Source organism: Clostridium sp. Ade.TY (assembly GCF_000498355.1).
In the GTDB taxonomy this organism is placed as follows: Bacteria; Bacillota; Clostridia; order Clostridiales; family Clostridiaceae; genus Clostridium.
The window spans coordinates 346,029-403,699 of sequence record NZ_AVSV01000003.1 but is presented as its reverse complement, the minus strand read 5'-3'; the positions used below and the strand labels follow the sequence as shown (position 1 = coordinate 403,699).

Below are 57,671 nucleotides of genomic sequence, written 5' to 3'. Positions count from 1 at the left end.
GTTCTTTTTGCAGGACTTACAAAACGTGATGGGTCTTTTTTAGTTTCTAAATCATCAGAAAAAGATTTTGATTGGAAAACTTTAAAAGGTAAAAGCATAATAGGTGGAAGACCTGGTGGAGTTCCTGAAATGGCTTTAGAATATGTTTTAAATAAAAATAATATAGTTCCAAATAAAGATGTTAATATGGTTACAAATATAGATTTTACAGCAACTGCTGGTGCTTTTAAATCTGGTGCAGCAGATTATGTTGCATTATTTGAACCTACAGCTTCAATGCTTGAAAAAGAAGGTAGTGGTAAAATAGTTGCATCTATAGGAGAATCTTCAGGTGAAATGCCTTATACATGTTTCTTTGCAACTAAATCTTATATAGAAAATAACCAAGATGTTATAGAAAGTTTCACTAAAGCATTATACAAGGGACAAACTTGGTTTAAAGAACATTCTTCAGAAGAAGTAGCAGATTCTATATTATCTTTCTTCCCTGGAACTGATAAAGATATAATTATTTCAGTTATTGATAACTATAAAAAAATTGATGCATTATACGATAATCCTATTATAACTGAAGAAGGTTTAAATCATCTTATGGATGTAATTAGTGATTATGATAAATCATTAATAGAAACTCGTCCACCATTTAATGATATTGTAAATAATTCATTTGCTAATAAAGTTTTAGGCAAATAGTTTATTCAAAGAGAGGATAGATTCCGTAATTTAAATTTGGACTATCCTCTTAATACATATAATTTAAAGGTGGTGAATAATATGGCATTACTAGAAGTTAAAAATATAAGAATGTGCTATCATTCTTTAAAAACAGAAACAGAAGCAATAAAAGATGTTAGCTTTGATGTAAATGACAAGGATTTTTTAAGTATATTAGGTCCTTCTGGATGTGGTAAATCCACTCTTTTAAATATAATGAGTGGATTGCTTAATCAATCTAGTGGAACTGTAAACTTTAATGGTGATAATATAAAAAATAGTTTAGATAAAATTGGTTATATGTTTCAAAAAGATCATCTATTTGATTGGACATCTGTTTGGAATAATGTAACTTTAGGTTTAAAAATAAAAGGTCTTCTTAATGATGAATCAATATTTAGAGTTGAAACTTTACTATCAAATTATGAATTAACTAAATTTAAAGATCATAAACCTACTGAATTATCTGGTGGAATGAGGCAAAGAGTTGCTCTTATTAGAACTCTTGCATTAAACCCAAGAGTTTTATTTCTTGATGAACCCTTTTCAGCTTTAGACTATCAAACACGACTTAATGTATGTGATGAAATATTTAGCATAATAAAGCAAGAAAGTAAAACTGCAATAATGGTAACTCATGATATAGCTGAAGCAGTATCTACATCAAATAGAGTTATCGTTTTAACTAAAAGACCTGCTTTAGTAAAAAAAGAAATTAATATATCATTTAAAAATGATCCTTTAACTCCTTTTAATAGAAGAAAAGAAAATGAATTTAAAGAATACTTTGATTTATTATGGAAGGAGCTTAACTAAAATGATTAGTAATGAACATGAAAATTATATAAAAAGCCTAAAAAGAGAAAAATTAAAAATTACTTTTTTAAGAATAGGTATTTTATTATTACTTCTTATTTTATGGGAGGTTGCTGCTGATTTAAAATGGATAGATCCATTTTTAACATCATCTCCAAGTAGAATGCTTGATTCTCTCTTAAAGTTTATATCTGATGGGACATTATGGAGACATATATATATTACTTGCACTGAAACTATTGTAGGATTTTTACTTGGAACTTTTTTAGGTACCTTTATAGCTATAATTTTATGGTGGTGCCCTTTAACATCTAAAGTCCTAGATCCTTATTTAGTTGTATTAAATGCATTACCTAAAGTTGCATTAGCACCAATAATTATATTTTGGGTTGGAAATGGAAAAACTGCCATAATAGTTATTACTCTACTGATTTCATTAGTTACAACTATAATAAGTGTTTTAACTGGATTTAATGAAGTTGATAAAGAAAAATTGCTTCTCATGGATACTTTTCAAGCATCAAAAATACAAAAACTTAAATATTTAATATTCCCATATACTATTCCTGTATTAATATCAGCTCTAAAAATTAATGTTGGTCTTTCATGGGTCGGTGTAATAATGGGAGAATTTTTAGTTGCAAGAGAAGGCCTTGGATTCTTAATTATATTTGGAGGTCAAATATCTCAACTTGATATGGTTATGATGAGTATTGTAATCTTATCTTTAATTGCTTTTATAATGTATAAATTGGTAACTCTTCTAGAAAATAAGTATATTAAGGCTTCATAAAAATTATTAACAATATATTCACTTTTATTTTTGATATATTTTATATATTTTAGATAACCATTTCATACTGAAATATAGAGGATTTAGAGTATTTAAAAATTATAAATTCTCTATATTTATTTATGTCTAATTAAGGTTTACTTAATCTAATGAAAGTGATACATTAATAAGGTACAAAAGATACAAGGAGAGATTAACTTGAAATTATTTAGAGAAGCACTTATTATTTTCGGAATTTATTTAATTGGTGAGGTAATAGTTGCATTTACTCATATTCCTATCCCAGGAAATATCATAGGGTTATTATTACTATTAATATGTCTTTGTACTAAAATAATAAAGGTTAGCCAAGTTGAAACTTTAACAAATTTCTTTTTAGATCACTTAGCTTTCTTTTTCCTACCAGCTGGAGTTAGCTTAATGAATTCTCTTGGAATTATTAAAGCTAATCTTGTTCAAATATTAATTGTTTGCGTTATAACAACAGCAATAATAATAGCTTCAACTGGACTTATAGTACAATTCATAGTAAACCTATTAAATAAAAGAAAGAAAGGATCAGAGGAAAATGAGTGTAATAACTAGCAACGTATTTTTTAGTATAGTTTTATCTCTTATCGCTTTTGAGATTGGACTTGCGATTTATAAAAAAACAAATATACCACTATTCAATCCTTTACTTATAGCAATAGTGATTGTAATTGCATTTTTAACTGCATTCCATATAAACTTTGATGCTTATAATTCAGGAGCTCAATTTATTAATATGTTTTTAGGACCTGCAACCGTAGTACTTGCCGTTCCACTTTATAAACAAATTGAGTTACTTAAACAAAATGCAATAGCTATTTTTATTGGAATATTTTTAGGAACTTTAATTGGAATATTTTCAATAATTCTTTTATCTCATTCTTTAGGACTTAATGTACCAATGATTGTATCATTAATGCCTAAGTCTGTAACAACACCAATAGGTATTGCCATAAGTAAAGAATTTAACGGTATAGTTCCTGTTACTGTACTTGCAATTATATTATCAGGAATAATTGGTGCAATTATAGGACCTACAATATGTAGAATCTGCAGAATAACAAACAAAATAGCAATAGGAATTTCACTTGGAACTGCATCACATGCAGTTGGTACCACAAAAGCATTAGAACTTGGAGAAACAGAAGGAGCTATGAGTTCCCTTTCAATAGGTATTGCTGGGATGATGACAGTATTTGTTGCTCCATTAGCCCTTAATATTGCAATGTTTGTTTATAATTTAATATTTCATTAAAATAAAAGCAACTTACTATTTAGTAAGTTGCTTTTATCATTTACTTTCATTATAAACATGTTTAACTTCTAATAATTTTCTATTTAAATTTCCTAACTTATTATCTCTAAAAACTGTATATATGGAGCGTTTAGTATAATCTTCTAATTTAAACATAAACTCTTCTGGTTCAATACTCTTTTCATAAACTAACTTTAATCCTTTTTCCCACGATGCTGTAAGCTTTGGATTTAATAAAGATGGTATTGATATCTTTATTACTTCATATATCATCTCTCCAAATTGAGTTGGAGTAAGAGTTTGTGTTTTATTATTTGATTTTATATATTCTATATTTATAAGTTTTTTAAGTATTTCAGCCCTAGTAGCTGATGTACCTATTCCTGCTCCTTTTATATGCTCTCTTAATTCTTCATCCTCTATAAGCTTACCTGCATTTTCCATAGCTATTATTATAGAACCTGTTGTAAATCTTTTTGGTGGACTTGTTTCCCCTTCTTTAATCTCTAAAGACTCAACTAAAACTTTTTGTCCTTTTTTTAAATCTTTTGGAAATTCATCTGTATTATTTTCTTTCTTAGGCTCTAAAATATCCAAATATCCTCTTTCTACACAAACTTTTTTAGTTGTATAAAAAGATTCATTTCCAAGTGTTATAGTAATTGCTTGTTTGCTATATTGAGCTTTCGGATAAAATATTGCTATAAATCTTCTAAGTATTAAAAAATACATCTTTTTTTCTATTTCTTTTAAAGAATTTATTACATTATTTCCTTCTCCAGTTGGTATTATAGCATAGTGATCTGTTATTTTTTTATCATCAACATATTTACTTTTTAATATAGTTTTTTCCCATTTGTTATCAAGTATATTTTTTGTAGCTAAAGTTAATTCTTCACCTATATTCATTCTACTAATTTTAAATATAGTTTTATTAATCCCCTTTGCTACTGCAGTTGATAATACTCTTGCATCTGTTCTAGGGTATGTTACCATCTTCTTTTCATAAAGAGTTTGAAGATGATTTAATGTTTCATCAGGACTTATTTTAAATCTCTTTGAACATTCATTTTGAAGTTCTGCTAAATTAAATAAAAGAGGTGCATTTTTATTTTCTTTTGTTCTTTTTATATTAGAAATTATTCCTTCTTCTATTTCTTCAAGTTCTTTTATTAAATTTATACAGTCTTCCTTTTTCTTAAATCCACCTTCATTATAAAGCTTTGGTGAATCTTTAAATTTTGAATTTTCTAGGGCTTTCCACTCTGCTTGAATTTCTTCTTCTTTTTCTTCCCTATTAAAGCTACCTAATATTTTATAGAATGATGTTTTCTTAAAATCTCTAATTTCTCTTTCTCTGTCAACTACCATTCCAAGTACACAGCTCATAACTCTTCCAACTGCTACTACTGATGATTTATCTTTCTTTAACATATTAGATAACTGCTTTCCATATATTAATGTTAATAATCTTGAAAAATTAATTCCTATTATGTAATCTTCTTTGGCCCTTAAATATGCAGAGTGAGCTAAAGAATTATATTCTGATAAAGGCTTAGCTTCCTTTATACCTCTTTTTATTTCTTCCTCTGTCTGTGAATCAATCCATACACGAAGCTTTTCCTTTTTAGGGTTTCCTGATAAATCATCTACCAATCTATATATGTATTCTCCTTCTCTTCCTGAGTCGGTACAAACATATATTTTATCAATATCGTTTCTATTAAGTAAATTGCTTACAACATTAAATTGTCCTTTAGCTGAATTTATTACTTCATATTTGTACTCTTCTGGTAAAAAAGGTAAATCCCTAATATTCCAATATTTAAGCTTTTCATTATATGCTTCTGGATAACACATTGTTACCATGTGTCCTACACACCAAGTAAATACTGCATTTTCACTTTCTATATATCCATTTTTTCTCTTACCATTAACTTTTAATAAGTTTACAAAATCCATAGCCACTGACGGCTTTTCTGCTACAAATAAAGACTTTCCCATAATTATTTCCTTTCTAAAGAAAATAAACCCTCAAAAGAGGGCTTATTAAAATTATACTATGAATTTATGATTTTTCCAAATGAATTGTTTTACATTTCATTAAGCATCCATATTGATATGTTTAAATATAATGCATAAATACACCATATTAAATATGGAATAAGTAAACTTCCTGATAATTTATCTATTTTATAAAATTTAAAAATAACAATAATTAATATTACTATAAGTATTAACAGTATTATCCAAGATAATCCATATAATCTAGACATAAAGAAAATTATAGGCCATAAAAAGTTAATAGCTAATTGAATTATATATAATAATATTGCAGAAGAACTTTTATTTTTTATTTTAAGCTTCATATAAACTCTATATAAAGAAATTGACATTAATATATATAATATTGGCCAAACAATTCCAAATATATATCCTGGTGGCGAAAGCTTAGGTTTTGTTATAGTCTCATATATATTAGTAAAATCTTTAGTTAAAAATCCAATTAAAATCCCTCCACCAAGTGTAATCAAAAAACTACTTATTAAAGGAATTAATTTAAATTTACCATCCACTTTAAATATATTTTGCATAAGTCACCTCAAAATTTTTATTTATTATATAAATATACTTTTTTGTGACTTTTTATTCTTATATATATATATCCGAAAATTCTACATCCACCTTTTTTTCTAAAGTTACTATCTCTAAGTCCTCACCTTGATTATATTCTTTTTGAGTTCCATTCATAGGTAATTCAATTATAAATCTGTTGCCCATTTTTTTATTAGACTTAAACTTTATTTTTCCCCCATGAAGCTCAACCATAGCTTTGGTTAAAAATAGCCCTAATCCGCTTCCTTCTTTTTCTCTATTTAATGATTTATTTATAGTTGTAAACTTATCAAATATATATCTTTCATTCTCTTTTTCAATAGGTCTAGTATGATTTTGTATAATTATATAAGCATTTTTCTTATTAGTATATATATTCACCTTTAATTCTTTATTTCTTTTTCCATATTTCACACTATTTGAAAGTATATTTAAAATAATTCTTTCTATCATTTCTCTATCCATAGGAATATATATTTCTTCACATGCCGAATCAAAAACTAAAGAATTATTTATCTTTTCTACATATCTTTTCGTTGCAGCTGTTGTACTTTCAACAACTTCTACTAAATTATATATTTTTTTATTAGCTTTTAAATAACCTTCTGAGGCTTTATTTGCATCAATAAAATTATTTATAGTTCTAATAAGTCTTAAACAATTTTGCTTAATTATACAATTATTCTTTTTTAAATTATATAAATTATTTTCATTTAAATACATTTCATTCACTGTAAGAGCGGAGTTAATCAAGTTTATAGGAGTTCTAAGTTCATGAGATATATTAGAATAAAATTCATTTTTAATTTCATCTTCCTTTAAATAAGAATCATATTTTTTTACAATTTCATTATATTTATTTATTTCTGTTAACTCTCTTATATATACTATTTCTCTATTAATTCCATTTTGAACTAAATAAAACTCTAATTCTTTTAATTTTTCTGAAAACTTATTAAACTTATATACAATTTCAATATTATTATTTGGATTTATATATTCTGAAGATAAAACTCTATTTTTTATATAACCTTGTGATTCTATTGATTGTATTAATCTATCTATTTCTATACCAACTATTAATTCTTTATGTTTAACATCTATTATATTTAACAAATAATTGTTTGCATATATTAATCTTCCCCTATTAAATATGGCTATACCATCTTTAAATGATTCTATAAGATTACAATATCTTTTATCATTATTTTTATTTATTGAATTTAATTCTTGAAGAACTATACTTTTTTCAATTAATTTTGTGTTTAATTCTTTTTGTTTTCTTTGAATTGATATTAACTTCTCCTTCATATTATCATATTGAAATTTTAATATATATTTTTTTATTCCGTTATAAACTTCATAATACGCTAAACATCTTAATATATCTCCTAAAAAAAATAATCTTATAATAACCATTTGATATATTAAAATAAATATCATATAAATATACATATTTTTCACATGAGTATTTTTCTTTATTTTTTCCAAATAAAATATCGTCAATATAATAACCATTAATCTCAAAATATAGTGATGTTCAGCTAAAATAACATTTATAAATTTATCTATATTCTCAAAAAAATACTTACCAAGCATTAACAATGCAATAACTATTCCTCCATATATTAAAACAGCTTGTTTACACGATATCTGCTTTAAATACATAATTATAGATATAATAATAATTATAAGTTCTAATATTTTATTAGCCCAAATAATTCGAATTGTTATATCCTCATATACATTACAAACTTCCATTAATATAGAGAAATATTCAAGCAATCCTATAAATAAAAATCCAATACCTAAAAACTTATAATAAGAATTAGATTTTCTAATTAAACTTATTAAACCTAAAGAAATCCCAAATGTGGCACATAAAATATTTATAGCATAATGAATCTCTATAACTTTATTATTAAATATAATTATTAAAAAACTAAAAATAGCTATACCTAATATTATTTTAAAGTACTTTTTTATATAAGATTCTAAAATTAAACTTATATTATTTGTCACTTAACTCTCCCTTTCCAAAAGTTATTATAACTTCTGTTCCTTTGCCTATTTTACTTTTTACCATAATGGACCCACCTTGCAGTTCAACAAGATTTTTTACGACAAATAATCCTATCCCACTACCCTTTTCATCTGTTTCTGTATTATTTTCTCCCATTGAATACTTTTTAAAAATTTTCTCTATAAAATCATTGTTCATTCCAATACCGTTATCTTTAACAATAATTCTTAAACTCTTATTACCATCTAAAATCATAACATCTATTCTGCCATCACTTTTTGTAAACTTTATTGAATTTGATATTAAGTTAAGTAATACTCTTTGCATAAAACTTTCATCTAAATCTAAGTATACTTCCTCTTTATTAGTATCAAATATTATATTTATATTTTTTTCTTTTGCATAACAAACTAAGGCAGATATAGTATCTTCTGTAAATTCAACTATATTTATTCTTTTTTTATTTGCTATTAAATGATCTGATTGTATTTTACTATTATCAATTAAATTATTTGTTATTTTCATTAAAGTAAAGCAATTACTTTTAGAAATTCTATTATATTTCATTAATGATTCACCATCTTTTTCCTTTATGAAAATATCTTCTAATTGAAGAGCTGAATATATTACATTTATTGGAGTTTTTAAATCATGACTTATATTTGAAAGAAAATCTCGCTTTAAACTTTCTTGTAAAATCTTATTTTCCATTTCATACTTTATAATATTCATTCTTATATTTGATGTTATATCAGAAAATGTTAATATAATTTCACCATTTTCAATATTTCTATCTATAACCTTTATATTTATATACCTTTTTTCATCTTTATTTTTAATAATTCCACTATAAACTTCTTTACTTAAATTACTTTTTATTTCATTTTCAAAAGCTTGTACAGATATTAAATTATCTAATTTTTTATTTATTATCTTCTTAATACTATTCTCATTAATAAATTTTAAAAACGACTTATTGCAATATATTATTCTAAGTGTAAAATCACTTAATATAATAACTGGAACTGGTATGTTTTTAAAAAAATCTTTAAACATTATTTCTTTTTTTCTTATTAAATTTTGAGAAAATTCTAGTTCTGTATTTTGGAGAAATAATTCTTTGTTCATATAATCTAGATCTTCATTACTTTTATATAACTTACTAAATAAAATTTTATATGGCGTATCTAAAATATTTTCTAAAGTAAAAAAGACCCATAAAGAAAAGTTTAAAAAAAAGATTAATTTTATCATTTCTAAAATAAATATATTTTTATAAAAATAGCTTATTAACATAAATAAATTAACTAAAAATATTAAAATTATATTTATATTTATATAGTTAATAGTTTTCTTCTTATACTCTTTATTTTTTATAAACTTTATTACTTCAATTGTAATCAAGAAAAATATTATTAAGCTTATTCCTATATATATAATTTTATATTTATATCCACCTTTACATGTAGTGATTAAAATAAGAACAATTATATTTGTTATCAAAACATATATTTTATAATTTAAATTTATATTTTTTATATACCTTAAGGCTATTAACATACCAAATATGATAATATAAGAGGATATATATTCAAAAGTTGCACTTATACTTAAAATTTGTAAATATCTATTATTTATAATTTCTGATATAAAGTATGTATTAATAAATATAATATTAATAAAACTAAAGCTTAATATCATAAGCAACTTACTTTTAAATATTTTCATTGTTGAATATATAAGAAGTACACAACAAAATGATGCTATAAGATAATATATTTTTATGAATATATTAATTAATGTTACTCCTTCATCAAACATCATTGCACTTATCATATTTATTGTTAAATAAATAGCCAAAAATATTATTGACATGTTTTTATATTTTACACTATTAACATGTAATATCTCTTCTAATTCGTTATTTATATACATTTACCCCACCTCATCACCTACCTATATTTTACTTTATTTTTACTTTTATGTGAAGTTTTTGTTAATAAAACCTAGCTAAATTTTAAAATTTAGCTAGGTTTTATAATTTTATTTTTTAATTATAGTTGCTACTATGTCTTTTCCTTCTTTTAATTCTCCATAATTTATTTCTAACTTATTTTCTTCTGTCAAGTTAGTAAATACTACTGGAGTTATTATTGATGGAACTTTCTCTTTTATTGAATCAAAATCTACAGTTAAAAGCTTATCTCCTATTTTAACTTTATCTCCTTGATTAACATATGCTGTAAACCCTTCTCCTTTTAATGAAACAGTATCCATTCCTACATGAATTAATATTTCTAATCCATGTTCACTTGTTATTCCAATTGCATGTTTGGTTGCAAACAATGAAGTTATCTCTCCACTTACAGGTGATACTACTACATTACCTGTTGGCTCTATAGCAAAACCATCACCCATCATTTTCTCTGCAAAGATTTTATCTTCAACATCTTCTATTCTTATTACATTTCCACTTAAAGGCATCATTATATCTTCTGGTATATCCTCAAGATTCTTATTTTTTATTTCAGATATATCATCATGTTCTTCTAATAATTCATCTACTGGTATATTTCCTGCCATTACATCTTTTATTTGGCCTTTTAATGTATCTGACTTTGGCCCAAATATAGCTTGAATATTATTACCAACTTCCATTACCCCAGCTGCTCCTAATTTTTTAAGCTCATCTTTATCAACTATTGAAACATCATTAACTATTACTCTAAGTCTAGTAATACAAGCATCTAAATTACTTATATTTTCTTTTCCTCCTAAAGCATTTAAAACTGCTACAGCAAGATTTGCTTGTTCTGGATTAATTCTACTTACTGATTCATCATCATCTTCTCTTCCAGGAGTTTTTAAATTTAATTTTCTTATTAAAACTCTAAATAAAACATAATAAATTACTGCATAAACTAATCCAACAACTATTACTAAATACCAAGGTGTTCTATTAGGTATAACACCAAATAAGATAAAATCAATTACTCCACCTGAAAATGTCATTCCTATTTTTATATTTAATAATTGCATAGTCATAAATGATAATCCAGCTAACACACAATGAACTACAAAAAGTAGAGGTGCTACAAAAAGAAATGAAAATTCTATAGGTTCTGTAATACCCGTTAAAAATGAAGTAAGTGCAGCTGATACCATAATACCGGCTACTAATTTTTTGTTTTGAGGTTTAGCTTCTTGGTAAATAGCCAATGCTGCTGCCGGCAAACCAAACATCATAAATGGAAATTTACCAGTCATAAATGTTCCAGCAGTAAATGGCACTCCATCTTTTAATTGTGCAAAAAATATATTTTGATCTCCCATAACTAATTGTCCAGCACTATTTATATATTCTCCAAATTGATACCAGAAAGGATTATACCAAATATGATGTAATCCAAATGGTATTAAAGCTCTTTCAATAGTTCCAAATAATAATGCTGCCATTGTAGGATTCGCATCTATCATACTTCTTGAAAAATAAAATAATCCATTTTGTATAGGAGGCCATATAAATGTCATTAAAATACCGATTAAAACTCCTAATGCTGCAGTTACTATTGGAACAAACCTCTTACCTGCAAAGAATCCTAAATAAGGAGGCAATTCAATTTTATAAAATTTATTATACATTGCAGATGCTATAAGACCCATTATAATCCCCCCAAACACCCCTGTCTGAAGTGTCGGAACACCAACAACTATAGTATACATAGGATCTGATAACATATCTTGTGTAACTCCAACAAATGTTCCCATTGAAACATTCATTATTAAAAATCCAACAATTGCTGCAAGTCCTGCAACACCATCACCATCTGATAATCCAATTGCAACTCCTACAGAAAATATTAAAGGCAAATTAGCAAATACAATATTACCTGATTGCTCCATAACATTTGCAACTAATTGTATCCAATCTGCCCTTAAATAAGGTGCATTAACTAATAAAGCTTCATTCATAAATAAATTACCAAATGCCAATAATAGTCCAGCAGCTGGCAAAAGAGCAACTGGTAACATTAACGCTTTACCAATTCTCTGTAAAACTCCAAAAATCTTTTTTCCCATTTTTTGTTCTCCTTTCTATATTTATAGCAAAATTATTTTTCCCTAGATTTCCTCTATTTAAACTGGATAAAGTTTCTACAATAAAAAAAGATAGACTTTAAAAGCCTATCTTTTCATTTAACTTATTTTTTAATGTTCTACTATTTCACTTTCTTTAAGTTTTTCAACAAATTTTTCGCTACTTTTATTCATTGTTTTTTTAAGTAGTATAGCTATTATTATAAATATTAAAGCTGAAGCTATTAATACAACAAAATCTCTTTGTATAAGTTCTGGTACTATTCCTCCAACAAATCCTCTCATTGCTTCTATAGCATATCTAAATGGTAAATACGGATTTATACCTTGGAAGAATCCTGACATAACTTCAACTGGGAAAGTTCCTCCAGATGCCGCAACTTGAAGTACTAAGAATATTATACAAATAGCTTTACCTACATTTCCAAAGACAGAAACAGTGGAATATATTATTGTTATAAATATTAAGCTAGTAAACATTCCAAAAAGTACAAAATATACTGGATGTGTTACATATGTCTTAAGTATAAGTATATCTCCTAAAGTAACTATAGCACCTTGTAGTATACCTACTATTGCAAACAATAAATATTTTCCAAAATAAACTTCCATTGGTTTTAAGTCTGATCCATCTTCAAATGGTTTTGCACTAACTGTTAATATTGATACAAGTATTAATCCTCCAACCCATAAAGCTAGTGTTGTATAAAATGGTGACATTGCTGAACCATAGTTTGGAACTGGGAATAATTTATTTGTTTCAATTTGAACTGGACTAACTAAAAAATTAGTTTTTTCTTTCCAATCACCAGTTATTATATCTAATATTTTATTTATATCTTCTTTTTTATCTACCTTTTTTATATCATTAGTCATTTTATTAAATGACTTTTTAAATTCTGGGAATTTATTTTTAACTTTAATTAATTCTTCATTAGTTAATTTAGTTCCTTTTGAAAGTAAATCTAATACATTTTTCACATTTGGCATTACATCTTGTGTACTCTTTATTAAAGCTATACTTTCTTTTGCTATTTTATCTAACTTATTTAATGACTCATTAATTGCAGGAACTATTGTACTATCATAGCTTCCTATAATTTCATTTAAACTACCTTGAATTGAATCTAATTTATTTTTTAATTTATTTATAGTTTCAGGTTTTAATAAGACATTATTATTAACTAATTCAATATCCTTGGCAATATCATTTATAAGAGATGTTGTTTTACCTTCTATATTTTTTAATTTATTAATTACATTAGTTAATTTATCACTATTTAAGCCTTTATTTATTGATTGTAATAAATCTATTACTGAGTTTAATGTATTATATACTACTTTCACCTTATCATTTAAACTATTTAAAGCCTTTAAAAGTGCTTCTTTATCATATTTTTCTGATATGTTACCTAAAATTTCTGAAGATCCTGAAAGTAAATCTCTACTGAATATTAAATCTTCTTTAATTATAGGAGATAAGCTATTTAAACTCTCTTTAGACTTATTAATAAAATCCTTTCCTTTATCAAGACTACTATTTACATCTTTTAATGTAGTCTCTAAATTAGGAATTATTTTATTCATCTTTTTAATCATTGTATCTATAGTTATAGTTCCATCATAAGCTTTGTTTATAAGTTCTTCCATCTTAGGTAAATTATCATTTACTTTATATATAGTATCAACAATTTCTCTTATTTTCTCTCTTGATGACTTATATTCTATACCTATTTGATTTAGAGCTTTAAATATTGCTCCATCTACAGTTTCTGAAACAGTTTTATCAACTTGATCTTTTAAAGATTGAACACCTTTATCTGTAATCTTTGGTGCTATTGCATTAGATACTTCATTTACTGTATATATTAATTTTGGCTTTACTATTTCTTTTGATACTGGTGATACTAAATCTTTTGAAAAATCTTCTGGTATTACTATACTTGCAAAATAATCACCAAGTTTTACCCCTTTTTCTGCCTTTTCTTTACTTACAAATTTCCATCCTATATTATGATTTTTTGAAAGTTCATCTACAACTTGCTCTCCAACATTTATAGTTTTACCTTCTACTTCTGTGCCTTTGTCCTCATTAACTACTGCTACCCTAATCCCACTTGTACTTCCATATGGATCCCAAGATGATTTAATATTAAACCATGCATAAAGAGAAGGAAGTATTATAAGCCCACATAATACAACAATTGCAACCCAATTTGTGAATATATTTTTTATATCTCTTTTAAAAATTTTAAAAATATTTTCCATAATTTATCCTTTCTTTTTATTTATCAATGTAGAAATTATAACATACATAATGACTAAAAGTCATTATTAATTTTTATTTATTTTACTTATAGTATCTCTATATTTAATAAAAAATAAAATTACTCCTAATGAAAATTAAAAATTTCATTAGGAGTAATTTTATTTCACATCTCTATAGGCTAGTAAAGCATTCAAATTATCAAATGAATAAACACTTAATGTTTTTGTATCCCCATAAGCTCCATATAATTCACTATTTTTATCTAATACTTGAAAACTTTCTAATTTTTTTAAGGCCATATTATATAATTCTTTATTTCCTGAATCATATCCTATTTTAACAAGTAATGCATATATTGATGTTGATTCTATATTAGAATCCTTTTCTCCATTTTTTACATTATACTTTGAATACATGGCTCCATCTTTTGAAAATTTTCCTTCAATCCACTGAATACTATTTGCTACTGATTGCTTAGCGTCAAGTTTATTTAATATACATATTAATGAAAGCAATGTATCTACTGTATTCTCATTATCATATTTTTTAGTTTTTCTATTATAATTAGTTCTATATAAAGGAAGATAATCACTTATATATCCATCATTTAATAATTTTACTGATGCTGAATATACTTTTTTCCATTTATAATCTATATTGCTTAAATAATCTAATGTAGGGACATCTATATAACATAAAGTTGTTATATCACTTTTATTATATCCATCATAAAAATCACTTAAAACATCTACATCAATTAATTTTTCATTAATAGCTCTTGATATTTTTATTGCTAACTTTCTATAATGAAAATCTCCCCATCTTTCATTTGCAAGTAAAAGTGCCTTTACAATTCTTAAATCATCAATTGTTGCTGAAGTTTGATTTTTATCATCTCCATAAACTCTCCATGAAACTAAATTATCTTTAAGAATCATATTATTCTCTATACAATTTAAAACTTTATTGAAATTTTCTTTATCATTTCTCTCTAAATAATATATTAACATCATTCCTTCTGATTCTGATAAAACCGCATTGCCTTTTGTTATATCGCCTTCTGATTTTTTATTTATGTAATTTGTTTTTATTCCACCAGAATTATTAGTTAATTTATTATCTACAAACTTTAATAATATATTTTCTCTCTCTGAAACTGGATTATCACTATATTTAACATTACTATCTACTGGTAATACATATGGCATCGCTACTTTAATAAAAATTAATAGTATTAATAAAGATAAAAAAACTATTCCATAAATATCTTTATTTTGATTATCCAAAATATTTCACCTCCAAACTAAAATACTATAGCTGATTATAAAAATAATCAGCTATACAAATACTTGTATATTTTATAATAGATATTAACTTTATCTACATAATTTTTAGTTTCCGGGAAAGGAATATAATGGATATTCTCTCCATCTTTTGAATAATCATTATCCTTTAACCACTTATTCACATTTCCTCTTCCTGCATTATATGCTGCTATTACTAAATCTTTATCTTTAAATTCTTTATAAAGATTATTCAAATACCAACATCCCATTTTTATATTTGTTTTCTCATCATAAAGCATACTTTCTGAAAAGTTTTTTATACCCATTTGTCCTGCAATCCACTTCCCCGTACTTTCTGTGATTTGCATAAGACCATAAGCTCCTTTATGTGATTTTGCATTAGAATCAAATTTACTTTCCGCTTTTATTATAGATAATACAAATAATGGATCTAAATTATATTCTTTACTGTATTCATTAATAACCTCTTCATGTTTATATGGAAAAGCATAATTTTTCACACAATACTTAATCCCTGACACTGCTATAACTATTATAAATAACCATAGTATTATCTTTTTTAACTTCATTTTTAACTCCTCATTATATTAATGTATTCATAAACTCTATAAAATCATCAACTTGTTCTTTAGCATATAACAAATCTTTATTATTATCTATTATTATATTAGCATAATTTTTCTTATCTTCTAGTGGCATCTGTGCATTTATTCTATTCAATGCATCATTACTACTTAATTTATCTCTATCTCTTACTCTTTGGATTTGAGCTTTGCTATCTGCAACTACTAATACAACAATATCCATATCTTCATTCATTTTGCTTTCTATAAGAGTTGGAGCATCTAGTATTACTATCTTTTCTCCGTTTTTTTCTAATGCCTTTATTTCTTCCATTATATCAGCCTTTATATATGGAAGTATTATGTTTTCATACTTAACTCTTTGTTTTGGAAATCTAAATATATGATTTCCAAATTCTTTTCTTCTAAAGTCTCCTCTCCAATCAAAGAAACCTTCTCCAAATTGAGCTCTAACTTTTTCTAATATTTCTGAATACTTAACTAATACTTCTCTTGCAATTAAATCAGCATCTATTACATTAAAACCTGCATCTTTAAGCATATTAGATACTGTACTTTTTCCAGTACCTATTCCACCTGTAAGTCCAACCTTTATCATGTTAAACTAAACTCCTCCTTTACTTAGTGTTATACCATGTATCTCCAAAATTAATATCAACATCTAATGGAACACTAAGCTTAAATACATTTTCCATTTCTTCTTTTACTATATTTTCAACTATACTTATTTCATCATCTACTACATTAACTATAAGTTCATCGTGAACTTGTAATATTAATGTACTTTTTAAATTTTCTTTATTTAATCTATTAAATACATTTATCATAGCTATTTTTATTATATCAGCTGCACTTCCTTGTATCGGAGCATTCATAGCAAGTCTTTCACCTAGGGCTTTTACTATTTTATTTGAAGATTTAATTTCTGGTATAAATCTTTTTCTATTTAAAATAGTAGTTACATATCCTGTCTTTTTAGCTTCTTCAACTACTGACTCTAAATATTCTTTTATTTTTGGATATCTGTCAAAGTAAATACTCATATATTCTGCTGCTTCTTTTCTTGTTATCCCAAGGTCTTGAGATAATGAAAAATCGCTTATTCCATAAACTATTCCAAAGTTAACAGCTTTTGCTCTTGAACGCATTAAAGGAGTTACATCCTCTATATTAACATTAAAAACTTCTGATGCTGTCTTTGTGTGGATATCACTATGATGTTTAAATGCATTTATCATATTTTCATCTCCACTTATATGAGCTAAAACTCTAAGTTCTATTTGTGAATAGTCAGCTGATAATAATTTATCTGTTTTCTCCTTAGTTATAAAAACTTTTCTTATTTCTCTTCCCATCTCATATCTTATAGGAATATTTTGAAGGTTTGGTTCTGTACTTGATAATCTACCTGTTGTTGTTACAGTTTGATTAAATGTACTGTGAATAGCACCATCTATATCTATTAATGGCTTCATTCCCTCAACATATGTTGAATTTATTTTACTTATTTGTCTATAGTAAGTTATTTTATCTATTATAGGATGTTTATCTCTAAGTTTTTCTAAAACATCTGCATTAGTTGAATATCCTGTTTTTGTTTTTTTAATAATAGGTAAGTCTAATTTTTCAAATAATATCTTTCCAAGTTGCTTTGGAGAATTTATATTAAATTCAACATCAGCCATTTCATAAATTTCTTTTTGAACTACATCAATTTCTTTTTTAAATTTAACTGCTAATTCATCTAGTATTGTTTCATCAACTTCAAAACCTTCATCTTCCATTGATGCAAGCACATTTATAAGTGGATGCTCAACATTATAATAAAGTTCCTCCATGTTTTCTTCTTTAATCTTTTTAGATAAAATTTTATATAATGTTTCTATATAAACTGCACCACATTTTAGTTCTTCATTTCCCTTTGCTATTTCATCTCCTGTATATGTCATAATAACATCACTTAACGGATATTGCCCTTTTGATGAATCTATAATGTAAGAAGCAATCGCTGTATCAAACTCAAAGCTATTTACATTTATAGATAACTTATTTAAAGCTTTTATTAATGATTTTCCATCATGAATAACTTTTAGCTTATCTTTATTTTCAAAAAATTCTCTTAATATAGGAAGTACTTTTTCTTCATCATTTTTTATAAGTTCATAAACATTAACAATAGTTGTTAAATTATCACTGCCAAAATATAATGTTTTAAGTTTTCTATTTGAATTTAGTGGTGATTCAAATATATCATAAGCTATGTAATATGTTTTATTATCCTTTAAAAATTTACTTAGTTCTTCTTGTGAATTAATTGTCTCACTTTTTATTTCTCTAACTTCTTCTTCTTTACCTATAAATTTTGCTAGAGAAGCTTTCATCTGAAGCTTTATTAGTAATTCCTTTAATCCCTTCTTATCCATTTCTTCTGAATTTTTTATATCTTCTATTATATTATCTAGTGGAACTTCAACAATTATTGTTGCAAGTTTTTTACTGAATATAGCCTGTTCACTATATGTCTCAAGATTTTCTTTTAATTTTTTACCACTAATATTATCTATATTCTCTAATACACCTTCAACAGAACCATATTCTTTTATTAATTTATATGCAGTTTTTTCTCCTACACCTGGCACTCCTGGTATATTATCTGACTTATCTCCCATAAGCCCTTTTACATCTATAAATTGAGTTGGTGTAACACCAAATTCTTCAATAAATTGTTCTTTATTGTACTTAGCTGTTTCCGAAACACCTTTTTTTGTTATTATTACATTTATATTATCATCAGCAAGTTGAAGAGCATCTTTATCTCCAGTAACTATAAAAACTTCCATCCCTGCTTTCGCTGCAAGTTTCGCTGTAGTTCCTATAATATCATCAGCTTCAAATCCTTCAATCTCATATATTTTTATTCCAAGAAGCTTAAGCATTTCCTTAATAATTGGGAACTGTTCTGCAAGTTCTTCTGGCATTTTCTTTCTACCTGCTTTATAATCTTCATATTCTTTATGTCTAAAAGTTGGAGCCTTTTTATCAAAAGCTGCAACTATATAATCTGGATTTATATCATCTTTCATCTTTAATAACATATTCGTAAATCCATATATTGCATTAGTATGAACACCTTCACTATTTGTAAGAGGTGGTAATGCATAAAAAGCTCTATTCATTAATGAATTAGAATCTAATATAAGTAATTTTTCCATACTTCCCTCCAAATTTCAGGAAATTATTTATATAATTTCCTTATTAATTGTCTCCTAGCTTTGCTTAATTATAACATTTTAAGTTATTTAAAAGTAACAGCTATATTAAAAAATACTAAGATCTAACTTATTTGCTAAATCTTCTAAAATCTTAAGTCCTGCAATACTATTGCCTTTTTCATCTAACGCTGGTCCATATACACCTATACCCATTCTTTTAGGTACAGCACCGACTATTCCTCCACCAACTCCACTTTTAGCTGGTATCCCAATTCTAACTGCAAATTCTCCTGACGCATCATACATTCCGCAAGTAACCATTATAGATTTAACTATTCTACATATATGTTTATCTATTAGCTTTTCTCCGCTCCATGGAATTATTCCATCATTAGCAAGAACAGCTCCAAGTCTTGCTAAGTCTTTAGCATTAGCCTCAATTGAACATTGTCTAAAATAAAGATCTAAAATTTCTTCTACATTGCCTTCTAATATACCACTACTTTTCATAAAGTAAGCTAAAGCTCTATTTCTATTTCCAGTTAGTTTTTCTGATATATAAACTTCTTCATTTATTTTTATATTAGGATTATTAGTAGCCTTCTTCATAAAGTCTATTAATTTCTTAAGTTTTCCCTCTTCGGTTTCTCCTTTAATTAAAGAAGTTGTAACTATAGCACCTGCATTAATCATTGGATTATAAGGCCTACCTGTCTCTGTTGTTTCAAGTTTAACTATAGAGTTAAATCCTTCACCTGTTGGTTCAACATTTACCTTTTTAAAAACATCAATCATCTCATTATCACTAAGTGCAATCATTAAACTAACAATTTTTGATATACTTTGTATTGTAAAGTTTTTATCGCAATTTCCCGCAAAACTTTCTTTACCATCTAATTCTACTACAGCTATCCCTAAATCATTTACATCAGCTTTAAGTAAAGCTGGAATATATGAAGCAAGCTTTCCATCTTGGCCGTAAATTTTATTTTTGTCTACTAATATTTGCAGCATATCTGTCAAATTAAAGCCCTCCATTCTTCTATAATAATAAATTCAAGTAAATATATTATATTACTTATCATAATTAGTTACAAGAAATATACTTTTTCTTTGTTTACAGATTGTTTTTTGTATAGTATTTACTTTTTATAGTAAAATAATAGAAAACAAAACTTTAGGAGGTATTTAAAATATGGAAAATTTTAATGACTTATTAAGAAAATATGCTAATCTAGTTATAAAAAAAGGTGTTAATATACAAGAAAATGGGCTTCTATTTATTAATTCACCAATTGAATGTGCAAGCTTTGCAAGACTTCTTGCTGAAGAAGCTTTTAAAGCATCAGCAAAAGATGTATATATAAATTACTCTGATGAGCTATTTACAAGAATACGTTTTGAAAATGCTTCTGAAGAAACACTATCATCAGTACCTCAATATGAAATAGATAAATATAATTATTTTACTGATAATGGTGCTTCATTTATTTCAATATCAGCAAATGATCCTTCATTATTTAAAGGAATAGACTCAAAGAAAATAAGTGCTGCAAGTAAAGCAAGAAGTTTAGCACTTAGAAATTATTCAGATAAACTTATGAATAACGAAAATGCATGGTGTGTAATATCAATGCCAACAAAAGCATGGGCATCTAAGGTGTTTAATAATGTTTCAGAAGATGAAGCAGTAGAAAAACTTTTTGAAGCTATATTTAATGTAATGAGATTAAACTCAAAAGATCCTATTACTGAATGGACAAATCATTCTAACAACTTAAAATCTAATATGAAAAAACTTCAAGATTATGACTTTGATAAATTAATTTTTAAAAACACATTAGGAACTAACTTAGAATTATCTTTAGCTCCTAATCATATATGGTGTGGTGGTTCTGACTTCACTAAAAATGGAGTTGAATTTATAGCTAATATGCCTACAGAAGAAATATTTACAACTCCAAAAAGAAATGGAATAAATGGCATTGTATATTCAACTAAACCACTAAACTATGGTGGAAATTTAATAAATAACTTTTCATTTACTTTCAAGGATGGAAAAATAATAGATTTTACTGCTGAAGAAGGTTATGATTCACTAAAAGAGTTATTAGATACAGATGAAGGCTCAAGATATTTAGGAGAAGTTGCTTTAGTTCCTTATAACTCTCCAATTTCTAATTCAAATATATTATTCTTTAATACTTTATTTGATGAAAATGCATCATGTCATTTAGCTATAGGAAAAGCTTATCCATCATGTATAAAAAATGGTGAAGAAATGAATGATGAAGAGCTTTTAAATGCTGAATCAAATGTATCATTAACACATGTAGACTTTATGATTGGTTCAAAAGACCTTAACATAGTTGGAATAACTAAAGACGGAACTGAAATTCAAGTCTTTAAAGATGGTAATTTTGCATTATAATAAATAAAAAGTTGACCTATTTTATAGGTCAACTTTTTTAAGTATCAACTTCTTCTTTTTTAATACTTTTTTGAACTCTTTCATCATAACTTTCTATTTCATTTTGAAGCCCAGCAACTAATTGATTAAACTTATCTGTAATTCTTTTTCTAAATAATATATTTTGCAAAAATGTATTTATACCTGCAAACATTCCTGTTGTATTATCATTTTCTTCTAAAGAAAATAATGTCTTATCATCTCCAGATTTTTCAAAACTATATGTTGAAACACACATTAGTTTATCTCTTACAGAAGTTATTTGATAAAGTTTATCTTTTTCATATGCTGTTACTTCAACTCTAATATCAATTGTTCTTGATGAACCTGATTTAATCTTTTTACTAATTGTTGCTCCTAAAGGATTCTTTTCATTAAATTTTGGAAATTCCTTCTTTGCAGCTTTAATAAAAACCTTAAAAACTTTTTCTAATGGATAATCTAACTCCACTGTTTTTTTAAATCCCATATAAATCCCTCCTAAAAATAAAAAGTCTCTATTTATAGGTATTTATTTATTAGAGGCATAACTTTCTCGATTCTCTTTAGTCCAAAATCTACTGGTTTTAAGCTTATATATGGAAGTTCATTTTTTTCTAACTCAATTTTTATTTGTTCTTCTACTAACATCATTTCTGGAGATATTAATACAACGTTTATCTCCTCGTTTTTTATATAATTATTCATCTGTTCTTCATTAGAAAATATTGCATCAAATAATATACCCTTCTCCTTTGTATATTTTTCAATAGCATTTTTAAACTCTTTTGCTTGTCCAGTTCCCCTTGATAAAACTAATACCTTACCCATTTATACCTCCATTTTTTTCCATTTAATCCTTAAAGTAATTATACATTAAGAGGTATAACAAATTCAATAAATCTTTTACATATTTTCTTTTTTAGCTTCATCTATAAATAATTTCATATTATTACTTATAAATTTATCCTTATGTATTATAAGTCTTAAATTTCTTTTTATTTTATTTTTATTAAATGTTAGCTTACTTAGTTTATTACCCTTTAATTCATCTTTTATACATTGACTAGATACACAACCGATTCCAAGTCCAGCTTCAACACTTTTTTTGATAGCTTCTGTACTTCCAAGTTCCATAAAGATATTATAATCAATCTTATTGTCTTCTAAATACTTTTCAACTATTTCTCTTGTTCCACTGCCTCTTTCTCTCATAATAAAATTTTCTTTTGTTAAAACACTCTTGTTAATGTATTCTCTCTCTTCCCACTCACTATTATATTGCTTTATAAATACTAACTCATCTTCCCAAAAGTTGTCATAAATAAGCTCTTCCGAGTGAACTTTACCTTCAACAAATGCAAAGTCTATTTTATTCTCTAAAATTAATTGTTCTATATTTTCAGTATTTTCTATTATAAGTGATATTTCTATCTTCTCATTATTTTCAACGAAATTTTTTATAATATCAGGAAGTATATATATTCCTATAGTTGTACTTGCACCTATAACAATTTTTCCTTCTTGATTATTATTTATATTTCTTATTTTATCTAAACCTTCATCATAAAGATTTAAAACTCTTCTTACATAGTTTAAGTATACTTCGCCTTCATAAGTTAAACTTAATCTTTTTCCTATTCTGTCAAACATTTTTACACCAAGCTCATCTTCTAATTCTTGTATGGCTTGACTGACTGATGGCTGACTTATATATAATGCTTTTGCTACCTTAGTCATATTTAGTGTTTGAGCTGTTTCATAAAATATTTTTAATTTTCTAAAATTCACGCCATCACCTCTAAATTAAGTAAATTTTATTTTTTATTGTCATTAACTTCTTGATAATCAACATCTATTGCTTTTGATGGATCTTCATCTTCATCCTCAAAAAATGTATCATCTTCATCTGTTTTTGAATAATTGCTATATGATTGATAAGTATAAGTATTATCTGAATCTTTCTTTTTATTAATATACCCTTTAACTTTACTAATAATCCAAAGTGCCAATACTAATAAAACTATAAACGGTAATATTTTAATAAACAGCTTAAATATTAATGAAAGTACAAGTATTGCTATAATAAAATAAAGTATTGTCTTTAAATTTCTATTCATCTTCTCATTCCTTTTTATTGTCATTTTGTACTATTATACAATTTAATTGTTAAGTAATAAAGATGTTTATTTTTCAAATATATTAATATTATTATTTATACAATTTTATATTTATTTGTAAAGTTTTCTAAAACCAACTACTTCATCCCTAAATCCTATATTCTCATAAAATTTATGAGCATTTTTTCTATAACTTGAAGATACAACTATAGCATAAGTGCAATTTTTTAAACTTGCATACTTATCAACTTCATTCATAAGCTTTTTACCAATCCCCAATTTCCTGTATTCTGCTTTTACAACAACATCTTCTATTACTAAAAACGGGTTTCCTAAAGATGCTAAAGAGTTACAGCATACAGCTAACATTGATCCTACAATCTTATCATTTTCTTTTGCGACAACTAAAAAATAATTATCATCCTTTTCCATTTCTTTATATAAACTTATAGTCTTTTCAAATTTATTTTCAAAAGGTACAAGTTCCTTATATAAATCAATTAAATCTTCTACGTCTTCTAACCTTAACTTTTCTATTACCATAAAATTTTAACTAATGTTTATAAAATATAAATTAGCCAATCCCCCCAAATTAAATATAAGTAAAACCCTATTATTATAATAACATTATTACTATTAATAAGTAAATGCACTATAATTTATATTTAACAGTAAAAAAACATCTAAAAGTAATAACTTTCAGATGCTTTTTATTATTAACTATTTCATAGAATTTTTTTGTTTTCTTGCTATCTTTGGTAGTATGAATCCAAGTCCAATTAATATAAATGGTGTTGCAACATTTAATATTAATTGGAACCACCATCCTCCACTAAATGTGGCTACATCTTGTGGTACCATTCCTAATATACAGGCAAATGCTGTAAATATAAAACACCATACACCAAATCCTAAAGCTATTTTATCATTCTTAAGGAATTTGTAATCAGCTTTAAATTTATCTCCAGCTTTCTTAAGTAAAATAAATGCTAAGAATACCCATAAATATCTAAGTGGCATTACAACTGCATTTAATCTCAATAGCCAATTATATAATTCATTTACATTTCCTATTCCAAGTGCAGGAACAACTATTAATATGCTTACCAATATAGCTGTCATAATATAACCTCTAATAGGAGCCCCATGCTTATTAGTTTTTGTTAAACTATTTGGCACAAAGTTATCATCAGTATCTGCTAATAATACTTTAAGAGGTGCATCTATTGAGAATATTAATGCTGATATTTGAGCCAATGCATTTGCAATAGCATATATAAATAAAAATACATTTCCTATTCCATAATATTCACCAAGTTTTTGGAATGCATAATATTGACCATTCATCATAAGATCTTTTGGTATATTATTTGCATCAAACATCATTCCCATAGATATTGATCCTAATATAGCTGATATTGTAACCATAACTGCTAATATAATCATTCCTAATGGAAATTCCTTACTTGCATTTTTAGTATTATTTACATATGGAGAAATTTTTTCTGCTCCACCAACTGAGAACACAAGCATTGCTATTGTTGTAAAATATTTAAAATCAAAATTTGGAACTATAGTGTGCCAACTAATATTAGTAGTCGCTATGCTAACACCTGTTATTGCTGGTGCTGCAAGCATTAATACTATATATAATATTGACATAACAAATGTTGAAACTCCTGCTATTGTTCCAATAGTTTTAAGAGACGTTATTCCTCTTGATGCAACCCACATAAAAAATAAAAATATTACTAATGTAATAAGTTGCGCATATAATGGATTCATTTGTTTAACAAAATCACCATTACCTTGAACTACCCATCCTAAAGCTACTAATAAAGTCTGCGGCTTTTGAGCTAAATATGGAATATGTACAACCCAATAAGTCCAACCTGCAAAATATGCTAAAGTTATACCTTTAGTTTCTCTTATCCATGTACTAACACCAGCTTTACCATCCTTAAAAACTGATCCTAACTCTCCAACCATTAATGCATAAGGTATAAAGTATAATCCTATAATAAGGACCCATGAAACTACAACCTGTAATCCTTGATTTGCAAAGTTATTTACAACATTACCAAATCCCCATACAGATACAAAGGCCATCATTGCAAGATTATACCATCTAAGTTTTTTACTGTCATCCGCCATAGTCTCTCTCGCTTTCATATTAAATTTTATAGTCAAAATACTTATTCAGTATATCAAAAAAAATATTTTTCTACAACATTTCTGTTTATCTGAGCCAAACATTTGTCCGTTTAACAAAACAAGCTATAGTATTTAAATTACTTTTAATTCATTTAAATACTATAGCTAAATATTATAAAACAAGTAAATTTCTTAACTATATAATTCTATTAAAATAAACCTTAACTTAACTTTTTATTTTATTAAAAACTTAAGTAAGAATATAACTCCTATTACAACAGTAGTTATACTAATATCTTTTACTTTTCCTGTAAATAATTTTATTAATATGTATGATATTACTCCAAATATAATACCGTCTGATATACTATATGAAAATGGCATCATTATCATAGTTAAAAATGCAGGTATTGATTCTGAATAATCTTCTAAATTTATCTCTCTTATAGGCTCAATCATAAATAAACCTACTAATATTAATGCTGATGCAGTAACTGCTGGTGTTATTGCAGCAAATATTGGTGAAAAGAATAGTGCTAAAGCAAACATTATAGCTGTTGATACTGCTGTAAGTCCAGTTCTACCACCTTCTGCAACTCCTGCTGCACTCTCTACAAAAGTACTTACTGTACTAGTACCAACACAAGCACCAAAAGTAGTTCCTATAGCATCTGAAAGTAAAGCTTTTTTAATATTTGGAACTTTACCATTTTCATCAAGCATTTTTGCCTTAGTTGCGACTCCAACTAAAGTTCCTATAGTATCAAATAAATCCATAAATAATAAAGTAAATAATACTATTATCATATCTACTGAAAAAATATTATGCCATTCAAAGTCAAAAAGTATTCCACTAATTGAGGGTGGAGCACTAATTACAGCACTTGGAATTGGTGTTAATCCAAATGGAATACCAATTATAGCAGTTATAATCATTCCAATAAAAAGTGCACCTTTTACTCTTTTTGCTAAAAGTATTGCTGTTATTATTAAACCTACAATAGCAAGAAGTCCTGTACCATGAGTTATGCTTCCTAGTGATAATATTGTTCCTCCATCTTTTGGATGAATAACAATACCTGCACCTTCTAATCCAATAAGTGCAATTAAAAGTCCTATACCAACTGAAATACCTTTTTTTATGCAATCAGGTATTGAATCTACAATAGCTTCTCTAACATTAAATAATGTAAGTAATATAAATATTATACCTTCTAAGAATACAGCTGTTAATGCAAATTGATAAGAATATCCCATTTGTAGTACTACTGTATAAGCAAAAAATGCATTTAATCCCATACCTGGAGCTTGAGCAAATGGAAGTTTAGCATAAATTCCAGTTAAAAGCGTAGCTACAAAAGCAGAAAGTGCTGTTGCAGTAAACACTGCTCCTTGATTCATTCCAGCAGCTGCAAGTATTGTTGGATTTACAATAAGTATATATGCCATAGTCATAAATGTTGTAAGTCCTGCAACTACTTCTCTTTTAGGAGTAGATCCATTTTTTGTTACTTCGAAATAATTATCAAGTAATCCATCTTTTTTAAAGAAGTTTCTCATTTTATCACTCTTTCATTTGTTTTTTCGTCCGTCATTTATAATATATTATTTTCCGATAAATTTCTACCCTTTATCCGAATATTTTTTATATTTTTTTAAATTTTATATAGTTTTTTATATATAATACGAATTATACGCTATTTATTTCCTCTATATCATTCGTGTTTTCCGGATTAAAAAATGGATAAATTGTATTATAAAAACAATTTATCCATTTAAATTAAATTTTATTCTTTAAATATAGTTACTTCTACTTCTTCTATTCTTCTTCCTGTAACTTCATTTACTTTTAAATGTATATTATCAACATCAAATTCTACATTAACACCTTCTTTAGGTATTTTTCCCATTCTAGTTATCATATATCCATTTAAAGTATCAAAATCTTCATCTTCTTCAATACTTGTCCCAAATTCATCGTTAAAATCATGGATGTTTATAGTACCTTTTACTAAATACTTATAATCATCTATTTTCTTTATATCTGGTTCATCTGTATCATATTCATCATCAATTTCTCCAACTATCTCTTCTACTAAATCTTCCATAGTTACAATACCTGAGAATCCACCATACTCATCTATTAATAACGCCATATGATTTTTATTTAATTGAAGTTCTTTAAATAATTCATTTATTCTCTTAGTTTCTGGAACAAAATATGGCTTATGAATTATATGTCTTATATCAAGGTTTTCAAAACCTACTTTTCTCGCCATTATAAATAAATCTTTTGTATATAATATTCCAACTATATTATCTATATCATCTTCATAAACTGGTATTCTTGAATACTGCAAGTTTATTATATCATCTAATTCTTCATCCATATCATCAGAAATATTTATCATATATGTGTCTTTTCTAGATGTCATTATTTCCTTAGATAATCTATCATTAAATTCAAATACGCTATCTAACATTTCTTTTTCTGACTCATCAATAGCACCTTCAACTTCACCTTCTGAAATTAAAGCTTGTATTTCTTCTTTAGATACTTTTTCTTCTATTCCACTTTCATTAAGACCTAATATTTTAAGTATTAATGTTGTTGAGAATGATAGTATTTTTACAAATGGTTTTGTAATTATTAGCACAAAATATATTGTTTTAACTGAGCTTAATGCTACTTTTTCCTTATTTTTAAGTGCTATTCTCTTTGGTACTAATTCACCAAATACTAATGTAAAGTATGTAAGAAGTATTGTAACAATTATTACTCCTAATTGATTGGCATATGGTATATTTAATTTTTCTAATTCACCTGAAAGCACTACTGAAATTCCTGTTGCAGCTGATGCACTTGATAAGAAGGCTGCTAATGTTATTCCTATTTGTATTGCGGCTAGAAAATTCCCTTGATTTTTCATAACCTTCTCTAGAAGTTGTGCTTTTTTATTACCTTCTTCACTTAAAAGTTTAATCCTATTTTTGTTTACTGATGCTATTGCCATTTCTGCTGATGAGAAAAAAGCATTAATTAATGTTAAAATTATTATTATTATTATTTGCATAATAATACTTCCCGGCTCTGGTTCTATCATTATTTTCCTCCAAAATTTTATAATATAGAAGTAATATATCATATGTTTTATAAATTTCCAACTACTATATATTTAATAAATTAGAAATTTTCAGTATATATTCTTTTAAAAATAAGCTATCTCTTATTAAGAGATAGCTTATCTTTTTAAACTTTTTCTTTTAAAGCTTTCATTAATGAAATTTTGTTTCCATAATGTAGAGTTCCTCTTCTGTATAATTTACTACTGACAATACCAACTATAATTATAAAACCTACATTTATAATAGTAGTTATTGCAACTTCCACAAATCCTACATTTGATAAAACTATTCTCTCAAACATTATAAGTGGTGATGCAAAAGGTATATAACTCATAACTTTTGCAAAAGTAGTATCTATATTAAACATGCAATTCATAGCTATCAAAAATACAATTACGAATATCATAGTTATTGCTCCCATAGATGAATTTACATCTTGTGGACTTGATGCAAGAGACGCAACCGCTGCATAAAGCATTGAAAAAGTTAAATATCCAAGTAAGAAGTAGAATATAAATGAAATTACTATTGAAGCATTTAAATTTAAAGATTGTAATACTTCCATACTAAATCCAGATGTTTTAAGCATTATAAACCCTGCTCCTAAAAGTATTGCTATTTGGGTTAAACCAACAGCGCAAACACCAAGAACTTTACCAAAGAATAATTCCATTGGTTTTGCCATAGTAATTAAAGTTTCCATTATTCTATTTGTTTTTTCTTCTATAACAGAGTTTGCAACCATTGAACCAAATGTTAAAGTAATCATATATATTCCAAATACAAGTGCATATACAAGAGTCATTCTCTCATTAGATGAATTACCCTTTTGTATAACTTCTAAGCTTGCTGGAGTCATTATACTAGTATATTCTTCACTGCTTAATTTGTATTTTTTCATATTATTCATTATTTTCATATCATTTAATATAGAATTAATTTTCTTAGTTAAATCTTGACCTGGTGATTTATTTACATATAACTTTCCTATTATATCTTTTCCTTCTGAAACTTCTAATATAGCTTTATATTTTGAATCACCTGATTCAAGTTCTGACTTAACTTTATTAACTTCACTAATATTTTTAGCTATTACGAAATTATAACTATCATCATTTATTCTAGTTAATAAATCTTTATTAACTATTCCATTATTGATTGTCTCATTATTATTTACTTCACATATCATAATATCATCTGTTGAATTACTCTTAAATAAAGACATTATTTTATCTACATTAAAGAATCCAAGCATTATTATTAATGTTATTATTGTAGAAATTATAAGACCTTTATTTCTAATTGTTTCTTTATAAGTAAATCCAAATATAGTTAAAAACTTTTTCAAATTAATCACCTAACCTTTCTATAAAGATATCGTTTAATGATGGTCTTTCAAAATAAAAACCATTAACATCTAAATCTTGGTTAGTAATTTTTCTTAAAATATCTTTTCCCTTTTTTATATCTCTTAAATCAACTATAAATTTACCATTCTCATAATTATATGATGTTATATCTTCTTCATTTAAAACTTCTTTTATAGCTTCTTCTCCATCTATAACTAAGGCTTTTATGCCATAATCTTCTTTAATCTTTTCTAAATTTCCTTGAAGTATAGTTTCACCTTTTTTAAGCATTATTATATCATCACAAAACTCTTCAACATCGGCCATTCTATGACTACTAAAAATTAATGTTTTTCCCTTTTTAAGTAATTCCCTTATAACACTTTTAAAAGTTTCAACATTTACAGGGTCAAGTCCGCTAAATGGTTCATCTAATATTATTACATCTGGATTATGCATTATAGCAACTATAAGTTGAATCTTTTGCTTATTACCTTTTGATAATGTCTCTACCTTTTTATTTAAATATTCACTTATTTCGAATCTATCTAACCAATATTTTATAGTTTCTAATGCCTCACTTTTTTTCATTCCATAAAGTGATGAAAAATATAATAATTGATTTTTTACAGTAAACTTTAAATATAAACCTCTCTCTTCCGGTAAATAACCAAAAGATTTATGATCAAAATTTAACTCTTTATCATTAATTAAAACTTTACCACTATCACTTGGAAGTATTCCTAAAATTATTCTTATTGCTGTAGTTTTACCAGCACCATTTCTTCCAAGTAAACCTAATGCTCTTCCCCTATCAATAGTAAAATTTAAATCTTTAAGAGCTTGTACATCACCAAAGGATTTACTTATACCTTGTACTTCTATTTTCATAATGTCCCCCTTTTATTTATTAAGTTATAAATTTAACATATCAAATTTATTATTTCAATTGTACCATATTTTACATTTTTTTAAAATTTTTATTTATTTTACTTAATTTTATAAACTTTTTATATTTATTATTAATTTATTTATAAAAAGAATTTTTACTATTATATTTAATTTTATTATTTTTTTAAATTTAAAACTTTATTGTTGAATATATAAGTTAAATTTATGATAGATTAATTTTTGTATTTCTCTATATAAAAAAGAGTATCCGTAATGTATATATACATTACGGATACTCATATTTCATTTACATATTTCTATGTTTAAATAATCTTTAAATCTTAATAAAAACTTATAAGACTATTATTTATTCATTCCTTCTTCAACAGCAACTGCAACTGCAACAGTAGCTCCTACCATTGGGTTGTTACCCATTCCGATAAGACCCATCATTTCAACGTGAGCTGGAACTGATGATGATCCTGCGAATTGTGCATCTGAGTGCATTCTTCCCATTGTATCAGTCATACCGTATGAAGCTGGACCTGCAGCCATGTTATCTGGGTGAAGAGTTCTTCCAGTACCACCACCTGATGCAACTGAGAAGTATTTCTTACCTTCTGCTACACATTCTTTTTTGTATGTTCCAGCAACTGGATGTTGGAATCTTGTTGGGTTAGTTGAGTTACCAGTGATTGATACATCAACTCCTTCGTGATGCATTATAGCAACACCTTCTCTAACGTCGTTTGATCCGAAGCATCTAACCTTCGCTCTTGGTCCGTTTGAGTAAGCTTTTTCTCTAACAATTTTTAATTCTGAAGTATAGAAATCGAATGCTGTTTCAACATATGTGAATCCATTAATTCTTGAGATTATCATAGCAGCATCTTTTCCAAGACCGTTTAATATAACTCTTAATGGTTCTTTTCTTACTTTGTTAGCTTTTTCTGCTATTTTAATAGCACCTTCTGCAGCAGCGAATGATTCGTGACCTGCAAGGAATGCGAAACATTCTGTTTCTTCTCTTAGAAGCATTGCTCCAAGATTTCCGTGTCCAAGTCCAACTTTTCTGTCATCAGCAACTGAACCTGGGATACAGAAAGCTTGTAATCCTTCTCCGATTGCTTCAGCAGCGTCAGCAGCTTTTTTGCAACCTTTCTTTATAGCTATAGCAGCACCTAAAGTATAAGCCCATCCTGCATTTTCGAATGCGATTGGTTGAGTTTCTTTTACTATATCGTATGGGTTAATTCCAATTTCGTCACATACCGCTTTAGCATCTTCTAAACTTTCCATTCCGTATTTATTAAGTACTGGAATGATTTGATCTATTCTTCTTTCATAACTTTCAAATAATGCCATGATTAAATTCCTCCTTACAAATTGTTTAATTACTTAAATTATTCATGTCTTGGATCTACTAATTTAACAGCGTCTTCAACTCTTCCGTATTGACCTGCTGCTTTTTCCATTGCTTCGTTAGCATCCATTCCTTTTCCGATGAATTCCATCATCTTTCCTAAGTGTATGAATTTGTATCCGATAATTTCATTATCAGCATCTAAAGCAACTTTTGTTACGTAACCTTCTGCCATTTCAAGGTATCTTGGTCCTTTAGCAAGAGTTCCGTACATAGTACCAACTTGAGATCTTAATCCTTTTCCTAAGTCTTCAAGACCTGCTCCTATTGGTAAACCACCTTCTGAGAATGCAGTTTGAGTTCTTCCATATACTATTTGTAAGAATAATTCTCTCATTGCAGTGTTTATAGCGTCACAAACTAAGTCTGTGTTTAATGCTTCTAATATAGTTTTTCCTGGTAATATTTCTGAAGCCATAGCAGCTGAGTGAGTCATTCCTGAACATCCTATTGTTTCTACTAATGCCTCTTCTATTATTCCATCTTTAACGTTTAAAGTAAGCTTACAAGCTCCTTGTTGAGGTGCACACCAACCTATTCCATGAGTAAGACCTGAAATATCTTTTACTTCTTTAGCTAAAACCCATCTTCCTTCTTCAGGAATTGGTGCTGGTCCATGGTTAGGTCCTTTTGCGATTACACACATTTCTTGAACTTCTGTTGAATACATCATATTCTTATTTCTCCTCCCTAATTATTAGATTATAAACTTGATTTTTATGTATAAAAACTAGTTTACATTTCTAGCTAGGTCAAAAACTGCCCCACTGGGTAAGTTTTATCCTACATACATTTTAGCAAATGTCTACTCATCAAACAACTAAAATATTATTTTTTTTCATATTTTTGATAAATTTATTTACACAATTGATATTTTTAACTATTTTTGATATAATATTCTCGTTGCTAAAATTAGTTTTAATTTGCCACCATGGCGGAACTGGCAGACGCACATGACTCAAAATCATGCGGTTTTACCGTGTGGGTTCGATTCCCACTGGTGGCACCATAGTTTAAACTCGTAAATCTTATAAAGATTTTACGAGTTTATTTTTTAAAAACTATTTGGTAAAATTATCTTTTTAAAATAAATTTTTCATATTAATAGTTTTTATATTTTATATTACTAATTTAATTAGAAACCATTAATATGAAATAATTTTAGAAAGGATATGTTTAATGAAATCAAAAATATTCAAACCTTTTAATCTATTTTTAATACTTGCTATATTAATTATTTTTATATTTACTCCAAATATTATAAGTAGATTTAAAACAACAACTAACTCTTTTAATTCAAAACCTGAAACAAAGGTTGACAAAGCAATTAATAATACGAATGAGTCGCCTTTAACTTCCAATAAAAAAACTTATGAATGGGGAGTAATACAATTAGAAAATGACTCAAGTAAATTAAATGTAAGAAAAAATGAATTTGATTCATCAGAAATTATAGGAAACCTTCCAAATGGAGCTATCATCGATATATTAGATGAAAAAGATGATTTATATAAAATTAATTATAATAATATCACAGGATATGTAAAAAAAGATTTTATAACTAAAGGAAACCCTAACGTAAAAACAGATAAAAATGATTTAAGTAGTACAATTAAGGAAGGATATATTAGATATTATGCTCAAGATGATCCAAGGTATGGTAACACAGTATATACTCACCCTGAAGTAAATAATAAAAATCAATTAATCTCTAATTCAGCTTGTGGTCCATCAGCATTTGCTACTGTTGTTTCTACATTAAATGAAAAAAATATTTCACCAGTTGAACTCTGTAAATATTCGTTAGCAATAAATACAAGAACTTATAATAATGGGACAAACAGTGATTTTTTTGATATAGCATGTAATGATTCATCAAAACCAAATTATAATTTAAATTGTTATTCTACAACTAATACTAAAACTATTCAGAAAGCGTTGAAGGATAATAATCATTTAGTAATTGTTAATATGAAACAGGGACATGTTTCAAAAGGTGGACATTATATAATCCTATCTGGAACTAAAAAGATAAATAACGAAAGTTATTTTAAAGTTTATGACCCTCATTGTTACAACCAATACTACATATATGATGATTCATTAATAGATGAAAATAAAAATGATGGATTTATTTTATTGAAACAAAGTACCGTATTTAAAGAAGCTCATATATTTTACATATTTTCCAAAAAATAATGTTTCATATAAGTTTTAATTGAACCTTGTAAATAAGCAAGGTTCTTTTATTATTTAAAATTATATAATATTAACATTAGTAATATTATCATTAACTAATAAGTTAGTCATAATATCATTTGCAGTAATTTTCTCTGATATATCTATTGTATAAATAAGACATTCATTAATTGATTTTATATTAATTATATTTATTTGATATTTATTAAAAATTTTATTTGCCTCACTTAAAGCAATTTCTTTATTTGTGTATTGAACTTCTAAATTAATACATGAATCTTTGACAATATATTTATTTTCAAACTTTTTTAAAATTACAAGACTTATAATTATAAATATTCCACCAATTATACTTATAACATAAAAGCCCATTCCAATTGCTAGTCCTACACAACCTACAGCCCAAACTGATGCTGCTGTAGTAAGTCCCTTTATAGATCCTTTTGCTTTTATTATAGTTCCAGCCCCTAAAAACCCAATTCCTGATACTACTTGACATATAACACGCCCTTCATCTACAGCTAATATATTTTTAAACTCTTGATTTTTAGCAATTTCATCTAATACAAAATATCCAAGTTGGACTTGAATTAATGCTGCAATAGTGGCCCCTAAACAAACTAATACATGAGTTCTAAAACCTGCTGGCATATTTTCATGTTCTCTATTAAAGCCTACAATTCCACCTATAAATATTGATAACATAATCCTTATAATTACTACTTCTACACTCATAATAACTCCACATAAATTCAACATTTTTAATTTATAATATCACTAAAATATTAAAATTTAATGGTAAATACGCTATTATTTTGTTAAATTTTAAAAATATAAGCAATAATTTCTATATTAAATTTAATACAATTGTATTTTATTCATCAAAAACATTAGTTAATTAAAGTAATCCTATATTTTAACTGATAAACTTAATATAATTTTGTATTAATTTTATATGTATGATATTTCATTTTAAAAGCTATAAAAATAAAAAGTATTATAATATAAATAAAAAATAGAAAGGTGGTATATATATGAAATACACAGAAATTGAATTAAAAAGTATTTTTGAAAATGAAAATAACTTTGATGAATTCAAAAAATTTATAACTGAATTTGGATTATATGATGATTTTTATGATATAACATCCAAGCATACAGAGGAAAGATTAAAAGCTTTAATTGCAGCAGAAGTGGATAATAAAAAAATATTAGCTGGTAATTTATTAATTAAATTACAAGAGTCTAAAAACAAAAGAGAATCTATTAGAAATATATATTCAAACAAAGAATTAGTTAGTGATATGGATTTAGAAAAATTATATAGTAAATTAAATAAATTTGTAGTAAATTATGAAAAACATAAAAAACCTATTCCTCATGAAAAACAAATAATAGAAAAATGGATTAAAGAAATTCAAAATACAATTAAATAAAATATTGATTGATTTTAAAATAGCAAAAATATATTATAAGTTTTAATATATTTTTGCTATTTTATAATTTACATATAAATTTATAAAGTTATCACCAGATATTTATAAATTATTCAATTAATTACTATAAAATTAATCTTAAGCCCATTAATAAAGGAGAGATTTTTATGAGTATAGTAGTTTTTATATTTGCTGGTTTGCTTGCGGGTATAGGTATTGGACTTGTTGGAATATCAGCTGCTTCAATAATTACTCCAATGCTTGTAGCATTACTTGGTTTTAATGCTTATCAAGCTATTGGTATAGCTTTAGCTGCCGATGTTTTTGCTTCCTTAATATCCTCAATTATATATTTTAAAAATAAAAATATTGATATAAAAAATGGAATATTAATTATGATAGTCACAATGATAGCAACTTATATTGCTAGTTATTTTGCAAAATTTATACCAAATGATATATTAGGTGGAGTTTCTATGTATATGACTATATTATTAGGTATTAAATTAATTATTAAGCCAATTACTACTCCTAAAGATTCTAAGATAAAAAATTTAAGTAAAAATAAAAAACTAGCTCTTTCAATTATACTTGGATTAGTTATTGGAACTATTTGCGGAACTATTGGAACTGGTGGAGGCGTGATGCTACTATTAGCTTTGACTGGATTCCTAGGCTACAGTTTAAAAATGGCAGTAGGTACAAGTGTTTTTATTATGGCTTTTACAGCTTTAACTGGAGCAACTGCCCACATAATCCATGGTGGCACTAATGTTTTAGCCTTAATAATTTGCGTTATTTTTGCTGTACTTGGTTCTAGAACAGCCTCAAGATTTGCAAATAAAACAGATAATAAAAATTTAAATAAAGTTTCAGGTGTTTTCTTAATTTTATTTGGTGTAATTTTATTAGTATTAAAACATATTGTCCATTAAAATAAAATAAGTTTTAAATAAAAAAGCAGTCTTAGTTATAAAGTAAGACTACTTTTCTATATTTTATAAAAACTTTCCAACCTATTAAAATTTAAATATAACTCCTATAAAAGCCGCCAATACTATATAAACAATTGGTGATTTTTTATATTTAGATATTAAAAAATATAAAATCACTGCAAGTATTAAAGCTTTTAAAGATACTATATTTAAAATATTTTTTGTTTCAAAAAATCTATTTAAAGTTACTATTGATATTTTAACTATTTCAAATCCTGCTGCAAATAGTAATCCTGTTGCTGCTGGACGTAATCCATAAAAACAATTTTTTACAATATAATTTTCTTTAAATTTATTTAATACCCTTGCCACAATTAAAATTATTATTATTGAAGGACCTATAATACCAATTGTTGAAGCAATTGCACCAATAATACCTTGAGTTGTATATCCAACATAAGCTGCCATATTTATACCCATTGCACCTGGAACAGATTGAGATATTGCAATCATATTTGCAAGATCTGTATGTGTAAACCAATGTGTAGTATCTGAAATATTATAAAGAAATGGTATAGTAGCAGCTCCTCCACCTACGGCAAAAAGACCTACTTTAAAAAACTCAAAAAATATTTTAATTAGTATCATTCTTTTTACCTCCTGCTCCTTTAAGTACAATTCCACTTATACCTGCAATTATTATAAATAAGAATGGTGATATATTTGTAAATATAGAAAAACCAGCTACAAGTATAAATATAATCAAAGTTTTTATATCAATTACAGCTGTTTTAAGTAACTTTATAGCAGTATTTAATATAAGTACTGCAACACATACACGTATACCTGCAAATGCATGTCTCACAAATGGAATATCTGCAAAATTACCAATAAACATTGCTATTATTGATATAAGTATTACAGATGGTGTTACAAATCCTAATGTTGCAACTATACCACCTATATTTCCTTTTCTTTTATGCCCTATAAATGTTGCAGTATTTACAGCAATTACTCCTGGCGTACATTGTCCAATTGCATAATAATCAGTAAGTTCTTCACTTGTAATCCACTTTCTCTTTTCAATTATTTCTCTTTGAAGTATTGGGAATATAGTATATCCACCACCAAAATTCATAAAACCTAATTTTATAAAAAGAAAATATAAATCAATTAATTCTTTCATATAAACATCCCTTCTAGCTTTACTTTTTAATATTAGTAAGAAGATAGAATTTTTATTATGGATATAAAACCGCTTAAATATTTTATAGAATAAGATTTTATTAAATTGTTTTATAATTTTTTAATTAATCAATAATAAAAATTCTCACCAAACTATACTATAACACCTAATTAATTATATAGAAAATACATAATCAATGTAGTATGAATATATTTTTGATATACACTTAAAAATATAAAAAGTATATTCTATATTAATTCATGATAAGTTCATTGGTATTATTGATATTAATACAAAATAAAAGAGCACTAAAGTATATTAGCGCTCTCTTATTATTTTAAAATTTACTTTCTTATAATAAATACTCCTCCAACAAGTGTAACTAATCCTAAAATTATCATGCCTAATGCTTCTTGTCCTGTCTTTGGTATATCTTTATCATTTTTATTTTCAACTATTTCATTTTTATCTGAACTTGGTTTATTATTTTCTTGATTATTATTTGGTTTATTTTCTGAATTACTGTTATCATCTGGTTTATTATCTGGCTTATTGTTATTATCTGGCTTATTGTTATTATCCGGCTTATTATTATCATCTGGTTTTGATGAATCATCATTATTTGATTCATTTTTCCAAGCCATTAAGTTAGTAACTTTCGGAACTTTATTTGGAACATTTTCACCTTCCATAAATGGAGCCATCCATACATTAATATTTCCTTCTCTTCCTTCAGACTTAACTATTAATTTTTTTATTCCTTTATTAGGATTTTGTCCATCTGGATTTGGTGAACCTGCATATGGTTTTGCATCAACTATTTCAAATTTTTCATTTCCATAATTAAGAAGTTTTACATATAATCTCTTGTTTCCATCTTTTAAAATAACAGCTTTTCCACCTTCAGTTAATTCTGCTTCTTTATCTGTATGCATTTGCCATGCAACCTCACCAGATTTTTTTAACATATACTCATCTCTTACAAGAATATCTTCTCTATTTATAAATTTAATCCCTCTTTTTACACTTAGAGCTTCTTTATCATAGGCACTTGTCATGTCTATTATTCCGTAAGGATTATTTCCATTATTTAATTTCATATCTATTATAGGAGAATGTACATTAACTTCTTGGTCATATCCTGAACCTGGATTTATTATTAAAGTGTTGTGTCCTTCAGCTCTTTTTCTATAATAATTCCATCTTCTTCCCCCTTCTTCTTTTTCCCAATATCCTGGAAGGTTGTAATTTTCTTTTCCAAGATCTAATGCCCATCTTTCACCTAATGAATCAAAAACAAATGAACCAATATCTAAATCTCCGTGTGGTGCTCCATTAAATCCACCTTTAAATCCAACAAAACTTGATAAAGGATCTTCCCAATCTTTTCTCATAGTTATTACAGATTGTCTTTCTTTATAAGCTCTATCTAATTCCTTTGGACTTTCTCCAGTGTATAATTCTGGCTTATACCATAATAAATCATACACATTAACTACAGCTTCATCTTGTGACATATAATATTTATGGTACCATGTAAGATCTGCTCTATTTAATTCATTTGCAAACCAAAGACTTAAATAGCCTGCTGGTAAATTTCTATCATTATCTGAATAATTATATGCACCATCTTTTCCTGTCATAAACATTGGATAATCTGGAGTCTCTTTAATTCCTGGTGCATTAATAAATAAATTTTCTCCTTTAATTGCTGAACTTACAGAAGATAAGAAATAAACTAAATATCTTGTACCATAATCCCAATATGATATTCCTTCTATTGAATCTCCTTCTGGATAATACTGAGTTAATCCATTTTGAATTGACTTAAATGCCTCTTGGATTATTTCACCAGCCATTTTATCATTGTTTTCTCCCATTATAGCTAGTGCACCCGCTGTTAATCCAGTATTACAAACAAAGTTCCAATTATATTTATCTTCAACAAAGAAATGCGAATTATTTTTATAATATCCAAGCCCTATGCTTAATGAATTTTTAACTAAAGCTTTCTCTATAGTAGCTCTTTGTTCTTTATTTAAATATGAATATAACCAATCAAATCCTATTGCAACTCCAAATGATGTCATTGTCGCATCTAAGTAATGCTGATGACTCCAATCTGGATACTTTACAGAAACATTTTCAAGTTCAAGCCAAGCTCTATCTGCATATTTTTTATCACCTGTTATTTGATACATAAATGATAAATCAACAATATTTTTTGATGCAGTTGTATCTAATCTTAATCCATCTGGCTTATTATAAGCTACAACTGGTGATGCTAATATTTTATCTATTTTGATTTTTAATTTTTCAAACCATATTTTAGCATTTTTATCAGTCTTGACTAAATTTCTTAATGAATTAAATTCATCTTCTGATGCTAAAAGCCTTGGATGTTCTTTCTTTACTAATTTATCTATATTTTCTAATGAAGGTGCTACAAAAATATTTCCTTCTGCTATAACTTCATTACCAAAAGTATCAATAACTTTTATTTTTACAGAATCATATCCATTAAAATCTTTATTAGGCTTATAACTATAATTGTTATTATTTATAGTAAATTCTCCATTGCTTGCTTTATCAACAATTTCAAATTTTAAATCTTCACCTTCTGGATCTTTTGCATTAAATTTTTTGTTTTTTATTTCTCCATTTTCATTTAAAGTAATATTGAAATTTTCAAATATTGGTGCTTTATTTCTTTTTTCAACATTAACTTTTATATTAGAAATAGCAAAATTATTATTTGTATCACTAACTTTTACTGTAAATACATCATCTCCATAATAATTTTTATTTGGATAGTATTCAAAGTTTCCATCTTCTTTTAAATTTAAAGTTCCATTTTTAGGATTAGTTAAAGATGTATAATTTAATTGTAAACCGGTTTGAGATACAGCCTCTATTTTACCTTTTATAACTTTATTTTCTAATCCTTTTAATATACCAATATCTTTTATAGTTATTTGATCTGACTCTCCAACTATAACTGGTATTTCTAATTTTTTATTACTTTCTTTATTTTTAACAACTATGTTACTTACCCCATTATTAACTCCAGTTACTAAACCTTCATTATTAACAGTTGCTACATTTTTATCTAAACTTTCAAAAGTAACATCTTTATTAGTTGCATTACTTGGAGTAAAAATTAAATTTATTTTTTCACTTTTACCTTTTTCTAATTTAATTGTACTTTCCTTAGATTCTATATTAGATAATTTTGTATATGAATTTACTTCTATATTATCTACCCAAACTTTACCTTTAGCATCATCATATAAATATTCAAATACTATACTACCTAAAGTTTCTTTTGGCAAATCTAATATAAAATCAAAGTTTGTCCAATCCATATTTTCTTTAACATTTAAATCAACCATTCCCATTGGTTCAATTTTTTGACCATCTGGTGATTTATATTGAAGTCTTAATATAAGTCCTTTACCATTAAAGTTTTCTGTTTTAATCCATTGATTTATTTTAAGTGATTTACCTTGTGCTTCTTGTGGTATATCTCTTATTGTTTGATTTAAAGTACCTCTTGCTGTTTTATCCTTATCTCCATTTTCCAATCTTATTGAATTTTTTCCTTCAAAAAATACTTTATTATCAACTTCTGTATTAAATTTATTACTTCCACTTTGCCATTTTCCCCATTTATCAGCTGTTCCGTCTGACTTAACCTTTTCAAAGTAACCATTTAATACAAGGCTATCTTTATATTGTGGAACATCTGGATCTGGCTTTATATCTCCATCTGTATTTCCAGTGCAAATAAGTTTTGGTTCATTAAAGTAAACTTTACCTGTACTATTATTTGAAATATAATTTTCAATTTTTAAACCACCAACTTCTACACCACCAATTAAATCTGGTATATCAAGTTCATAACTTAATTCTGTCCAATCTTTACTACCTGTAACTTTAGGAGATAATTCAAATATATCTAACTTCTGATTACTTTTATTAACTATTTGTAATCTAATATGTGCACCTGCTCCAACAAAATTTTCTGTCTTTATCCATTGAGTAAATTTATATTTTTTATTTAATTGATCTTTTGTTAAATTAACTGTTTGATGAACAATTATCGCATTACTATCTTTTGTCTTAACATCAATTACTAATGAATTTGGTTCTTTTTTGTATTCATCTTTTGAAATATAAGAATTATAATTATTACCTTTTGCGTAAAAACTCCAGTAATCCGGTTTACTATCTAAATTATCATCAGAATATTTATAGTTCTTTATTAAATTACTATTTTCAGCCGCATTAACAAGCTTAATTGGTAATATTAAGTTCATAATAAACATAACTACTAATAATTTAGATATACTCCTTTTATGTACCCTTAATAAATCTACTTTTATCATAATACTCCCCCTTATATTAATAATATAAAATCAATTTTTATTATATTACATTCATTAAACGTTTTCAACTAGTTGTTTATTAATTTTCAATCTTGAATACACAAAATTTAATATTAATACTTATATTTTTATATCAATAATAAATTAATTAATATTCACATAAATAAAATGTTACATTTATGAAACATTTAAGAGATTTTTTTGTTCATCTTTTATTTTATTATAGTCCTGTAAATGTTTTCTGAAAACATTTTCTAGGATTTATATTTTAAACATTAAATTATAACAACTAAGGAGAGGTAATATGAACGCAATAAGTAAATTTTTTAGTATTAACAAAAAACCTGTTTCTGTACCAATAGAAGTTCAGAGAAAACAATGGGCAAAGCAATTTTTAAAAGCTTTCTTCGTTGTATTTGTTGTTTATGCTTGTATGTATTTAATTAGAAATAACTTTAAAGCAGCACAACCACTTTTAAAAGAACAACTTGGATATACTACATCCGAACTTGGATATATAGGATTTGGATTTTCAATTACATATGCAATAGGTAAAACTTTATTAGGCTACATAATTGATGGTAGAAATGCAAAACGTATAGTTTCATTTTTATTAGCTATGTCAGCAAGTATCGTATTAGTAATAGGATTTTTATTACTAGCTGGTAAACAACCATCTGGAATTATATTATTACTTTGGGGATTAAGTGGATTTTTACAAGCACCTGGTGGACCAGCAGCTTATTCTACTATATCAAGATGGACTCCAACAATTAAAAGAGGTAGATATTTAGGATTTTGGAATATGTCTCACAATATAGGTGGAGCTATTGCAGGTATACTTGCTTTATGGGGTGCAAATGTTTTCTTCCATGGAAATGTTGCAGGTATGTTTATATTCCCAGCAATAATAGCACTTATAGTTGGTATTTTATTAATGTTTGTTGGTAAAGATGAACCTGAAGAATTAGGTTGGAATAGAGTTGAAGAAATATTTGATGAACCTGTAGATGAAGATAATATCGAAAGTGAATCAATGACTAAATTTGAAATATTTAAAAAATATGTTTTAAAGAATCCTTGGATTTGGATACTTTGTGTTTCAAATGTTTTCGTATACATAGTACGTATTGGAATAGATAACTGGGCACCACTTTATGTTACAGAGCATTTAGGATTTGGAATGACTGATGCTGTTGATACAATTTTCTACTTTGAAATGGGTGCACTTTTAGGAAGTATGACTTGGGGATATGTATCTGACCTTTTAAAAGGAAGAAGAGCTATTCTTGCAGCATTTTGTTTAGGAATAACTGCATTTGCAGTACTTGGATATAGATATGCAACTAGCGTTACAATGATAAATGTATCATTATTCTGCTTAGGAGCATTAATATTTGGACCACAACTTTTAATTGGTGTATCTATAGTAGGATTTACACCAAAGAAAGCTACAACCGTAACTAACGGATTAAGTGGAACATTTGGATACCTTTTTGGAGATTCAACAGCTAAAGTTGCACTTGCAAAAATTGCTGATCCAAAATCATCAGGTATAAGTATATTTGGTACAACCCTTCATGGTTGGAATGATGTTTTTGTTGTATTCTATGCCGCACTTATCATAGGTGTAATATTACTTTTAATAGTTGCTTATGGCGAGGAAAAGAAAATTAGAAGACTTAGAAAAGAAAAATTATCATGTAATTAAATTAGCTCATAAATAAACCTTTATTTATAAATTTTAAAAAAGTAGTAGATTAAAATGTTCTCTCAAAATCTTACGCATTTTAACCTACTACTTTTTATTTTTTTATATTAATTTAATTATTTATTGCTTTTATTTAATTTTCTATATTTAATTGGATTTATACTAGTATTTTTTTTAAACACCTTTATAAAGTTTCCTATATTATTAAATCCACATTCTAAACATATATCCACTATTTTCATATCTGTTTCTTTTAACAATTCTTTAGTCTTTTTTATTCTATATTCATTTACATATTCCATTGGAGTCTTTCCAATCATCTTTTTAAAAAATCTACAGAAATATTGTTCATTCATATTAATCTGTTCTGCTAAATCTTTTATATAGATCTTTTCTTTATAATTTTCTTGAATATATGAAATAACTTTCTTTACATAATCAACTCTATAATCTTTATTTTTTCCATCTTCTCTAATTAATAAATTATTTTCATATAATATACCTAATATATTTAATATAGAGGCTTTCACTTTTATTTGAAGTGCAATATTTTGAATATGATTTCCTTCTATATCTTGTGTAAGGGCTCCTTCACTTGCATAGGCATTTACTATTTTTTTATATTCATATAAAATTTCTTTTCCATAACTTTCTCTTTTAAATATTAATGTTTTAAATTTTAATTTACCATTTAACAAAGGCTGAATTAACTTACCTTGTATTGAATCAAACATATCAAAACTAAGCATTTTCAAATCAAACACTATAGCACTCTCAAAGCAAGGATATTTTGATTTTATATAATGAAGTTCTCCACTATTTATAAAACATAAACACTCCTCTTCTATACAATGCTTATCCATATTAACTTCTATATTAAACTTTCCTTTTTTTAAATGAATAAGTTCAAATTCATTATGCCAATGATGCTTAACAAGAAGACCATCTTTATGATTTTCTTTTAAGTAAAATGCACAAGGGAAATTTTTTGTCCCATGTTTTCTAACTTCCTGTAAATTTATATCTCCCATAATTACCCTAACCTTCTATAATTTAAAAATAAATTAATTTAAATATTTACTTTTATAATTTTTAATTATATCTTAAATTTTGTATAATATCTCATATTTTTTCACATTTAAATTTAAATACATGAACTAATTATATAGCAAAAAAGCTAGGAATTTTCCTAGCTTTTTATATTAATTATTTTAATTATAATTTTTTAACAAATTCTGACTTTAATTGCATTGCACCAAATCCATCAATTTTACAATCAATGTTATGGTCTCCCTCAACTAAACGTATATTTTTAACTTTTGTACCTTTTTTAAGTGCTGATGAAGCTCCTTTTACTTTAAGGTCTTTAATTACAGTTACAGAATCTCCATCACTTAATATATTTCCATTTGCATCTTTAACAACTAATGCATCTTCATTACTTCCATTCTCTGATGCTTCATTCCACTCATGAGCACACTCTGGACATACAAACATACTTCCATCTTCATATGTATATTCTGAATTACATTTTGGACAATTTGGTAACTTAAACATAATTTCATCCCCTTTACTTTTATTCAATTTATAATATATAAATTCTTATAATTTATAAAAAAATATAACATATACATTATATGCTTATATACTATATCATATTATTTTTATATTTTCAAATTTTTAGCCGTATTTTATTAAATTTCACCTTTTAAAGTAAATATCTCTTATTTTCTTCGTTTATTACTAAAAAACTTATAATTAAAGATATTACAAGTTATAAAAAAAGAATTAGCTTATAAATCTAATTCTTCTTAAATATTAATTCTTTAGTTGTAGTATTTCTATTCCATCTTCAAAATATTTATCAAGTGGTGCATCAATTACCATATTACTAATTTCAATTTCTTTTGTTCTCCAACCTTTTAGAACATCAAAGTTTTGCATTATATTATCAAATAATAATTCTGGTTTCATAACATTTTCTTTACAAGTGCACCCAATATGAAGTATAACTTGTATCTCTTTAATTAAATCCATATCTAATTTACTTAAATATTCTATAACATCTTTTTTACTATCAAAGGAATTTTTATTTTCCTTTTTACAATAATCACATAAAATTTTATTTAAATCATCATATTCTTCTCTATATTTTAATTTCATCTTTAATCCATCCTTTTACCTTTATATTAAATTTCTCTAGCCCTTTTTCTAGCAATAGTTTTTTCTTTCTCTGGAGTTTTTTGAGTATTTTTTATAAAATGACTTAACATTACAAAAGTATCATTAACTCTCAAAAAGAAAAATCGAGAATCTAAAACTCTAATTTTATAAATATTTCCTTCTAAATTTCTTATAATTGGTGCACCAATAGTTGTCCCTTTATCAGATAATAAATTAAACATTTGTTCTATTTTATAATATTTAACTCTTGCTCTCTTATTGCAATCTTTTTTATCTTTTAATTTATTTATATAATCTAACACAGGAATATTTCCATTCTTATCTTTATAGAAATCTATTTTATACATAATTCTCCTTAATAATTTTTATTTAATATGCAAAGTATGCATTAATTATTAATAAGTAAATTTTAAAATTTTTTATAGTATGATAAGTTTTATCTATATATAATTTAATACTAAATCAAAAAAAATGCAAATTAAAAGCAAAAAAGTTAGTTACTCTTTTGCCTTTAATTTTAACTATATAAATTATTGTGCTTCCTCACCTTTATTGTTTTTTAAGAATAATGCTACAAAAAATCCTATTGCAGCTATTATAGCTAATGTAACAAACAATCCTAGGAATCCATTATTTAATGTTGATTGGAATGTATTTTCAATAGCAGTTTTTGCACCTTCTACTTGATGTATATATTCACTCTTCATATTATTAAATATTACATTTATATTAGCATTTGGTGGAACATGTCCAATCAATCCTTTTTCAATTGCGGGTTTAGCTTTATCAAACATAAAACTTGCAAATTCCTTCATTACATTTGCTATACTTGAAACATCTGCATTTTGGAAAGAATTTAAAATATGTTTTGGTACATCTCCTCCTCCAATTGATTGTGACATACCAGCTGTCATACCTTGAACTTTTGGCATAACTTCCATTAACTTAGATGGCATCTTATCTCCTGCAACAGCTATAAAATTAACTAATATATTAGGTGAAATTGCAATACCTAAACTTTTTATTAATGAAACTGTTGCTTGAGCTGAACTTGCTTCAGTCCTTTTAACATTTACTTGCATTAAGTAATTAAGTGGTGTTCCCATTGTTAATCCCATACCTATACCCATTAATATAAGAGCTATAAATAACATTGGTTCACTATTAGTTTTACAAACATTAAATGCTAATAATAAAGAACTTACTATAGAAAATGTAAATCCAACTAAAAGTACTGCTTTTGCTGAAAACTTATCTATAAATTTACCACCAATAGGTGCTGCTACACCTGAACAAAGTGCGATAATAGTAATTAAATATCCACCTGAACCTTGAGATATTCTAAGAACATTTTCACCAAATTGAGGAATAAATACTACACTCATCATTCCGCAACCTACTACAAAAGCCATTATTAATGTTATAACTATATTTCTATTTTTGAAGAAATTTAAATTTAAAACAGGATCTTCTGCTCTTTTTTCTAAGTATATAAATATAGGTAATAATACAACAAATATTATTAAATAAGGATATACCTTTGTTGATGTTATTGATTTAATGAAATCATGGAAATTTAAATTAGTAACTCCATACATAATTCCAAGTATCATTAAAGATAAAACTACACTTCCCTTAACATCAAGTTTTCTGTCTGTATACTTAGGTTCTTGTATTTTTACCTTTATTGATATTAATAATACGATTATACATATAGGAACATTTATAAAAAATAATATTCCCCAATTATCATTGCCAAATAAATTTAATATTGCTGAACCAATAGTAGGTCCAAGTGTTGTTGCTATTCCATAAGTTGCTCCAGTAATACCAAGTGCACTACCTCTTTTTGCTTTTGGAAAGCTTTCTCCTATAAATGCTGTAGCAATTGGCATTATTCCACCGCCGCCAATAGCTTGTATTACTCTAGCTATTATTAAGAATGAATAACTATTAAAATAATCTGACATTCCGCTTAATGCTGAACCTATACCAAATATAGCTATTGATATTACAAATAATTTCTTTTTTCCGTACCTATCCGCTAACTTTCCTGAAATAGGCATTACAACTGCATAAACTAATGTATAGATTGTAATCATCCAAATTGAAACATCAGCACTTATGTTTAATGCATCTGCTATAATTGTTCTTGCTGGTGATACAATTCCATCATCCATTGCCCCTATAAATATTCCTAACAAGAACATTATCATAAGTGTATTCTGGACTTTTTTACTGTATCCATTTTCGTTTTCCATATCATACCTCCTATATATTTATCCATTATTCTTACACTTATATTTTAAAATTACCATATACAAAAGGCTATGTTAAAACTGTTAGATTTTCATTAATTTAATTTGTATTTATTATTAAGTTAATTCTTAATTTGTCTTTATTTATGTATTATTATTAAACTTTGTTCAAACTTTATATAAAAAAATAAGAAATATATTATTTAAATACTTCTTATTTTAAAATTATATTTATTTATAATATTGTATAAATACTCTGTAAATCTTTGAAAATACTTACTTTTTAAATTTATATATTTATATAAATTTAAAAGTATTTAGTAAATATATTTTTTGAACATTTTTATATTATGAATTATAATTTAATTCATATTTTTAATATTTTCTACATCATATAAAATATCATTATTTATAAATTTATTTTTTTATATTTTCTTTTATTAACTTCATAAATGTATATGGTGTCACAACTTCAACTTTACTATTTTTATTCAACTCTTCTATCACTAAATTTAAATCATCCATATTTTTGCTCCATACATGAACATAAACACAAGTATAAGACTTAGGATTTTTAATATCTGTATATCCTTCTTTTACTCTGCTATTTATATTTTCTATTAATGTATCTTCTTCCTCCAATCCTTTCCACATTAAATCACGACATGATACAACCGGCTTATTATTTGACCATACAATTTCTCCATTATAATTATTATTTTTTTTATAATCTAAATAAATTAAACCATCTATATTATTATGACAAGTATATTTGTCCCATAAATCAGTTCTATAAAAAGATTCATCATCAAGTATTAAAACATAATTTTGATCTACCTTTTTCATATAATTACTTAATCTTTTAGTATAATTATTTAGTTTTTCTTCTGGAAACTTACTTGGATACATATATCCATTTCCTGATGGTGGTGCTAAATAATAATCTTTATACCTTATATTGCTAGCACTTTCATAATATTTATTAAATACTGTAGGTGCTAAATAATATATTGATGGACTTATTGACCATCCTAAATTAAACTTTCCTCTATATTTTGAGCCATACCAATTATTAGAATTAAAATTGCTTCCGAGAAACCATTGTTGATTATCACCATCTGACATAATAAAAGTTACATAATGAGCATTATCTTTAACTGACTCTTTACTTAAATTTTGTTTTTGATCTCTAGTTGGATAAGAACTTAAAACAGATAAATTATATGACCAATCTGATGCAACAATATCAACTCCAAATTTAGATGCTATACTTACATTTGTATGTTCATCAGGTCCCCATCCAAAAACTCTTGACACATCATCCATAGAACTAAATATTTTTTCTCTAAATTCTTTATTGTTAATCTCTTCTTCATAAAAAACTAATGATTTTGAAACTATAGCATAATCTCTTAATGCCATAGTTTTATCTGGTGATAATTGTATAACTGTTGAATGATTTAACCCTTTATTCCATAAATTATTAAAAGCCCAATATTTATCAGTATCTCTACAATCTTTAATTAAATTTTTTACTCCAATTTCTTTAACTTTTTCTTCTATCAATTCATCTATAACTATTCCATTTTCTAAAGATGCAAGTGAACATCCATTATTTATAGAATATTTATTTGAATTATTATACAAAATATATCCTTTTATATAATCTTTAAACTTACTTAATAATTCATATGGGTCTTTTATAAATTTATATTTAACATTATAATTTTCTTTTAAATCATTAAGCCAAGTTTCGTAACTTGGCTCATAATTACTTAAAATATAAATTTGTTCTTTTGATTTAGTAGCTACATTTCCTTGAAGTGTAGCTACCATTGTTTGTTCTTCTTTCGTCATTTCATTATCTTTTATTACATATAAGGTTTTAGGCATTATATTATTTTTAATATAATAATCATTTTTATTATTGTTTTTATTAAAAATATTTTTTGAATTACCTTTGCATTCATTATAAAAATCACTTAAAAATTTATATCTATCCCCGGAATAAAATCCTTTTGAATCATTTTCACTCATTTCAAAAAGTTTTACTTGCCTTGTAATTATATCTTCTAAGCTAACTTCATTACAGTTTTTAACAATATCATACATTATCATAAATGTAGTTGTTCTTCCTATGCCAGCTTTACAATGAAAATGAAACCAATTATTATTTCCCTTATTATTTATTACTGTCTCTTTAAATCTATTTACCATATCAGTAGATGGAAGTCCACCATCTGTTACAGGTATTCTTATATAATTTAAATTATTATTTTTTGTAAGGGTTTCTTCACTGTAAACTTCTTTTGGAATTACTGAAATATTAGTATTACTAAAAGTTATAGGTTCATTAATCTTTATAGAATTTAATCTTTTAGCTTCATCATTTAAAATCTCATTTAATGATAACCCTTCATTGGCATTATTATTTTTATTTTTAAAACTTATAGGAATACCATTTATAAATCCATGTGATTCTTCTCTTAAATCAACAACAGTTATATTATATTTATCTCCTATAGATTTTTTTATTAAAGATAATCCTTCCTTTGAAAATTGTGCACTTCCTGATATATTAAGCTCTTTAAGTCCAGTTAAATTAATTTTTTCTCCTTCATCTAAATTTAAAACATCTGTACTTTTCCTAAAATTTTTTGGAATTTTAGTTATATTCGTTGAATCTTGAACCAATTCTAAATTATTAGAAGCTTTTGGATAATAAGTAATAAAATTAAAAGATAAAATTATTGCTATAAATATAGAAAAAAGGATTTTAAATAATTTTTTCATAAGTATTTCACCCCTATTTTAAAAAATAGATTTATACTTACTATAATTAATCAAAATCCTTCTTTTTATCCATTTTATTAAATCTTTACTTTTTATGATTTAATTATTAAATATTAATCAAATAATTTCATTATTTCTTCTTCAGTTAACTTTTTAAGCTTCTTTCCATCCATATCCTTTCCGTCCATAAGGCTTTGAATAAGCTCCTTTTTATCTTCTTGCATAAGTACAATCTTTTCTTCTATTGTATCTTTTGCTACAAGCTTTATTACTTCAACTATATTTTTCTGTCCAAATCTATGTGCTCTATCTGTTGCTTGATCTTCAATAGCTGGATTCCACCAAGGATCAAAATGTATTACTAAATTAGCTGATGTTAAGTTTAATCCTACTCCTCCAGCTTTTAATGAAATTAAAAATACTTGTATATCCTTATCTTCGTTAAACAATTTAACTCTATCAATTCTTTCTTTTGCAGATGTTTTTCCATCCAAATAAGTATACTTTATTCCTTTTTCTTTAAAGTCAACCTCTATGTTTTTAAGAACAGATGTAAATTGAGAAAATAAAAGTATCTTTTTATTTGATTTTGTATTATCTATTATTTCTTTCACAACCTCAATCTTTGCACTTTTAAAAGCATAATCTTCAATTACAAGAGATGGATCTAAGCACAACTCTCTTAATTTAGTTAAATAAGAAAATAAATTTATACTGTTATTTGATTGTTTTATCTTATTTTTTATTTCTTTTACATATGATTTATATATACTTTTTTGCTTACTATTAAGTTCAACCAAATACTTCTTTTCAACTTTGTCTGGAAGTTCAGCCAAAACATCTTCCTTTACTCTTCTAAGTATAAATGGTGTTATAAGAGATTTTAACTCTTCTGTATTTGATATATTTATAAAGCGTTCTCTAAATCTTTCTTTGCTAAATAAATATCCTGGCATAATAAAATCAAATATTGACCAAAGTTCCATTAGATTATTTTCTATAGGAGTTCCTGTTAATGCTATATTGCTTTTTGACTTTATATTTTTTACAGTTTCAGTTACTTTTGCAGTAGGATTTTTTATATTTTGAGCTTCATCTATTATAAAGTAATCAAAAGTTATATCCTTATATTTTTCTTCATCATTTTTAAGTGTTCCATATGTAGTTAATAATACATCATAATTTTTATAATTATTTATTATATTTTCTCTTGTATTTTTACTTCCATGTATCAACCCAACTTTAATTGTAGGTGCAAATTTTTCAAATTCATCTTGCCAATTATAAATTAATGCTGTTGGTGTAACTACTAAGGCTTTTGTTTTCTTTTGAGATAATAAAAATGCTATTATTTGAATTGTTTTTCCAAGTCCCATATCATCAGCAAGTATACAACCAAATCCTAATGAAGTTACTTCATTTATCCACTTAAATCCATCTTTTTGATAATTTCTAAGTTTTGCATTTAATTTCTTTGGTACAAGCTTTCTTTTATACTCTTTATTTAATAGTTTTTTAACTATTTCTTGAAATATATTACTTCCCTTTATAAAAGATAAACTTCTATTTTTAAATTTTTCACTAATATAAATACTTTTATTTTTATCTATATAAATTTCATTATCCTTTATATTATCAAATCCTAAATCTTCTATAAGATTTAAAAATTGAACAATCCCATCATCTTCTAGATCTAAATAAGAATTCTTATTTTTATAAAACTTATTTCCATTTCTCATACTATCTATGGCTGACTTAATTTCTTTTATATTAAAATCTGAAATATTATATTTAAGTGTATAAAAGTTATCAAATTCTTCTAAACTTGAATCAATGCATGATGAATTTATTAAATTAAAGTCTCCTAAATCTTTTGAAACCTTAACTGTACCAATTTCATTTAATCTTTTAAAGCCTATACTCAAGAGATTAAATATATCTTCATCATTTCCTATAAACATAAAATCTTTATCTTTTTTTATAAATTTAAACTTTTGAAGCTCCATACTTATTAATACTTCTTTTTTATAATCTCTTAAAAAACTATTGTCGCCTTTATTTTTTATTAAATCAATTATATATCCTGAATAATTAAGTTTTACATTACAATAAATTTTATCTTTTTCCTTATAAAAATAAAAATTAGGCCTAATTAAACTCTTTTTGTATTCTTTTGTATTTTCATCCAATACAACATTATTAGTTACATTTTTAAGTTCCTCTAATAATTTATTTAAACTATTTAGTGATTTTTCATAATATAATTCACTAGATTTAATTAATTTTTTATATAAAGGTATATAAGAATTTAATTGCTTTTCTTTAGGTAAATATATATTTCTATCAAATAACATTACATCACCATAGTTGTTTAGTAAAACAGGAAATTTATTATGATGTCTTAAAATAAACTTATTGTCTTTAAGTATTACTGTTAATGCAACTGGTACATTTACCTTTTTAACCTTAACTTCATAATTTATAAAATTATAATTTAATATAATTTTTTTATCTTTATTTATTAATTTCAAAAAATCTTTTATTTCATTTTGATATAACTTTAAGCACTTTCCATTTGCTCTATTTTTATTTTTCTTTATAAATTCAATTATTTCTTTATCTTCTTTTATGAATACATCTTTTGTCTGATCATAAATAAAAACATCATTAAATTTTATAGGTTCTTTAATTTCCATTTTCCTTATAAAATCTTTTATATCTGTTATTAAATGAGTACCTAAAGCCCCTATTTTAAATTCACATTGAAATGATTTTATTCCATCATTTACAATGCATTTTATCATTATATCTAAAGATAAAAACCTTTTACTTTTTAAATGTTTTTCTAAAGATTCTTCTTTTTTACTTACTGTCTTTTCTTCTTTATTTTTTATATTTTTCTTTGCTACATTATAAAAAGTAAAAAATGTCCCCATTATATGCTTACATACATAATTTCTTATTTGCCTTCTATTTTCATCAAAGGTTTCACAAGTACATCTTGTATCAATTATCCTATCTGTTTTATTATTAATTTTTATATGAGTCCTATATATGTTACTTTTATTATCATTTAAAACTTGTCCGTAAATATGATATATATTATCTATATTTTTACCTTTTAAATCTTTTACATATGCTTCTTTTGATAATTTTTCTCCTTGTGTTCTCGTATATAAAGAACTTAACTTTAACATGTTTTTATTTATTGTTTCTAAATTCAAATATACCTCACCTCCTTATTCAATAAAGTATTATATCATAATTAAAATAAGGAAAGCTTATTTTGCTCTCCTTATTTTAATTATCCACTATAAATTTTTATAAACTAAATTATATACCCAAACTGCATTAAATAATAATAATGCACTAGTAATAAAAAATATATATTTTATTCCAAAAAATGCTGCTATTTGTCCTCCTAATACAGAACCACCAAAAGTTCCAAAATACTGTGCTGACATATTAAATCCAAATATTCTTCCTGAAATTTTATCTGGTGTTATTTTTCTTATTATTGTATTTATTGATGGAGTTAAACCTGCTGCCGCAAGTCCTAAACAAAATCTAAGTCCCATAAGTTGCCATGGATTTTTAACAAATGCCTGTGGTATAAATATAATTCCTGCAACTATAAGAGCTACTAGCATAACTTTATGTGCACCAATTTTATCTGATAACCTTCCAAGTTTTCTTGCTACTAATATATTTGCAAGTCCTGATGCTGAAAATGCCATACCAGAAATTAATGCAATATTTTTAACAGTCTTAGATAAATTTGTTACATATACAGTTATAATAGGCTCTATTGAATAAAATGCTAATTGGAGTATAAAAGATGTTACAAACATTGCAACAAGTAATTTTTTATTAGGTATAAGACTCCAAACTTCTTTAAATTTCAATGTCTTTTTACTACTTGCTTTAAAATCTTCTTTTATAAATATTACAGTAGTAAAAAATACAATAGCTAATAATACTCCCGTTATATAAAAAACACTTCTTATTCCTGCTATACCATCTAAATATCCACCTATCATTGGTCCTAAAAGAGAACCAGCGACACCTGCAGTAGATAAAGTTCCAAGTGCAGTTCCTACATGTTCTATGTCAGTCTGAGTTGCAATTAGTGTTGTGCATGCTGTAGAATATCCTGATATAGTTCCTTGTAATATTCTAAGTAATATAAGAACATAGACATTATGTACAAATCCCATTGAAAAAACTACAATAGCCATTCCAAAACTAGCTCTTAAAAGCATAGGCTTTCTTCCAACTTTATCAGCTAATTTTCCCCATATTGGAGAAAATATACCAGATACAATAAATGTAATACCAAATGCTATACCTGATATTTGCTCAATGTGAGACACATTAGTAACCCCAAGTTGTTTTATATATATTGGCAAAATAGGAGCTATTTGACTCATTCCAATCATCGTTATAAAAGTACCAAACCAACATACAATTAAATTACGTCTCCAATTATTCATTAATTTTAATTCCCCCAAAATTATTAAGTTTTATAATTCTCTTTCCATATAAATTTACTTAATTTATATTATGACAACATTTTGTATACAAATAATTTATTTTTTTAAAACTTATTTTTAATTATAAAAAAAGAAAGCCAAATATATGGCTTTTATTATTTGTTTAAAAATATATTATTTCTGCTCATTTCCATAAATTTTTTTGTACATATCATATGCCTTATTTACTTTTTCAACATATTCTTTAGTTTCAGGAAAAGGTATATTATGAAGATTATCTCCATCTTTTGAATACTCTTTATTTTTCAACCAATTTCTAACGTTACCTCGTCCTCCATTATAAGCTGCAATAACTAAATCTCTATCATTAAACTCTTTAAACAAATCTTTTAAATAAAAACATCCAAATTCTATATTAGTTTCTGGATTATACAAGTCATTTGATATAAAGTTTTTATATCCTAATTTATTTGCAATTTCACTACCAGTCTCACCTGTTATCTGCATTAATCCAATTGCTCCTACAGATGATTTTGCTCTTTCCTCAAAATTACTTTCAACTTTAATAACTGATAGAACAAATAATGGATTTAAATTATATTTTTTACTATATTTATTTACCATTGTTTCATACTTATAAGGATAATCTAACTTTTCTACTCTACCTTTTATAGAAAATGCAAGCTTTACCCCAAAAAACAATAGTAAAGCAATTATAGATAATGATATTATCCTACGTCTTATTTGTTTCTTTTTTCTATTCATAACTCCTCCCTTTTATATAATTATCTCATCTAACTCTTACATTAATATTAAATTTTTTATAATTTATATTAAATAAATATAAATTTATTGTTTT

The 57,671-nt window shown here is 25.7% G+C and carries 46 protein-coding genes and 1 tRNA gene (1 of these 47 only partly in view); 11 read left to right on the top strand and 36 right to left on the bottom strand.

What is annotated here, in order from left to right; genetic code table 11:
* The 5 genes from O212_RS0102580 to O212_RS0102560 all read left to right on the top strand — a co-directional run.
* Window positions 1–693, top strand: the 3' portion of a protein-coding gene (locus tag O212_RS0102580) for an ABC transporter substrate-binding protein (protein ID WP_024613604.1). It extends 324 nt beyond the left edge of the window; the window shows 693 of its 1,017 coding nt (coding positions 325–1,017); its start codon lies beyond the left edge, outside the window; its stop codon occupies window positions 691–693.
* A gap of 81 nt (window positions 694–774) precedes the next feature.
* Window positions 775–1,530, top strand: a complete 756-nt coding sequence (locus O212_RS0102575) for an ABC transporter ATP-binding protein (RefSeq protein ID WP_029699127.1) — start codon at window positions 775–777, stop codon at window positions 1,528–1,530.
* Window positions 1,531–1,534: 4 nt separating this feature from the next.
* Window positions 1,535–2,323: an ABC transporter permease gene (locus O212_RS0102570; RefSeq protein WP_024613603.1), complete on the top strand. Its 789-nt coding sequence runs from the start codon at window positions 1,535–1,537 to the stop codon at window positions 2,321–2,323.
* A 198-nt stretch (window positions 2,324–2,521) separates the two neighbouring features.
* Window positions 2,522–2,908, top strand: a complete 387-nt coding sequence (locus O212_RS0102565) for a CidA/LrgA family protein (RefSeq protein WP_024613602.1) — start codon at window positions 2,522–2,524, stop codon at window positions 2,906–2,908.
* The gene (locus O212_RS0102560) at window positions 2,892–3,608 is read left to right on the top strand and encodes an LrgB family protein (protein WP_024613601.1); all 717 of its coding nucleotides are present in this window, start codon (window positions 2,892–2,894) and stop codon (window positions 3,606–3,608) included. The genes O212_RS0102565 and O212_RS0102560 overlap by 17 nt, the downstream gene beginning before the upstream one ends.
* 36 nt (window positions 3,609–3,644) lie before the next feature.
* Here O212_RS0102560 and O212_RS0102555 read toward each other — a convergent pair whose 3' ends face one another.
* The 11 genes from O212_RS0102555 to glsA form a co-directional block, all read right to left on the bottom strand.
* Entirely contained in the window at window positions 3,645–5,612 is a 1,968-nt protein-coding gene (locus O212_RS0102555) for a DNA topoisomerase (protein WP_029699126.1), read from the bottom strand.
* Between the two features lie 89 nt (window positions 5,613–5,701).
* Window positions 5,702–6,202 (bottom strand): TspO/MBR family protein, encoded by a 501-nt coding sequence (locus tag O212_RS0102550; RefSeq protein WP_024613600.1) that lies wholly within the window; start codon window positions 6,200–6,202, stop codon window positions 5,702–5,704.
* A gap of 58 nt (window positions 6,203–6,260) precedes the next feature.
* Window positions 6,261–8,246 (bottom strand): HAMP domain-containing sensor histidine kinase, encoded by a 1,986-nt coding sequence (locus tag O212_RS15860; protein ID WP_024613599.1) that lies wholly within the window; start codon window positions 8,244–8,246, stop codon window positions 6,261–6,263.
* The gene (locus O212_RS16355) at window positions 8,236–10,182 is read right to left on the bottom strand and encodes a HAMP domain-containing sensor histidine kinase (RefSeq protein ID WP_024613598.1); all 1,947 of its coding nucleotides are present in this window, start codon (window positions 10,180–10,182) and stop codon (window positions 8,236–8,238) included. Before O212_RS16355 ends, O212_RS15860 begins: the two co-directional genes overlap by 11 nt.
* A gap of 108 nt (window positions 10,183–10,290) precedes the next feature.
* The gene (ptsG, locus tag O212_RS0102535; RefSeq protein WP_024613597.1) at window positions 10,291–12,327 is read right to left on the bottom strand and encodes a glucose-specific PTS transporter subunit IIBC; all 2,037 of its coding nucleotides are present in this window, start codon (window positions 12,325–12,327) and stop codon (window positions 10,291–10,293) included.
* A gap of 129 nt (window positions 12,328–12,456) precedes the next feature.
* Window positions 12,457–14,613 carry a YhgE/Pip domain-containing protein gene (locus O212_RS0102530; protein ID WP_024613596.1) on the bottom strand — a complete coding sequence of 719 codons (2,157 nt, stop codon included), beginning with the start codon at window positions 14,611–14,613 and terminating at the stop codon, window positions 12,457–12,459.
* Between the two features lie 159 nt (window positions 14,614–14,772).
* Window positions 14,773–15,900 carry a glycosyl hydrolase family 8 gene (locus tag O212_RS0102525; RefSeq protein WP_024613595.1) on the bottom strand — a complete coding sequence of 376 codons (1,128 nt, stop codon included), beginning with the start codon at window positions 15,898–15,900 and terminating at the stop codon, window positions 14,773–14,775.
* A 47-nt stretch (window positions 15,901–15,947) separates the two neighbouring features.
* Window positions 15,948–16,490 (bottom strand): lytic transglycosylase domain-containing protein, encoded by a 543-nt coding sequence (locus tag O212_RS0102520; RefSeq protein ID WP_024613594.1) that lies wholly within the window; start codon window positions 16,488–16,490, stop codon window positions 15,948–15,950.
* 13 nt (window positions 16,491–16,503) lie between these two features.
* Window positions 16,504–17,103: a dephospho-CoA kinase gene (coaE, locus tag O212_RS0102515; protein ID WP_024613593.1), complete on the bottom strand. Its 600-nt coding sequence runs from the start codon at window positions 17,101–17,103 to the stop codon at window positions 16,504–16,506.
* Window positions 17,104–17,122: 19 nt separating this feature from the next.
* On the bottom strand, window positions 17,123–19,717 hold the full coding sequence (gene polA / locus O212_RS0102510) for a DNA polymerase I (protein WP_024613592.1): 2,595 nt from the start codon (window positions 19,715–19,717) through the stop codon (window positions 17,123–17,125).
* Window positions 19,718–19,822: 105 nt separating this feature from the next.
* Window positions 19,823–20,740 carry a glutaminase A gene (gene glsA / locus O212_RS0102505; protein WP_024613591.1) on the bottom strand — a complete coding sequence of 306 codons (918 nt, stop codon included), beginning with the start codon at window positions 20,738–20,740 and terminating at the stop codon, window positions 19,823–19,825.
* A gap of 172 nt (window positions 20,741–20,912) precedes the next feature.
* Here glsA and O212_RS0102500 point away from each other — a divergent pair, with 172 nt between their 5' ends.
* A complete protein-coding gene (locus O212_RS0102500) occupies window positions 20,913–22,148 on the top strand; it encodes an aminopeptidase (protein WP_024613590.1) in 1,236 nt (411 codons plus the stop codon).
* 37 nt (window positions 22,149–22,185) lie between these two features.
* On the opposite strand, the gene O212_RS15855 is transcribed toward O212_RS0102500, so the two are convergent.
* From O212_RS15855 to O212_RS0102440, 12 genes are all read right to left on the bottom strand, one after another.
* Window positions 22,186–22,656, bottom strand: coding sequence for a DUF3284 domain-containing protein (locus O212_RS15855; protein WP_024613589.1), 471 nt, complete (start codon window positions 22,654–22,656; stop codon window positions 22,186–22,188).
* Window positions 22,657–22,688: 32 nt separating this feature from the next.
* Window positions 22,689–22,997 (bottom strand): hypothetical protein, encoded by a 309-nt coding sequence (locus tag O212_RS0102490; RefSeq protein ID WP_024613588.1) that lies wholly within the window; start codon window positions 22,995–22,997, stop codon window positions 22,689–22,691.
* Window positions 22,998–23,072: 75 nt separating this feature from the next.
* A complete protein-coding gene (locus O212_RS0102485; RefSeq protein ID WP_024613587.1) occupies window positions 23,073–23,957 on the bottom strand; it encodes a LysR family transcriptional regulator in 885 nt (294 codons plus the stop codon).
* Between the two features lie 26 nt (window positions 23,958–23,983).
* Window positions 23,984–24,286 (bottom strand): hypothetical protein, encoded by a 303-nt coding sequence (locus O212_RS0102480; protein ID WP_024613586.1) that lies wholly within the window; start codon window positions 24,284–24,286, stop codon window positions 23,984–23,986.
* A gap of 111 nt (window positions 24,287–24,397) precedes the next feature.
* Entirely contained in the window at window positions 24,398–24,829 is a 432-nt protein-coding gene (locus O212_RS0102475) for a GNAT family N-acetyltransferase (protein WP_024613585.1), read from the bottom strand.
* 177 nt (window positions 24,830–25,006) lie between these two features.
* Window positions 25,007–26,440, bottom strand: a complete 1,434-nt coding sequence (locus tag O212_RS0102470) for an amino acid permease (protein WP_024613584.1) — start codon at window positions 26,438–26,440, stop codon at window positions 25,007–25,009.
* Window positions 26,441–26,674: 234 nt separating this feature from the next.
* Window positions 26,675–28,000 (bottom strand): NCS2 family permease, encoded by a 1,326-nt coding sequence (locus O212_RS0102465; protein WP_024613583.1) that lies wholly within the window; start codon window positions 27,998–28,000, stop codon window positions 26,675–26,677.
* A gap of 227 nt (window positions 28,001–28,227) precedes the next feature.
* On the bottom strand, window positions 28,228–29,547 hold the full coding sequence (locus O212_RS0102460; protein WP_024613582.1) for a hemolysin family protein: 1,320 nt from the start codon (window positions 29,545–29,547) through the stop codon (window positions 28,228–28,230).
* Between the two features lie 143 nt (window positions 29,548–29,690).
* On the bottom strand, window positions 29,691–30,914 hold the full coding sequence (locus tag O212_RS0102455) for an ABC transporter permease (RefSeq protein ID WP_024613581.1): 1,224 nt from the start codon (window positions 30,912–30,914) through the stop codon (window positions 29,691–29,693).
* Between the two features lies 1 nt (window position 30,915).
* Window positions 30,916–31,806: an ATP-binding cassette domain-containing protein gene (locus O212_RS0102450; RefSeq protein WP_024613580.1), complete on the bottom strand. Its 891-nt coding sequence runs from the start codon at window positions 31,804–31,806 to the stop codon at window positions 30,916–30,918.
* A 363-nt stretch (window positions 31,807–32,169) separates the two neighbouring features.
* Window positions 32,170–33,171 carry a GGGtGRT protein gene (locus O212_RS0102445; RefSeq protein ID WP_024613579.1) on the bottom strand — a complete coding sequence of 334 codons (1,002 nt, stop codon included), beginning with the start codon at window positions 33,169–33,171 and terminating at the stop codon, window positions 32,170–32,172.
* 38 nt (window positions 33,172–33,209) lie between these two features.
* Complete coding sequence (locus tag O212_RS0102440; protein ID WP_024613578.1) at window positions 33,210–33,902, bottom strand: iron-sulfur cluster assembly scaffold protein; 693 nt, start codon at window positions 33,900–33,902, stop codon at window positions 33,210–33,212.
* 252 nt (window positions 33,903–34,154) lie between these two features.
* Between O212_RS0102440 and O212_RS0102435 the strand changes: the two genes are divergently transcribed.
* Together O212_RS0102435 and O212_RS0102430 are read left to right on the top strand one after the other, a co-directional pair.
* A tRNA-Leu gene (locus O212_RS0102435) sits at window positions 34,155–34,238 on the top strand.
* A gap of 170 nt (window positions 34,239–34,408) precedes the next feature.
* On the top strand, window positions 34,409–35,428 hold the full coding sequence (locus O212_RS0102430; protein WP_024613577.1) for an SH3 domain-containing protein: 1,020 nt from the start codon (window positions 34,409–34,411) through the stop codon (window positions 35,426–35,428).
* A gap of 60 nt (window positions 35,429–35,488) precedes the next feature.
* On the opposite strand, the gene O212_RS0102425 is transcribed toward O212_RS0102430, so the two are convergent.
* A complete protein-coding gene (locus O212_RS0102425) occupies window positions 35,489–36,163 on the bottom strand; it encodes an MgtC/SapB family protein (RefSeq protein WP_024613576.1) in 675 nt (224 codons plus the stop codon).
* Between the two features lie 299 nt (window positions 36,164–36,462).
* Between O212_RS0102425 and O212_RS0102420 the strand changes: the two genes are divergently transcribed.
* Both O212_RS0102420 and O212_RS0102415 read left to right on the top strand, forming a co-directional pair.
* On the top strand, window positions 36,463–36,864 hold the full coding sequence (locus O212_RS0102420; RefSeq protein WP_024613575.1) for a hypothetical protein: 402 nt from the start codon (window positions 36,463–36,465) through the stop codon (window positions 36,862–36,864).
* 167 nt (window positions 36,865–37,031) lie between these two features.
* Window positions 37,032–37,799, top strand: a complete 768-nt coding sequence (locus O212_RS0102415; protein ID WP_029699120.1) for a sulfite exporter TauE/SafE family protein — start codon at window positions 37,032–37,034, stop codon at window positions 37,797–37,799.
* A gap of 84 nt (window positions 37,800–37,883) precedes the next feature.
* On the opposite strand, the gene O212_RS0102410 is transcribed toward O212_RS0102415, so the two are convergent.
* From O212_RS0102410 to O212_RS16140, 3 genes are all read right to left on the bottom strand, one after another.
* Entirely contained in the window at window positions 37,884–38,447 is a 564-nt protein-coding gene (locus O212_RS0102410; RefSeq protein WP_024613573.1) for a chromate transporter, read from the bottom strand.
* Window positions 38,434–38,985 (bottom strand): chromate transporter, encoded by a 552-nt coding sequence (locus tag O212_RS0102405; RefSeq protein ID WP_024613572.1) that lies wholly within the window; start codon window positions 38,983–38,985, stop codon window positions 38,434–38,436. Before O212_RS0102405 ends, O212_RS0102410 begins: the two co-directional genes overlap by 14 nt.
* 344 nt (window positions 38,986–39,329) lie before the next feature.
* Window positions 39,330–43,373, bottom strand: coding sequence for an Ig-like domain-containing protein (locus O212_RS16140; protein ID WP_024613571.1), 4,044 nt, complete (start codon window positions 43,371–43,373; stop codon window positions 39,330–39,332).
* 304 nt (window positions 43,374–43,677) lie between these two features.
* On the opposite strand from O212_RS16140, the gene uhpT reads away from it, so the two are divergent.
* The gene (gene uhpT, locus O212_RS0102395; RefSeq protein WP_024613570.1) at window positions 43,678–45,084 is read left to right on the top strand and encodes a hexose-6-phosphate:phosphate antiporter; all 1,407 of its coding nucleotides are present in this window, start codon (window positions 43,678–43,680) and stop codon (window positions 45,082–45,084) included.
* Window positions 45,085–45,200: 116 nt separating this feature from the next.
* On the opposite strand, the gene O212_RS0102390 is transcribed toward uhpT, so the two are convergent.
* The 9 genes from O212_RS0102390 to O212_RS0102350 all read right to left on the bottom strand — a co-directional run bounded on the left by O212_RS0102390 (window position 45,201) and on the right by O212_RS0102350 (window position 57,577).
* Window positions 45,201–46,115 (bottom strand): AraC family transcriptional regulator, encoded by a 915-nt coding sequence (locus O212_RS0102390; RefSeq protein WP_024613569.1) that lies wholly within the window; start codon window positions 46,113–46,115, stop codon window positions 45,201–45,203.
* A 184-nt stretch (window positions 46,116–46,299) separates the two neighbouring features.
* Entirely contained in the window at window positions 46,300–46,641 is a 342-nt protein-coding gene (locus tag O212_RS0102385) for a zinc ribbon domain-containing protein YjdM (protein ID WP_024613568.1), read from the bottom strand.
* A gap of 261 nt (window positions 46,642–46,902) precedes the next feature.
* The gene (locus O212_RS0102380; protein WP_024613567.1) at window positions 46,903–47,247 is read right to left on the bottom strand and encodes a hypothetical protein; all 345 of its coding nucleotides are present in this window, start codon (window positions 47,245–47,247) and stop codon (window positions 46,903–46,905) included.
* Window positions 47,248–47,273: 26 nt separating this feature from the next.
* Window positions 47,274–47,615 carry a type II toxin-antitoxin system RelE/ParE family toxin gene (locus O212_RS0102375; RefSeq protein WP_029699119.1) on the bottom strand — a complete coding sequence of 114 codons (342 nt, stop codon included), beginning with the start codon at window positions 47,613–47,615 and terminating at the stop codon, window positions 47,274–47,276.
* Between the two features lie 183 nt (window positions 47,616–47,798).
* Window positions 47,799–49,529: an MFS transporter gene (locus tag O212_RS0102370; RefSeq protein ID WP_024613566.1), complete on the bottom strand. Its 1,731-nt coding sequence runs from the start codon at window positions 49,527–49,529 to the stop codon at window positions 47,799–47,801.
* 414 nt (window positions 49,530–49,943) lie between these two features.
* Window positions 49,944–52,319: a GxGYxYP domain-containing protein gene (locus tag O212_RS0102365; protein WP_024613565.1), complete on the bottom strand. Its 2,376-nt coding sequence runs from the start codon at window positions 52,317–52,319 to the stop codon at window positions 49,944–49,946.
* 113 nt (window positions 52,320–52,432) lie between these two features.
* A complete protein-coding gene (locus tag O212_RS0102360) occupies window positions 52,433–55,543 on the bottom strand; it encodes a DEAD/DEAH box helicase (protein WP_024613564.1) in 3,111 nt (1,036 codons plus the stop codon).
* A gap of 87 nt (window positions 55,544–55,630) precedes the next feature.
* Complete coding sequence (locus O212_RS0102355) at window positions 55,631–56,812, bottom strand: multidrug efflux MFS transporter (protein WP_029699116.1); 1,182 nt, start codon at window positions 56,810–56,812, stop codon at window positions 55,631–55,633.
* 174 nt (window positions 56,813–56,986) lie between these two features.
* Complete coding sequence (locus O212_RS0102350; RefSeq protein ID WP_029699115.1) at window positions 56,987–57,577, bottom strand: lytic transglycosylase domain-containing protein; 591 nt, start codon at window positions 57,575–57,577, stop codon at window positions 56,987–56,989.
* Window positions 57,578–57,671: the final 94 nt, after the last annotated feature.

Excerpts from the sequence above, each read along its gene's own strand:
- O212_RS0102530 (WP_024613596.1), bottom strand. The coding sequence starts at position 14,613 with ATGGAAAATATTTTTAAAATTTTTAAAAGAGATATAAAAAATATATTC.
- O212_RS0102415 (WP_029699120.1), top strand. The coding sequence starts at position 37,032 with ATGAGTATAGTAGTTTTTATATTTGCTGGTTTGCTTGCGGGTATAGGT.
- O212_RS0102500 (WP_024613590.1), top strand. The coding sequence starts at position 20,913 with ATGGAAAATTTTAATGACTTATTAAGAAAATATGCTAATCTAGTTATA.
- O212_RS0102440 (WP_024613578.1), bottom strand. The coding sequence starts at position 33,902 with ATGATGTATTCAACAGAAGTTCAAGAAATGTGTGTAATCGCAAAAGGA.
- O212_RS0102560 (WP_024613601.1), top strand. The coding sequence starts at position 2,892 with ATGAGTGTAATAACTAGCAACGTATTTTTTAGTATAGTTTTATCTCTT.
- O212_RS0102355 (WP_029699116.1), bottom strand. The coding sequence starts at position 56,812 with ATGAATAATTGGAGACGTAATTTAATTGTATGTTGGTTTGGTACTTTT.
- O212_RS0102385 (WP_024613568.1), bottom strand. The coding sequence starts at position 46,641 with ATGTTTAAGTTACCAAATTGTCCAAAATGTAATTCAGAATATACATAT.
- O212_RS15855 (WP_024613589.1), bottom strand. The coding sequence starts at position 22,656 with ATGGGATTTAAAAAAACAGTGGAGTTAGATTATCCATTAGAAAAAGTT.
- O212_RS0102475 (WP_024613585.1), bottom strand. The coding sequence starts at position 24,829 with ATGGTAATAGAAAAGTTAAGGTTAGAAGACGTAGAAGATTTAATTGAT.
- O212_RS0102470 (WP_024613584.1), bottom strand. The coding sequence starts at position 26,440 with ATGGCGGATGACAGTAAAAAACTTAGATGGTATAATCTTGCAATGATG.
- O212_RS0102390 (WP_024613569.1), bottom strand. The coding sequence starts at position 46,115 with ATGGGAGATATAAATTTACAGGAAGTTAGAAAACATGGGACAAAAAAT.
- O212_RS0102375 (WP_029699119.1), bottom strand. The coding sequence starts at position 47,615 with ATGTATAAAATAGATTTCTATAAAGATAAGAATGGAAATATTCCTGTG.
- O212_RS0102365 (WP_024613565.1), bottom strand. The coding sequence starts at position 52,319 with ATGAAAAAATTATTTAAAATCCTTTTTTCTATATTTATAGCAATAATT.
- O212_RS0102410 (WP_024613573.1), bottom strand. The coding sequence starts at position 38,447 with ATGATACTAATTAAAATATTTTTTGAGTTTTTTAAAGTAGGTCTTTTT.
- polA (WP_024613592.1), bottom strand. The coding sequence starts at position 19,717 with ATGGAAAAATTACTTATATTAGATTCTAATTCATTAATGAATAGAGCT.
- O212_RS16355 (WP_024613598.1), bottom strand. The coding sequence starts at position 10,182 with ATGTATATAAATAACGAATTAGAAGAGATATTACATGTTAATAGTGTA.
- O212_RS0102445 (WP_024613579.1), bottom strand. The coding sequence starts at position 33,171 with ATGGCATTATTTGAAAGTTATGAAAGAAGAATAGATCAAATCATTCCA.
- O212_RS0102550 (WP_024613600.1), bottom strand. The coding sequence starts at position 6,202 with ATGCAAAATATATTTAAAGTGGATGGTAAATTTAAATTAATTCCTTTA.
- O212_RS0102575 (WP_029699127.1), top strand. The coding sequence starts at position 775 with ATGGCATTACTAGAAGTTAAAAATATAAGAATGTGCTATCATTCTTTA.
- O212_RS0102465 (WP_024613583.1), bottom strand. The coding sequence starts at position 28,000 with ATGAGAAACTTCTTTAAAAAAGATGGATTACTTGATAATTATTTCGAA.
- O212_RS0102480 (WP_024613586.1), bottom strand. The coding sequence starts at position 24,286 with ATGAATAGAAATTTAAAGACAATACTTTATTTTATTATAGCAATACTT.
- O212_RS0102380 (WP_024613567.1), bottom strand. The coding sequence starts at position 47,247 with ATGAAATTAAAATATAGAGAAGAATATGATGATTTAAATAAAATTTTA.
- coaE (WP_024613593.1), bottom strand. The coding sequence starts at position 17,103 with ATGATAAAGGTTGGACTTACAGGTGGAATAGGTACTGGAAAAAGTACA.
- O212_RS0102520 (WP_024613594.1), bottom strand. The coding sequence starts at position 16,490 with ATGAAGTTAAAAAAGATAATACTATGGTTATTTATAATAGTTATAGCA.
- O212_RS0102425 (WP_024613576.1), bottom strand. The coding sequence starts at position 36,163 with ATGAGTGTAGAAGTAGTAATTATAAGGATTATGTTATCAATATTTATA.
- O212_RS0102405 (WP_024613572.1), bottom strand. The coding sequence starts at position 38,985 with ATGAAAGAATTAATTGATTTATATTTTCTTTTTATAAAATTAGGTTTT.
- O212_RS0102430 (WP_024613577.1), top strand. The coding sequence starts at position 34,409 with ATGAAATCAAAAATATTCAAACCTTTTAATCTATTTTTAATACTTGCT.
- O212_RS0102450 (WP_024613580.1), bottom strand. The coding sequence starts at position 31,806 with ATGAAAATAGAAGTACAAGGTATAAGTAAATCCTTTGGTGATGTACAA.
- uhpT (WP_024613570.1), top strand. The coding sequence starts at position 43,678 with ATGAACGCAATAAGTAAATTTTTTAGTATTAACAAAAAACCTGTTTCT.
- O212_RS0102490 (WP_024613588.1), bottom strand. The coding sequence starts at position 22,997 with ATGGGTAAGGTATTAGTTTTATCAAGGGGAACTGGACAAGCAAAAGAG.
- ptsG (WP_024613597.1), bottom strand. The coding sequence starts at position 12,327 with ATGGGAAAAAAGATTTTTGGAGTTTTACAGAGAATTGGTAAAGCGTTA.
- O212_RS16140 (WP_024613571.1), bottom strand. The coding sequence starts at position 43,373 with ATGATAAAAGTAGATTTATTAAGGGTACATAAAAGGAGTATATCTAAA.
- O212_RS0102370 (WP_024613566.1), bottom strand. The coding sequence starts at position 49,529 with ATGGAAAACGAAAATGGATACAGTAAAAAAGTCCAGAATACACTTATG.
- O212_RS0102350 (WP_029699115.1), bottom strand. The coding sequence starts at position 57,577 with ATGAATAGAAAAAAGAAACAAATAAGACGTAGGATAATATCATTATCT.
- O212_RS0102555 (WP_029699126.1), bottom strand. The coding sequence starts at position 5,612 with ATGGGAAAGTCTTTATTTGTAGCAGAAAAGCCGTCAGTGGCTATGGAT.
- O212_RS0102420 (WP_024613575.1), top strand. The coding sequence starts at position 36,463 with ATGAAATACACAGAAATTGAATTAAAAAGTATTTTTGAAAATGAAAAT.